36 protein-coding genes and 1 tRNA gene are annotated in these 56,060 nt (G+C 51.1%); 26 read left to right on the top strand and 11 right to left on the bottom strand.

Features of this window, described 5'->3' with window-relative positions:
* The first annotated feature begins 555 nt into the window (after positions 1 to 555).
* Together ACO0LL_RS27045 and ACO0LL_RS27040 are read left to right on the top strand one after the other, a co-directional pair.
* Positions 556 to 3,375: a beta strand repeat-containing protein gene (locus ACO0LL_RS27045; protein WP_422953920.1), complete on the top strand. Its 2,820-nt coding sequence runs from the start codon at positions 556 to 558 to the stop codon at positions 3,373 to 3,375.
* Between the two features lie 97 nt (positions 3,376 to 3,472).
* Positions 3,473 to 4,615 (top strand): OmpA family protein, encoded by a 1,143-nt coding sequence (locus ACO0LL_RS27040; protein ID WP_422953919.1) that lies wholly within the window; start codon positions 3,473 to 3,475, stop codon positions 4,613 to 4,615.
* A gap of 97 nt (positions 4,616 to 4,712) precedes the next feature.
* On the opposite strand, the gene glnE is transcribed toward ACO0LL_RS27040, so the two are convergent.
* Positions 4,713 to 7,442, bottom strand: coding sequence for a bifunctional [glutamate--ammonia ligase]-adenylyl-L-tyrosine phosphorylase/[glutamate--ammonia-ligase] adenylyltransferase (gene glnE / locus ACO0LL_RS27035; RefSeq protein ID WP_422953918.1), 2,730 nt, complete (start codon positions 7,440 to 7,442; stop codon positions 4,713 to 4,715).
* 365 nt (positions 7,443 to 7,807) lie between these two features.
* Between glnE and ACO0LL_RS27030 the strand changes: the two genes are divergently transcribed.
* The 12 genes from ACO0LL_RS27030 (at position 7,808) to aroG (ending at position 33,966) form a co-directional block, all read left to right on the top strand.
* The gene (locus ACO0LL_RS27030; protein WP_422953917.1) at positions 7,808 to 11,986 is read left to right on the top strand and encodes a YhdP family protein; all 4,179 of its coding nucleotides are present in this window, start codon (positions 7,808 to 7,810) and stop codon (positions 11,984 to 11,986) included.
* Between the two features lie 60 nt (positions 11,987 to 12,046).
* Positions 12,047 to 12,841: a carbon-nitrogen hydrolase family protein gene (locus tag ACO0LL_RS27025; protein WP_422953916.1), complete on the top strand. Its 795-nt coding sequence runs from the start codon at positions 12,047 to 12,049 to the stop codon at positions 12,839 to 12,841.
* 182 nt (positions 12,842 to 13,023) lie between these two features.
* On the top strand, positions 13,024 to 14,484 hold the full coding sequence (tldD, locus tag ACO0LL_RS27020) for a metalloprotease TldD (RefSeq protein ID WP_422953915.1): 1,461 nt from the start codon (positions 13,024 to 13,026) through the stop codon (positions 14,482 to 14,484).
* A 43-nt stretch (positions 14,485 to 14,527) separates the two neighbouring features.
* Positions 14,528 to 15,295 (top strand): cellulose biosynthesis protein BcsQ, encoded by a 768-nt coding sequence (bcsQ, locus tag ACO0LL_RS27015; RefSeq protein WP_422953914.1) that lies wholly within the window; start codon positions 14,528 to 14,530, stop codon positions 15,293 to 15,295.
* A gap of 334 nt (positions 15,296 to 15,629) precedes the next feature.
* A complete protein-coding gene (bcsD, locus tag ACO0LL_RS27010; protein ID WP_422953913.1) occupies positions 15,630 to 16,121 on the top strand; it encodes a cellulose biosynthesis protein BcsD in 492 nt (163 codons plus the stop codon).
* Positions 16,122 to 16,162: 41 nt separating this feature from the next.
* On the top strand, positions 16,163 to 16,975 hold the full coding sequence (gene bcsP / locus ACO0LL_RS27005) for a cellulose biosynthesis protein BcsP (protein ID WP_422953912.1): 813 nt from the start codon (positions 16,163 to 16,165) through the stop codon (positions 16,973 to 16,975).
* Positions 16,972 to 17,739: a cellulose biosynthesis protein BcsQ gene (bcsQ, locus tag ACO0LL_RS27000; protein WP_422953911.1), complete on the top strand. Its 768-nt coding sequence runs from the start codon at positions 16,972 to 16,974 to the stop codon at positions 17,737 to 17,739. Before bcsP ends, bcsQ (ACO0LL_RS27000) begins: the two co-directional genes overlap by 4 nt.
* Positions 17,740 to 22,296: a UDP-forming cellulose synthase catalytic subunit gene (gene bcsA, locus ACO0LL_RS26995; protein WP_422953910.1), complete on the top strand. Its 4,557-nt coding sequence runs from the start codon at positions 17,740 to 17,742 to the stop codon at positions 22,294 to 22,296. It abuts the gene before it with no gap.
* Between the two features lie 161 nt (positions 22,297 to 22,457).
* The gene (locus ACO0LL_RS26990; protein WP_422953909.1) at positions 22,458 to 27,050 is read left to right on the top strand and encodes a cellulose synthase subunit BcsC-related outer membrane protein; all 4,593 of its coding nucleotides are present in this window, start codon (positions 22,458 to 22,460) and stop codon (positions 27,048 to 27,050) included.
* 243 nt (positions 27,051 to 27,293) lie between these two features.
* Positions 27,294 to 32,048: a cellulose synthase subunit BcsC-related outer membrane protein gene (locus ACO0LL_RS26985; RefSeq protein ID WP_422953908.1), complete on the top strand. Its 4,755-nt coding sequence runs from the start codon at positions 27,294 to 27,296 to the stop codon at positions 32,046 to 32,048.
* A gap of 23 nt (positions 32,049 to 32,071) precedes the next feature.
* Positions 32,072 to 32,503, top strand: a complete 432-nt coding sequence (locus tag ACO0LL_RS26980) for a tetratricopeptide repeat protein (protein WP_422953907.1) — start codon at positions 32,072 to 32,074, stop codon at positions 32,501 to 32,503.
* A 401-nt stretch (positions 32,504 to 32,904) separates the two neighbouring features.
* Positions 32,905 to 33,966: a 3-deoxy-7-phosphoheptulonate synthase AroG gene (gene aroG, locus ACO0LL_RS26975; RefSeq protein WP_422953906.1), complete on the top strand. Its 1,062-nt coding sequence runs from the start codon at positions 32,905 to 32,907 to the stop codon at positions 33,964 to 33,966.
* A gap of 152 nt (positions 33,967 to 34,118) precedes the next feature.
* Here the strand turns inward: aroG and ACO0LL_RS26970 are convergent, their stop codons facing one another.
* Both ACO0LL_RS26970 and ACO0LL_RS26965 read right to left on the bottom strand, forming a co-directional pair.
* Complete coding sequence (locus tag ACO0LL_RS26970) at positions 34,119 to 34,769, bottom strand: retropepsin-like aspartic protease family protein (protein ID WP_422953905.1); 651 nt, start codon at positions 34,767 to 34,769, stop codon at positions 34,119 to 34,121.
* Between the two features lie 5 nt (positions 34,770 to 34,774).
* Complete coding sequence (locus ACO0LL_RS26965) at positions 34,775 to 35,260, bottom strand: YajQ family cyclic di-GMP-binding protein (RefSeq protein ID WP_186957195.1); 486 nt, start codon at positions 35,258 to 35,260, stop codon at positions 34,775 to 34,777.
* Between the two features lie 88 nt (positions 35,261 to 35,348).
* On the opposite strand from ACO0LL_RS26965, the gene murB reads away from it, so the two are divergent.
* Together murB and ACO0LL_RS26955 are read left to right on the top strand one after the other, a co-directional pair.
* Positions 35,349 to 36,377: a UDP-N-acetylmuramate dehydrogenase gene (gene murB, locus ACO0LL_RS26960; RefSeq protein WP_422953904.1), complete on the top strand. Its 1,029-nt coding sequence runs from the start codon at positions 35,349 to 35,351 to the stop codon at positions 36,375 to 36,377.
* Positions 36,378 to 36,453: 76 nt separating this feature from the next.
* Positions 36,454 to 37,983: a C13 family peptidase gene (locus tag ACO0LL_RS26955; RefSeq protein WP_422953903.1), complete on the top strand. Its 1,530-nt coding sequence runs from the start codon at positions 36,454 to 36,456 to the stop codon at positions 37,981 to 37,983.
* Between the two features lie 143 nt (positions 37,984 to 38,126).
* On the opposite strand, the gene ACO0LL_RS26950 is transcribed toward ACO0LL_RS26955, so the two are convergent.
* From ACO0LL_RS26950 to ACO0LL_RS26935, 4 genes are all read right to left on the bottom strand, one after another.
* The gene (locus ACO0LL_RS26950; protein WP_422953902.1) at positions 38,127 to 39,134 is read right to left on the bottom strand and encodes a M48 family metallopeptidase; all 1,008 of its coding nucleotides are present in this window, start codon (positions 39,132 to 39,134) and stop codon (positions 38,127 to 38,129) included.
* Positions 39,131 to 40,213, bottom strand: coding sequence for a YjgN family protein (locus ACO0LL_RS26945; protein ID WP_422953901.1), 1,083 nt, complete (start codon positions 40,211 to 40,213; stop codon positions 39,131 to 39,133). The genes ACO0LL_RS26950 and ACO0LL_RS26945 overlap by 4 nt, the downstream gene beginning before the upstream one ends.
* A 151-nt stretch (positions 40,214 to 40,364) precedes the next feature.
* Entirely contained in the window at positions 40,365 to 40,931 is a 567-nt protein-coding gene (locus tag ACO0LL_RS26940) for a lipocalin-like domain-containing protein (RefSeq protein ID WP_422953900.1), read from the bottom strand.
* Between the two features lies 1 nt (position 40,932).
* Positions 40,933 to 41,925: a quinone oxidoreductase family protein gene (locus tag ACO0LL_RS26935; protein ID WP_422953899.1), complete on the bottom strand. Its 993-nt coding sequence runs from the start codon at positions 41,923 to 41,925 to the stop codon at positions 40,933 to 40,935.
* Between the two features lie 129 nt (positions 41,926 to 42,054).
* Here ACO0LL_RS26935 and ACO0LL_RS26930 point away from each other — a divergent pair, with 129 nt between their 5' ends.
* The 7 genes from ACO0LL_RS26930 (at position 42,055) to ACO0LL_RS26900 (ending at position 49,612) form a co-directional block, all read left to right on the top strand.
* Complete coding sequence (locus ACO0LL_RS26930) at positions 42,055 to 42,921, top strand: LysR family transcriptional regulator (protein WP_422953898.1); 867 nt, start codon at positions 42,055 to 42,057, stop codon at positions 42,919 to 42,921.
* A 248-nt stretch (positions 42,922 to 43,169) separates the two neighbouring features.
* The gene (locus ACO0LL_RS26925; RefSeq protein WP_422953897.1) at positions 43,170 to 43,556 is read left to right on the top strand and encodes a flagellar protein FlaG; all 387 of its coding nucleotides are present in this window, start codon (positions 43,170 to 43,172) and stop codon (positions 43,554 to 43,556) included.
* An 11-nt stretch (positions 43,557 to 43,567) separates the two neighbouring features.
* On the top strand, positions 43,568 to 44,503 hold the full coding sequence (locus ACO0LL_RS26920) for a hypothetical protein (RefSeq protein ID WP_422953896.1): 936 nt from the start codon (positions 43,568 to 43,570) through the stop codon (positions 44,501 to 44,503).
* A 209-nt stretch (positions 44,504 to 44,712) separates the two neighbouring features.
* Positions 44,713 to 46,176 (top strand): pyridoxal phosphate-dependent decarboxylase family protein, encoded by a 1,464-nt coding sequence (locus tag ACO0LL_RS26915; RefSeq protein WP_422953895.1) that lies wholly within the window; start codon positions 44,713 to 44,715, stop codon positions 46,174 to 46,176.
* A 4-nt stretch (positions 46,177 to 46,180) separates the two neighbouring features.
* Positions 46,181 to 47,434, top strand: a complete 1,254-nt coding sequence (locus ACO0LL_RS26910; RefSeq protein WP_422953894.1) for an ATP-grasp domain-containing protein — start codon at positions 46,181 to 46,183, stop codon at positions 47,432 to 47,434.
* A gap of 33 nt (positions 47,435 to 47,467) precedes the next feature.
* Positions 47,468 to 49,000, top strand: coding sequence for a hypothetical protein (locus ACO0LL_RS26905; RefSeq protein ID WP_422953893.1), 1,533 nt, complete (start codon positions 47,468 to 47,470; stop codon positions 48,998 to 49,000).
* A 75-nt stretch (positions 49,001 to 49,075) separates the two neighbouring features.
* Complete coding sequence (locus tag ACO0LL_RS26900; RefSeq protein ID WP_422953892.1) at positions 49,076 to 49,612, top strand: cysteine hydrolase family protein; 537 nt, start codon at positions 49,076 to 49,078, stop codon at positions 49,610 to 49,612.
* 45 nt (positions 49,613 to 49,657) lie between these two features.
* Here ACO0LL_RS26900 and ACO0LL_RS26895 read toward each other — a convergent pair whose 3' ends face one another.
* Positions 49,658 to 50,338, bottom strand: coding sequence for a hypothetical protein (locus ACO0LL_RS26895; RefSeq protein ID WP_422953891.1), 681 nt, complete (start codon positions 50,336 to 50,338; stop codon positions 49,658 to 49,660).
* Positions 50,339 to 50,768: 430 nt separating this feature from the next.
* Here ACO0LL_RS26895 and ACO0LL_RS26890 point away from each other — a divergent pair, with 430 nt between their 5' ends.
* Together ACO0LL_RS26890 and ACO0LL_RS26885 are read left to right on the top strand one after the other, a co-directional pair.
* Positions 50,769 to 51,476 (top strand): SDR family oxidoreductase, encoded by a 708-nt coding sequence (locus ACO0LL_RS26890; RefSeq protein WP_422953890.1) that lies wholly within the window; start codon positions 50,769 to 50,771, stop codon positions 51,474 to 51,476.
* 90 nt (positions 51,477 to 51,566) lie between these two features.
* Entirely contained in the window at positions 51,567 to 52,118 is a 552-nt protein-coding gene (locus tag ACO0LL_RS26885; RefSeq protein ID WP_422953889.1) for a hypothetical protein, read from the top strand.
* Positions 52,119 to 52,120: 2 nt separating this feature from the next.
* On the opposite strand, the gene ACO0LL_RS26880 is transcribed toward ACO0LL_RS26885, so the two are convergent.
* Both ACO0LL_RS26880 and ACO0LL_RS26875 read right to left on the bottom strand, forming a co-directional pair.
* Positions 52,121 to 52,885, bottom strand: a complete 765-nt coding sequence (locus ACO0LL_RS26880; RefSeq protein WP_422953888.1) for an SDR family oxidoreductase — start codon at positions 52,883 to 52,885, stop codon at positions 52,121 to 52,123.
* A gap of 208 nt (positions 52,886 to 53,093) precedes the next feature.
* A complete protein-coding gene (locus ACO0LL_RS26875; protein WP_422953887.1) occupies positions 53,094 to 55,004 on the bottom strand; it encodes an ATP-binding cassette domain-containing protein in 1,911 nt (636 codons plus the stop codon).
* Between the two features lie 176 nt (positions 55,005 to 55,180).
* Between ACO0LL_RS26875 and ACO0LL_RS26870 the strand changes: the two genes are divergently transcribed.
* Positions 55,181 to 55,255 (top strand) — tRNA-Arg (locus ACO0LL_RS26870).
* 183 nt (positions 55,256 to 55,438) lie between these two features.
* On the opposite strand, the gene ACO0LL_RS26865 is transcribed toward ACO0LL_RS26870, so the two are convergent.
* Positions 55,439 to 55,813, bottom strand: a complete 375-nt coding sequence (locus ACO0LL_RS26865) for a VOC family protein (protein ID WP_422953886.1) — start codon at positions 55,811 to 55,813, stop codon at positions 55,439 to 55,441.
* Between the last annotated feature and the right edge of the window lie 247 nt (positions 55,814 to 56,060).

The raw sequence follows: 56,060 nt of genomic DNA, 5'->3' as shown, positions 1-56,060 counted from the left end.
CATTGGTCTCTTGGGGCATGCGCCGGATCAGGCGACGTTTGATGCACTGCTGGCGCAATCGGGGACGGATGTGGTCACGCTGATCGGGCAGTTTATTAATTCGCCTGAGTATCTGGCAAGGTTTATGGCCTGAGCCTGAATTCGTCAACATGCAAAGCCGCCTGGGAAAATTCCCTGGCGGCTTTTTTTATTTGATGTGCGTAAGAAAGTTTCATCATCAGAGCATCACCCCAGAATCGAAAATACTCATAACTGTTGTTTAAAAATGCAATTAAAAATTCAATAGCTTATGAGTGCGCTATCGCACAGATAGCGTACGTGAAAAGAGAGATAAGGGATGCTTGATACCTTACTCAAGCAGAAATTGCCTGGTCAATCTGTCAAAGCTGGACGGATAAAGACTGCCTCCCCCATGTGAAATCAATGAAACCAATGAAATTAATCCTGGTTATTCATTTCACCTCAAGGTCGCTTTCTGAAATATGAAAGAAGCACCGTATTGCGGCCACACCGAAATTACTCGGCACCGGTTTCATCTGATAAAAAAAGGCAAAAATGAACATCCTACAGCGCTACCTGAGGCCGCTTGCGTGCGTCTCTGCCATGCTCATCACATCATTCCTTGCCGGTTGCGGCGGTGGTGACCAGGGCCGCGATCCGATTTTGGGATTGCCATCAACCACTCTTTCTACACTCACCGTCACCCCAGCTACTGCCACAGTAGCAAGTGGTGGTATGCAACAATTTGTGGCTACAGCAACCTTTGCCGATGGCGTTTCCCGTGATGTCACGACGGCTTCCGTGTGGAGTTCTGGCAGCCCTGCGATAGCTAGTGTCGTCAGTGACACTGGCGTTGCCAAAGGTCTGGTGAGTGGATCGGCGATTATCACCGCCAGCTTCGGTGGCAAACTTGCCTCTGCGACTGTGACAGTGTCGCCTGCATCTCTGCAATCGATCAGCCTGCTTCCGGCAAATCCTTCTTTAGCTGTTGGTGGCAAGCAGCAATTTTCAGCGATGGGAACTTACTCTGATGGCACCACCAGTGACATTACAGCGATCTCCAGCTTTACGTCAGCCACGCCTGCATCGGCCACGATCAGCAGCACTGGATTGGCGACTGGTGTCGCAGTCGGTTCAACCGTCATTACCGCAGCGTCAGGTGCAAGGACGGCATCGACCTTGCTGACCGTGACACCGGCAAGCTTGCTCTCCATTGCTTTGACGCCAGCTAATCCGACTATGCAAATAGGTACGACGCAACAGCTGACTTCTACGGCTAAATATTCAGATGGTAGCAGCGTGAATGTGACGGCGACGACCAGCTTCAGTTCTGCCACACCTGCCAATGCAACAGTCTCGACTGTCACAGCCAGCAATGGTCTGGTGACTGCAATTGCTACTGGCCCCTCTGTCATTACGGCAACGTTTAATGGCATGAGCACGACAACGACCATCAATGTCAGTTCTGCCGTGTTGCTTACTATCACCGTGATACCACCTAATGCGAATGTTGCGGTTGGCAGTACCCAGCAATTTGTCGCCAGTGGCGGTTATTCTGACGGAACTACAGCAAACATCAGCAATGGTGTGACCTGGGCGACGAGCTCACCTTTAGTTGCAACGGTCTTGCCAAATGGTCTTGCTACTGCTGTGGCTACCGGCCCTGCGCTTATCACAGCAACGCTGGGTGGTAAAACAGGTTCTGCCGCATTGACTGTCGTACCCGCTGTTACTTTGAACTCTATTGCGATCACCCCCGTCACTGCAAATCTGGCAATAGGTTCTACCCAGGCATTCGTAGCGATTGGTACTTACTCTGACGCCAGCAATGTCAATGTGACGAATTTGGTTACCTGGAGTTCTGGCAGCAGCTCAGTTGCAAGCATATTGTCGACCGGTGTAGCAACGGGTGTGACGGCAGGTACATCTGTCATCACAGCGAGTTTGAATGCGAAGTCTGCGACAGCCACACTCACTGTCGTATCCAGCCCGGCCCTGACTTCGATTTCGATTGCCGCACCACCAGCGAGTTTGCTTGTTGGCGCTACACAGAATCTGGTGGCAACAGGTAATTACTCGGATGGCAGCACCGCCAATATTACAAACACCATCACTTGGAGTTCTGGTGCAAGTACGATTGCAACGGTAAATGCAAGTGGGCTGGTGACTGCAGTCTCTCCTGGTACTACACCTGTTGTGGCGATATCTGGCACTAAATCTACTTCAGTGACAATTAATGTGTTGCCCGTCGCAACTTTAAATTCCATCGCAGTGACCCCAGCCTCGCCAAGCATAGCTGTCAATGGCGCACAGAGTCTGGTCGCTATCGGCAGCTTTGCAGATGGCAGCAGCCTTAACATCAGCAATTCTGTCACCTGGGCTTCCGCCAATGCGGCAGTTGCCTCAGTATCAGCAACGGGAGTTGCCAATGGTTTGTCTGGTGGTACGGCGGCTATTACTGCTAGTTTTGTTGGCAAGCTGGGTAGTGCCAGTTTGACGGTAACACCTGCAGTCACGCTTACGGGTATTACGCTTGCGCCAGTCAATGGCTCAGTACCTGTTGGATCATTGCAGCAATTTACGGCGACCGGCACTTACTCAAACGGCACAACAAATAACATCAGCAGCACGGTCAGCTGGAATTCAAGTGTAAGTAGTGTCGCTAGTATCTCATCCACTGGACAAGCTACGGCACTTGCAGCAGGTGTGACAAATATCACGGCGACGCAAGGTGCGCAGACAGCAAGTACCAGTTTTACCGTGACAGCTGCACCAGTGGCAAGTATCAATCTTGGTAGTGCAGCCAGTTTCGGTGTATTAGCAGGGGCATCGATTACCAATAACTCTGGCGGCATTACCTTGGTAAGTGGCGACGTAGGCTCACCATCGCAAACGGTTGATCCGGTGCAGGCTGCAGGATTTAGCAATTACAAATCCGGTGCAATATTGAACACTGCCTTGGCCGACTTGCAAGTCGCCATTGCTGATGCGAATAGCCGCACTTGCACTGTCAATTCAGCGAGCGGTGTTGATCTGGGTGGACAAACGTTCACGCCTGGTGTGTATTGCTATGCTGGTGCCATCACTATTACTGGTACCTTCACGATGAATGGCCCTGGCCTGTATCTGTTCCGCAGTAGTTCTACTTTAAATACGACTGCGAATTCCATTGTTGCCTTAAATGGTGGTGCATCAGCGGCCAGCGTCTTCTGGGTACCTGTGTCAGCAACAACCCTTGGCGCAAACAGCGTGTTCAAGGGAACTATTATGGGGCAGTCTGCAGCTATCACCATGGGGGATACTGCGACCTTGCAAAACGGCAGGGTATTGTCGGGCAGCGCTGTGACGCTTAAAAATAATGTGATTGCACGTTAAACACAGATGGATATCTGAAAGAGTTCCCGATGAACTCTTTCAATAAATCATCCAATAAGTCATTCAATAAATTCGGCAAATTCATCAGGAGAAAATTATGGCGCTGCCAAAAAAATTAATAACACTTAACTTGTTCGCTTGTGCACTTCTTGCCAGTCAACTGGCGCAAGCTGATGAACCATGGACCAACCAGGAATGGGCAGATAATGCGTGGTACTTGGGTGTGGGGGCCGGACGTGCAAACACCAGCATTGACAAAGACAGAATAGTACGCAGTCTCATGGACAATGGCGCAAGCTCTGTGACATTCGGATCAAACGAGCGTGATACCGCCTTCAAGCTGTTTATGGGCAAGCAAATGAATCGATACTTTGCCATAGAGGCAGGTTACTTTGATCTTGGCAAGTTTGGATTCAATGCGACGACCACACCGCCAGGAGCTATCAACGGTGAAGTGGGTTTTCGCGGTTTTAATCTGGATCTGGTGGGACAGTTACCATTGACTGAGCGCTTCTCTTTGCTTGGGCGTGTAGGTGCAAATTACACCAGAGCTGACGCTCACTTCAGTGGCAACCGCTTGTTCGCGATAACAGATCCCAATCCCACCGAGAAAAAACTGAATCCAAAAGTTGGTGTTGGCCTGGAGTATAAATTTACGCAAGCATTGGCAATGCGTGGTGAGGCAGAAAGATATCGCATCAATGATGCGGTACATAATCGTGGCGACGTGGATTTTTATTCTGTCAGCCTCGTCTATAAGTTTGGCAAGCCAGCGTATGCCAGACCGGTAGCCTATGTTGCATCACCAATCCCTGTAATGCAACAAGATCCTATACCCGTTATTGTTGCGCAAAATCCGCCACCACCACCAAGGCCGCAACCGGTGTCTGAAAAAATCACTTTCAGTGCAGAAGCCTTGTTTGACTTTGATAAATCCGTCGTCAAACCACCAGGCAAGCAGGCACTAGATGATTTGTTGAATAAGCTGCAAGGCATGGATACCGAAGTGATGATTACCGTTGGGCACACTGATTCTATAGGCAGTGATGCATATAATCAGAAATTATCCATCCGTCGTGCTGAAGCAGTAAAAGCCTATCTGGTTAGCAAAGGGATTGATGCAACACGCGTCTATACCGAAGGTAAGGGTGAAACCCAGCCGATTGCAGATAACAAGACGAGTGAAGGGCGCTCCAAAAACCGTCGTGTGACCGTGGAAGTTGTTGGTTCACGTCGCTAGCAGAAAATAAGAGGATATCTTTATCCACCTTATGAAAATTGCTTAAAAAAATGTCGCTCAGAATATAAACTGAGCGGCATTTTTTCGTTCTGCTGGATTAAGCGAACAGGCTATCCCATAAAGCTTTGGTCGCACCCGCTTCTTTGCTGGCTCTTTCGCCTTCCACCCTGGCGCGGTCTTCACCCTGCAGCCGTATGCCATGCTGCAATTTACGGAATAAGCGATAAGCATCTGATACCTGATTAGCCAGTTGCAAATCGATTAGGCCTAACTCTCCGCAACGTTTTAATAAGGCGATATTGCCTTTGTTAGCGGTCAATTCAGGATACTGGTTTGCATATTTCAATACCAAAAATTGCACGATGAATTCTATATCTATCATGCCACCCGCATCCTGTTTGAGATCAAACAGGTCGCTGCGATTGACGTTGGCATCATGCATTTTTTTACGCATGCCGATGACTTCAGTACGCAACTTCTCTATATCTCTATGCTGGCGCAGGACTTGTTCGCGTATCTGCTCAAACTGCGCACCTATGCTGGCATCGCCGGCGCAAAAGCGGGCGCGTGTCAGTGCCTGATGCTCCCATAGCCAGGCGGATTTTTCCTGGTAACGGGCAAAGGAAGACACTGAGGACACCAGCAAGCCACTGGCTCCGTCAGGACGCAAGGCAATATCAATATCGAACAAGATGCCTGCAGGTGTGTGACAAGTCATCCATGTAATGAAGCGTTGTGCCAGCTTGGCATAATTGGCAGGTGCCTCCTGGTCTTCATCTTCATATAAAAAGATTACGTCAAGATCAGACGCGTAGCCCAGCTCTTTGCCACCTTGTTTGCCATAGGCGATGACCGCAAAGCTGGGCTCGGCTTTATGCCTGGTAGCAATAGTTTGCCAGGCAGATTGCAAGACAGCTTCAACGATAATGTCGGCCAGTTGTGAGAGTTCATCGGCCAGATGTTCTACGCTTAGCTGGCCTTCCAGATCTTGCGCCAGCAAGCGAAATTGCATGGCATGGTGCATTTCACGCAGGGTTTCCATTTGCCTTTCAGTGTCACCAATATGCTGCGCCAGATGCTGTTGCAAATCCAGACGGAACGCTGACCAGTCCGGGCGCTGATGCAGTGAAGACTCATCCAGCAATTCATCCAGCAGCAGAGGATGGCGGGTCAGGAACTTGGCTGCCCAGTCAGACGCGCCCATCATGCGTATCACCCTTGCCAAAGCATGCGGGTATTCAGTTAGCAGTGCGAGATAAGCCGCGCGGCGGGCGATGGCTTCCATGAAGTCGAGCAGGCGGTTCCAGGCCAGTAATTGGTTACTGCTTTGTCTGGCGATAATGTTGAGGGCATTATTGACCAGTGCCACCAGTTTCATGCGGCTGGCTTCAGACAGGGATTGCACCTTCGGTGATTGCCAGGTGGCCTGCAGTCTTTGGCTGAACGCTGCCGCATCCTGTGCTGAAAATTCCAGACCTGCCAAATGGGCGGCGATCAGTTCATCACTGTCAGGGCTGGACAGGCTGACTGCCAGCATGCCTTGTTCATTTTCGCTATTGTTCTCGGCCTTGTCGCGGAAGATGGCATCAAACTGATCGGCGATGAATTCACGGTGAGGGCGCAACTGGTCCAGCAATTCTGCCACGCTGGCACAGCCCATCATCTGCGCTATCCTCAACTGGTCCTCATCCCTGGCCGGGAAGGTATGGGTCTGGGCGTCATCCAGATATTGCAGTCGATGTTCGAGAGTGCGCAAAAAAGTGTAGGAGTCCAGCAGTTTTTCGATAATGGGTGCATCCATGATGCCTTTTTCTGCCAGCGTCTGCAAAGTCAGGCGGGTGGAGCGTTCACGCAAGCTGGCATCACGGCCACCGCGTATCAATTGGAAAACCTGTGCCAGAAATTCTACTTCCCGTATGCCTCCACGCCCAAGCTTGACGTTATTGCTGCGCTCTGGATGTTTGGTTTCCTGGCGCACGACTTCCGCCCGGATCTGGGCATGCATGGAACGCAAGGAGTCAATCGCGCCATAATCAAGATAACGACGATAGACGAAAGGGCGGATGATTTTTTCCAGCGCAGCGATATCATAGTCATTGCCCGTCATTGCCCTGGCCTTGACCCAGGCATAGCGCTCCCATTCTCGCCCCTGTATCAGGAAATACTCTTCTATCATATTAAAACTGGCGACCAGCGGGCCAGATGCGCCATTCGGGCGCAGGGCCATATCGACGCGGAAGCTATAGCCATCCTCTGTCACTTCAGAAATGGCAGCGATGAGTTTTTTACCCAAGCGGCTGAAATACTCATGGTTGGACAGGCTGCGCTGGCTGGAGTCGGTGGTTTGTGTTTCGCCGTCTTCGGCATAGCAAAAAATCAAATCTATATCAGAAGAGACGTTGAGCTCATAGCCACCCAGTTTGCCCATACCCAGCACAATCATTGCTTGTTGCGTGCCACTTTCTTCCCCTATGGGAATACCATGCATGGCTTGCATTTCGGTATTAAGGGCTTGTAGATGCTGTTGTACGACAAAATCCGCAAACAGGCTGATTGTCGTAATTACTTCATTGAGATCGGCCTGGCCGCACAAATCGCGCTTGATCAGGGTGCAGACCACCAGTTTGCGCAGACGGCGCATGGCTTTGTTAAGAGTGACACCTGCGTATATTTCTTTTTGTAAAAACTGCGCAAAATGGGCCGGGCTCAAGGATAATTCAGAAACTTGCTGTAACTGCTCATTTCGGCTGGCATCTGCTTCCATGCAATGAGTGAAAAAGCGGGAGGCCTGGAGAATTTCGGCGTTCATGCTGGTGCTTGCGGTCATAATAGGGTTGTAATAAAGCTGAAATGGACAGATATGGTCAGTGTTGTGATTGATTTTAAGCGATAAGAGTCGGGCAGGGTTGGTATTGGCGGCCGGGACTATGCAAGCAGCAGTAATTAATTTTATACTCCTTGGGAGTATAAAATTGATGTCAAGTGCCAGAGTGGGTTGAGCTTGATTGTTGTGGGAATTATTTAATTGATAATGATTGCTGTTGATTTACTGACAGCATGCTAAAAATTCCGGGCTTGTTTTGCTGATATTCCCCGGCATGTGAGGATTTACGCAAGGGTAATGGAGCTTGCTCATTTGCAAGCGCATGGTTTTTGCGCAAGTTTTACTTACAAACAAATTAAACATTAGCAATGACACAAGCAGATCAAGAGAACATTGCTAACACCGCAGTCAAGGACGACGAGCCGGGTCATTTTTGGCGGTTCTGTCGCTTTACCTGGCGGACTTGCGATAAAAGCCTGCGCTTCACGCTTAGGCTGATATTGGCATTGTATTTCCTGTTTTGCATACTGGTGCTGGTATTGCGCTATGTCGTATTGCCCAATGTAGACAGGTACAAGCCTGATATAGAACAGGCGATTTCAAACTCTCTCGGACGGCAATTGCAGATTGCAAGTCTGCGCGCTTCCTGGCAGGGCCTTAATCCACAACTGACGCTGGAAAATGTCGTGCTGCGTGACAAGCAGGGTGGTGCCGCGCTGGTTTTGCCCGAAGTGTCGGCAACCATGTCCTGGTGGACACTCGCAGTTGCCGATTTGCGTTTTGAGCGTATCGTCATCAATCAGCCTTCTCTTGATATACAAAGGGACGCGGATGGCAAAATCTATGTCGGCGGTTTTCATATCGATCCTGCTGCTGAAAGCAAGGGGCAGGGCCTGGACTGGGTGTTGGCCCAGCATGAAGTATTGATACGCAAGGGGTCTGTACGCTGGACAGATAAACTGCGTAATGCGGCAGAGCTGAAATTGCCGGATGTGAATTTCCTCTTGCAAAACCAGTGGCGCAATCACAGGTTTGCCCTTAAGGCAACGCCTGATACCAGCCTTTCTGCGCCTTTGGATATACGAGGCGATTTCCAGCACCCGGTTTTTGCCAAAAAGATTTCAGACTTTTCTTTATGGACTGGCGATCTGTACGCCGATCTGCGCCGTACTGACCTGGCTGCATTAAAGGCCTATATAGACTACCCGGCAGATGTCAAGAAAGCCTATGGTTCGGTGCGTGCCTGGCTGCATCTGGACAAGGGCAGGCTGGCAGACCTGACTGCAGACCTCAGCCTGGCTGATGTACTGGGCAAGTTCCGCGCTGATCTGCCTGAGCTGGACATGGCCCTGGTCAGTGGCCGCCTCGTCGCCAGCGAAACCCAGACTTCTACACACAAGTTCCTGGCGGCCCTGATGGGCAAGGCTGGCCATAGTGTTTCGCTCGTTAATTTTTCCATGCGCACCCGCGAGGGCCTGCAATTACCTGCCACCACCATCAAGGAAACATTTACTCCCGGTGACAAGGGCCAGCCCGAAAAAGTAGAGTTGTACGCCAAGACCCTGGATTTACAGACACTGGCCAATTTTGCCGAGCACCTGCCTTTGCCAAACGACCAAAGGCAGATGATGCTGGACTTCGCACCCAAAGGGCAACTCCGTGACTTCACTGCCAAATGGCAGGGTACTTATCCTGATGTATCGTCTTACAGCGTGAAAGGGCAGTTCATCGACTTGTCGATGACGGCGCAGCCAGCGCAACTTGCCAGAGCCAAAACCGCCACGTCTCCGGCAAAAGCGGCTGTGCCTGCAATACCAGGATTTGAAAACCTGTCCGGCAGCCTGGAGGCCAATGACAAGGGCGGCAGTTTCGTGCTGGATTCCAAAAACCTGTCCTTGCGCCTGTCCAGTTATTTTGTTGATCCCCTCATGCCGTTTTCAAGTCTGAACATGCATGCGCAGTGGCAGTTTGTTGAGCAAGACAAGCTGATTTTCCAGATACATAAAATGGAAGCGCAACAAGAAGGCATGCGCGCCATTTTGTCTGGCAAGCACATCATGTCCATGCGTCACGGTGCTGATGCTCAGCCGGGCGAGGTGGATTTGACCGGTAGTATTACAGGCTTCGATCTGAAGCAGCTTGACCGTTACATTCCCGCCGCAGCAGAAGAGCATTTGCGGCACTGGCTACTGAACTCCATACTGGAAGGCAAGGCCAATGATGTCAGCGTGCGCATACGGGGTGATCTCGCGCATTTTCCATTCCATACTACGGACGGCAAAAAAAACCATAGGGGTGAATTCCTGATCAAGGGCAGCCTCGCTGGGGCCAAACTCGATTTTTCTGCCGGCGCACTGAATGAAGAAGGCAAGCCCCTGTGGCCAGTCATTGATGACATCAAAGGTGGTTTTGTGTTTGATAAAGCCAGGATGGAGATTACTGGCGACACCGCCAAAACCCTGGGTGTCGATCTGAAAAAGGTCAAGGCGATTATTCCTGATTTGTCGCAGCATGGTGCCATCCTGAGTATTGATGGCGCGGTCAGTGGCAGTCTGCAAAATATGCTGGCGTATGTGGGGGCGAGTCCGGTCAGTGGCTGGCTGGGGCATTTTCTCAAGGAGGCCAAAACCTCGGCACCTGCTGCTTTGCAGCTCAAATTGCAATTGCCTTTACAGCATTTGATAGAGTCAAAAGTCCTCGGTGTTTTGCAGTTTGCTAATAATGACGTGGTATTACAACCAGGCATTCCCCAGGTAACAGGCTTGAATGGCAAGCTGGAGTTCAATGAAACCGGGGTCAACCTCGGGACGCTGAGAGGCATCGCGCTTGGTGGCCCGGTACAGATTACTGGCGGCTCGCAAAAAGATAACAGCGTTAAAGTCAGGCTCGATGGTACCGTCACTGCCGATGGCATACGCAAGATCATCCCCGTCAGCATGGTCGATAAAATGGCGGACCGTGTCAGCGGTGCCAGCCGTTACACTGCCAGCATCCATGTCAAAAAACGGCAACCGGAAATCATCGTCGATTCAACGATGGCAGGCATGTCCCTGAATTTTCCTGCACCCTTGAAAAAGGCCAGCGCAGAGCTCATGCCTTTGCATTTTGAGCTGTTGCCACAGGCAGGCCAGGATGCGCAAACTCTGCGTGATGAAATTCGCGTCAGTCTTGGCAACTCCATCAACACCAGATATTCGCGGCAAAAACAGGGCAGTGGTCCATGGCAGGTAGTACGTGGCGGAATAGGCGTTAATGCACCCGCACCAGAGCCTGATAGCGGTTTGAACGCCAATATAGAATTCAAGTCCCTGAACATAGACGAGTGGCGACGCCTGATGGCACCAGCGTCTGCGAGCCAGCAGGCCAATGCAGCCGGTGCAGAAAGGGATAGTGCCGAAGTTGATTTATCGCCTTACCTTGAACCGAGCACGGTCGCTGTCAGGACGCCGCAATTGAATATCATGGGCAAGCAGCTCGAAAATGTCATTGTTGGTGTTTCCCGTCAAAATAAAACCTGGCAAGCCAATATACATTCAAATCAGGTTGCCGGTTACCTGACCTGGAATGAGGGTACAGGTGGGCAAGCGCTGAGCAGTATCACGGCACGCCTGAGTAATCTCATCATTCCCCAGTCAGCCGCTGCCGATGTCAGTGAATTGCTGGAAGGAAAAAATACTACGACACAAATTCCTGGTCTGGACATCGTTGCTGAAAACTTTGAGTTGTTCAATAAAAAGCTCGGGCATCTGGAGCTGCAGGCAGTTAATCAACTCGTCAGCCAGGGCAACGGGCGTGAGTGGCAGATCAACAGGCTGCTGTTGAGAAATACTGATGCAGACTTTTATGCCACCGGTAAATGGGCCAGTCAGGGCGGCGATGGGCGTACCCAGCTCAATTATGTGCTGGATATTGCAAATTCAGGCAAGCTGTTGGAACGTCTGGGTTTTGCCGATGTCTTGCGTGGTGGTAAAGGTAAACTTGAAGGCGATGTGCAATGGAATGGCCTGCCTTTTGCGATGGACATACCCAGCATGAGCGGCCAGGTCAAGATGGTGCTTGCCAGTGGGCAATTTTTGAAGGTAGATCCAGGGGCCGCGAAACTGCTGGGCGTGTTGAGCTTGCAGTCCTTACCGCGCCGTTTGACGCTGGATTTCCGCGATGTGTTTTCTGATGGTTTTGCCTTTGACTCCATCGCAGGTATTGCGCATATACAGCAAGGTGTGGCAAAAACCGATAATCTGAAGATGCTGGGTGTCAATGCGACCGTGTTGCTGGAAGGAAATGCCGATCTGGTCAGGGAAGCTCAGGATCTGCATGTGACCGTCATTCCTGTGGTGAATGTTGGTACGGCATCGGTTGTTTATGGCCTTGCGGTGAATCCGGTCATCGGCCTTGGCACCTTTCTTGCTCAATTATTTTTGAAAGAACCTTTGAGCAGGGCATTTACGTTTGAGTACAAAGTCAGTGGTTCATGGAAAGAACCAACGGTGACCAAAGTTGAAAGCCGTGACAATCCGTCGGCGATCAAGGCGGCAAGCAAGCCTTGAGTATGGCGGGAATGGAGCCATGTGCTTTGTGACGGTGACATACTGATAAAAGAGAGTGATATGAAGATAGCAGCAATACAAATGATATCCACGCCCGTGCTGGCAGAGAACATGGCAACTGCCAGACGCATGTTGCAGGAAGCGGCAGCCACAGGCGCAAAATTATTATTACTGCCTGAATACTGGCCCCTGATGGGCTTGCAGGAAACCGATAAGGTAGATATTGCCGAGCCGGTAGGGCAGGGGGCCATGCAGGCCATGATGGCCGAAATGGCGGGTACTCTGGGTGTCTGGCTCATCGGTGGCACCATCCCTCTGCAGGCCGCTGAACCTGGCAAGGTCTTGAATACGACCCTGGTCTATGATCCTCAAGGGCAACAGATTGCACGCTACGACAAAATTCATTTATTTGGATTCAGCAAGGGTGAAGAGTCGTATGAAGAGGCGCGCACTATCGTCGCCGGTAACCGGGTCAGCAGTTTTGATGCAGGTTTTGGCAAGGTGGCGCTGTCCATTTGTTATGACTTGCGTTTCCCTGAATTATTCCGTGCGCTGGGAACCAGCTCCCTGATCGTTGTGCCTGCTGCATTTACCTATACGACAGGCCAGGCACATTGGGAAATACTTTTACGCGCCCGCGCGATAGAAAACCAGTGTTATGTGCTGGCTTGTGGCCAGGGCGGCAAGCATGTGAATGGCCGCCGTACCTGGGGGCATAGCATGCTGATTGACCCCTGGGGCAAGGTCTTGAGCGTACTGGAAGAAGGCGAAGGTATTGTCAGTGGTGACATTGATGAAAGCCTGATTGCCAGCATACGCGAAAGTTTGCCGGCATTGCGCCATCGCAAGTTATGAAGCCTGTGGAAGCCTGAACTGAGTCTGGACTTATTCTGGACTGAGATGAGCTGACAATCAGCGAAGTAAGCAGACCAGAGAAACCCGCAGATGCTCTACAATGTCAGTGTGTGCGCCAGCGTTTTGCAAATATTTTGCAAGTAATGTGCGCTAATTTAATTGCAGTGTAAATAATTTATTCTATGACCCCATTTGATCCCGCCATGAGCCACCTCGCTATCGCACGCGATATTTTGCTGACCCCATTTGGCCTTGATGAAGCCAAACTCAGCAAGGTGCTGGGCAGCATGTTCACTCATAAAGTCGATTATGCCGATTTGTATTTTCAGTTCACCCGCAACGAAGGTTGGAGCCTGGAAGAGGGCATAGTCAAGACTGGCAGTTTTTCTATCGACCAGGGTGTGGGTGTACGTGCCGTTTCTGGCGATAAAACCGCATTTTCTTACTCTGATGAAATATCTGAGCAAGCCCTGTCCGATGCTGCCAAGGCAACCCGTACTATCGCCCGTCAGGGTACTGGCAAAATCCAGGTGGCATCCAGCCTCAAAGGTCTGGATAACCGCTCACTGTATTTGCGTGATGATCCCCTTCATTCCATGGACGCCAATCAAAAAGTCCAGTTGCTGGAAAAAATCGAGAAAATCGCCAGAGCAAAAGACCCGCGCATAGTGCAGGTCATGGCCAGCATGGCCGGTGAATATGATGTGGTGCTGGTGGCACGCAGTGACGGTGTGATTGCTGGCGACATCCGCCCTCTTGTGCGTGTTTCACTGACGGTCATTGCTGAACAAAATGGTCGCCGTGAAGTGGGTACCAGTGGTGGTGGTGGCCGTTATGATTATTCGTATTTCACTGATGTATTGCTGGAGCAATATGCAGACGAAGCCGTCAAATCAGCGCTGGTGAATCTGGAAGCGCGTCCGGCTCCGGCTGGACCGATGACCGTGGTACTTGGCCCTGGCTGGCCTGGCGTACTGTTGCATGAAGCGATAGGTCATGGCCTGGAGGGGGACTTTAACCGCAAGGGTTCCAGCACTTTCTCTGGTCGCATAGGTGAACGTGTCGCAGCCAAAGGCGTGACGGTAGTGGATGATGGCACCATGGTGAACCGCCGTGGTTCCCTGAATATGGACGATGAGGGCAATCCTACCCAGTGCACGACACTGATAGAAGATGGCATCCTCAAAGGCTATATCCAAGACACCATGAATGCGCGTCTCATGAAAATGCCGGTGACTGGTAATGCCCGCCGTGAATCATTTGCCCATTTGCCCATGCCTCGCATGACCAACACTTATATGCTGGCCGGTGACAAAGATCCCGAAGAAATTCTCGCATCTGTTAAAAATGGTCTCTACGCTGTCAACTTTGGCGGTGGTCAGGTCGATATAACGAACGGTAAGTTCGTATTTTCGGCCAGCGAGGCATATATGATAGAAAACGGCAAAGTAACCTATCCAGTCAAGGGCGCTACCCTGATAGGCAATGGCCCGGAAGTATTGAATCATGTCAGCATGATAGGCAATGACCTGCGCCTGGACTCAGGCATTGGTGTTTGTGGCAAGGAAGGACAGAGTTTGCCGGTAGGCGTTGGTCAGCCCAGCCTGCGCATAGAAGGCCTGACAGTAGGGGGCACTGCCTGATGGCTGGTGGCTCTCCATGTATTGACATGCCGGGCTTGCGCACATGATAGTCATTGCCATTGTCTCTGCGAAAGGCGGGGTCGGCAAGACCACGATCACCGCGAATCTGGGTGTCGGCCTGGCGCAGCGCGGGTTTCCTGTCACTATTGTTGATCTTGATCCGCAAAACGCCATGCAATGGCATCTTGGTGGCCTTGAGGCAGGCGAGACCAATGGCGTCAGCCTGTTGACGGCGGCACGCGCCAAGTTGATGGATGCCTGCTACACCAGCCAGTTTGGATTGAATTTTGTCCCCTTTGGCAATGGCGGAGAGAAGCAGCGCATGCGTTTTGAAGATGTGCTTGAGCAGCAAGAACCCTGGCTGCGCAAGAAGTTGCAGGCTGCAAAACTGCCTGCCAATGCCATCGTCTTGCTGGATACACCGCCAGGGCCTTCGGTTTACCTGAAGCAGGCGATCCATGCGGCAGACTTTTTATTGGTGGTGGTACTCGCCGATGCGGCTTCATATTCAACCCTGCCTGAGATGGAAGAATTGATTTCTACCTATGGGCACAGGAACCAGGCAGATATTGGTTCTGCCTATATAGTTAACCAGGGTTCGCAGCGGCAACTGGCGCAAGATGTGGTAGCCCTGATTGCCGACAGGCTGGGTGAGCGCATGGTGCCCTTCATCGTCCAGGAAAGTCCGCAAGTCGAGGAAGCGCTCGCCTATGAGCGCCCGGTGCTCGAATACAAGCCGGATAATCCCGCGTCTTTAAGCATACAAAAAATCATAGACTGGCTGCTGGCTGGATTGAAGAACGGGCGCTGAGTTTCAAATGCTCCAACAGATTAAAATTCTGTGAGCTATTTGTGAGGCTAGCTGTTTTTTGTCAGTCCATTTATCTGCATGGGTAATTGTCATTGCGTGGCAAAAAAACGGCATATTGTGTGCTTTTTGCCCCGTAATTGTGAAAATGGTTTGCAAAATAATTAAATTTTTATAAATGCTTGGTCTTATTATTAATTGTTGACAATTCACCATTCATATAGGCTGGACTAGCAATAAAGGCGAGTGGTAAAGTCGCAACGAATCAACACTCTCTATGATTTGCGTGTCACGATAGTAGCCATAGAGAAAAAGTTAACGCAAAGGTGTCATTAGCATGTCCACAAATACTATCCGTTATTACGAAGAGCAGCAGTGCTCAGTCCAATGGAGATCTTTCCTCGGAGCATTTTCTGCTGAATTCGCTTCCAAAGGTGAGCCTGGCGACTTGCGTGCATTCATGCATCAACTGGGCCGCACCATGGCTGCGGGCTTTCATGTGGATGACGGCAGCAGCCTGCAAGCGCTGGAAGCATGCATGAACAAGGTCTGGTCAGAAATGAACTGGGGCTGGGTCGAGCTGGTGGAAGAAGCCGATGCGCTGGTCGTTGCCCATCACGCCTCGCCATTGAAAGTGGCATTCGGCGAGCAGGCACTGGAATGGTCACCGGCATTACTGGAAGGTGTTTATGCCCAGTGGTTTGATGGCCTGGGTATGGACAAGTCCTTGCGCCTGACACAGCGGGCTGGCGTATTCGAAGATGGACAATTATTTGTATTTGATTTGAAGAAGCAGTCAGAAGAGCCGTCTTATTTCACACGTCGTTAATTGAATCGTGACGCTGCAAGTAACCGGAGCTGGTGAACATTATGGATGATGACGTAAAAAATCTTTTTCAGAAATTTGGGCAATCGACTGATGCATATCGCGAAATCAATCGCGATGCTGACAGTGAACAGGCAAAGCAGCGCTGGCCCTTGTTGCGTGATGTGCATCTGCACTCAGCAGCTCCCGCAGTAGCACCTGTACGTGCCCGGCATCGTGAAGAAGACCTTGCCACACCAGTACCATCGAATGATAGTCCATTCCGTCCGGCTGCAGCAAAACCTGCGGCGGCCAGGTCGGTTGCCGTGAAGACCAGTTCCTTGCAGGCAGCACCTGAAGTTCATGCCGGTATCAAACATAGTTCTCAATTGCCCTTAAAGCAAATGCTGATGCAAAACGTTGCGCCTGAAGAGCAGGAAGCTGAGCCAGAAACTGAGCCAGAAACAGCCTCACCATTCTTGTCAAAAATTTTGCCGACGGCGAACAAACAAAGTACAGGCAAGCAAAAAGAAGCCGGCAGTACTGGCCTGTTTTCCGCCAGGGCGCAAACACCTGCCCCTGAAGCTCAGGCAGCAACGCCGGGTATTGCAGCGTTTGCCGGCACACGCAAGCCTGTAGGTACTGTTGCACCTTCGGCCGCCACCGTCATACATAGTTTGCCAGCAGCACATGCGATACCCATGAAGCAAGCTCATGAAGCTGCTGAAGAGCCACGTAATCAGACTGTAAAGTCCAGACCTGCTGCCAAGGACCAGGCTGTCAGTGCCGTCTTTGGTCGCCTTGCAGGCAAGCAGGAAGAAGCAAAACCCGCCGATACTGGCAGCAATTCTTTTTTTAAAAAAATATTTAAACCATGAGGGTAGTTGCTGTCATTTCTCCCAAGGGTGGGGTAGGTAAAACTACCGTTACCGCAAACCTGGCGGCATCCCTGGCCCGTCTTGGTCCCCGTATTACGATACTGGACCTTGACCCGCAAAATGCGCTCAGGCTGCATTTTGGCATGGCACATGATGATGCCAGCGGTATTGCGCAGCAAGAAACCATGGAGAACAGCTGGACAGATGTGTTGTTTGAAAGCGCTTATGGTGTTGATTTCCTGCCCTATGGAAGCGTAGATGAAGATCAACGCGCAGTTTTCGAGCAGGAGATCAAAGCCAATCCAAAATGGCTGGCAAATAAACTGGCTTCCCTGAATTTGCCTGAGAACAGCGTGGTCCTGATAGACACGCCGCCTGGCCCCAGTATTTATCTGCAACAAGTCTTGCACGCAGCAAATTATGCGCTGGTGGTGTTGAAGCCGGATGCTGCATCGTATTCGACAATACCATCGATAGAGTCCCTGATTGAGTATTACTGTGCTGACCGCAAAGAGTTTCTGGGGTATTGTTATCTGTTGAATCAGATGGACGCTGCCAAGCAACTGAGCCGTGATGTGTTTGGCATGTTGCGCAGCAGCCTGGGCAAACGCTTCATTCCAGTGACCATCCATAAGGATGAAGCAGTCAGTGAAGCGCTGGCTTGCCAGACGCCGGTATCGTATTACTCCCAGCATTGTTCTGCTACCCATGACATGCAAGAGTTGACGGCCTGGCTGCAAACGAATTTCAGATTGGTAGATTAAATGCGCTCGATACTTAACTCCCGATATCTCTATGGTCGTCTTAACGACCTGGGGCGTGCCATGGTCAACTGGCCAGGCTGGGAGCGCAAGACGCCGCGTTTTCTGGCTTTGATGGTTGCAGTGTTTTTGTACTGGACCAGTATCAGCATCCCGCTGGATTTGCCGCTGCAAACGCTGTTTTCGATTATCATTTTCAGTACTGCGCTGTATCTGCGCCGGTATACCGGTACGCTGATTTCACTGGTGATGGTGATGTTTTCCATCAGTGCCACCAGCCGCTATATCTATTGGCGCATCACTTACACCATAGGCACGGATAATCTGATCGACCTGTTCTTTGCACTGGTGCTGATCATGGCTGAAGTGTACGCCTGGCTGGTGCTGTTGCTGGGTTATTTGCAAACTGCCTGGCCCTTGAAGCGCAAGCCAGTGATGATGCCGCCAGATACCTCGACCTGGCCTACGATAGATCTGTTCATCCCCAGCTATAACGAAGACCTGGCTGTGGTTAAGCCTACCGTGCTAGCGGCTATGGGCATAGACTGGCCCAAGGATAAACTCAATATTATTATTCTTGATGACGGACGTCGCCCTGCCTTTGCCGAATTCGCCGCCTCAGTCGGCGTGCAATGTTTTACCCGTGCGGATAATAATCATGCGAAGGCCGGTAATATCAATGCTGCCCTGAAACGCACGACCGGCGATTTCGTTGCGATCTTCGATTGCGATCACATGCCGACGCGCTCATTTTTGCAATATACGATGGGCTGGTTCCTGGTTGATCCCAAACTGGCGATGGTACAGACACCCCATCATTTTCTATCGCCAGATCCCTTTGAACGCAATTTGCAAACCTTCCGCAATGTGCCAAATGAAGGTGAGCTGTTCTATGGTCTGATACAGGACGGTAATGACCTGTGGAATGCGACTTTCTTTTGCGGTTCCTGCGCCATCCTGCGTCGTACCTATCTCGAAGAAGTCGGCGGCATTGCGGTTGAGACCGTGACTGAGGATGCACACACCGCATTGAAAATGCAACGCCTTGGCTACAACACTGCTTATCTGGCACTGCCACAGGCAGCTGGTTTGGCGACGGAGAGTTTGTCGGCCCACGTTGGTCAGCGTATACGCTGGGCGCGGGGTATGGCGCAGATTTTCCGGACTGATAATCCCTTGCTCGGTAAGGGGCTCAGTTTTGGTCAGCGGCTTTGTTATAGCAATGCCATGCTGCATTTCTTTTATGGTTTGCCGCGCATGGTGTTTTTGCTGGCACCGTTGTCCTACCTGTTTTTTGAAGTGCATATCATCAAGGCCTCGGCTTTGTCGATTGCGGCTTATTCCTTGCCCCATCTCTTGCATGCCAACCTGACCAACTCCCGCATACAGGGTGCGCACCGGCATTCCTTCTGGGCAGAGGTATATGAAGCGACACTGGCCTGGTATATTTTCCGCCCCACACTGGTGGCGCTGATCAATCCAAAACTTGGTAAATTCAACGTGACTGCCAAAGGTGGTCTGGTGGAGCAGGAGCATTTTGACTGGTCGATTTCCAAGCCTTACCTGATCATGCTGGGCATGAATGTGCTGGGATTCTTTGTCGGTATTGGCCGCGCATTGTGGTGGAACACCTATGAGATGGACACAGTCATCCTGAACATGCTGTGGACGATTTATAACCTGGTCATCCTTGGTGCTACCCTTGCCGTGGCAACAGAATCCAAACAGGTAAGACGCACACACAGGGTAAGGGCAGTATTGAATGCGACTCTGCGTTTGAACAATGGTCACTCCATAGTTTGCCGTACTGAAGATTTTTCCATGGGTGGCATGTCTTTCCGTGTACCTGAAGGTTTTCAGATGCACAAGGATGAAGATTTGATGATTTCCCTGTATGGCACCAATGGGGAGTCAGTATTTCCGGCCAAGACAGTGTTCTTCAAGGATAATCTGCTTAGTGTGCAATTCGCGCCGCTCGATTTGCAGCAGGAAATGGATTTGATCAATTGCACTATAGGCCGTGCCGACGTCTGGCTCAGCTGGTCAAACGACAGGGATATCGACCACCCGCTGAATGGTTTGAAAGAAATCGCATACCACAGCATGCGCGGGTTCAGCAGGTTTGGTAGCAGCATGAAGCAATACGTAGCGGAAAGAACAGGGCATATGAATAAAATAAATGAGGCGTCCATCGTGAAAAACATCGTGACAAGTGTCAGAGCTAAATTAACGCGCAAAGGCAGCAGCACGGCTCTGGCCATACTTTGTGGAGTGACAGCGATAGCACACCATGAAGATGGCTTGGCCAAGTCCAAACATGCGAGCGCGAGTGCTTCAGCCACAGCTACCGCCCAGCCTGCCGTTACTGAAAAAATTGCGCTGGAAGACTTGCAGCCAACATCGGTGATCGGTGGACAAAAGACCTATAACATCAGCCTCAAGGACATGATAGGCGTCAGCTCCAGTGTCGAATTGCGTGGTACCGAGGGCGAGCGTTCCTTCCCCTTCACTGTACGCAGCGACGAGGTGATTACCGCAGCCAAGGTTAAATATGGCATTGCCTATTCACCTGCTTTATTGCCTGACCTGTCGCACATACAGGTGCTGGTCAACAATGAACTGGTTAGCGTGGTTCCTTTGCCGAGAGAGACGTCCAAAGGCATAGTGCGTGAAGACGTGATAGATCCGCGTTTTTTTGCTGACTTCAATCAACTCAGTTTTAAACTCATCGGCCATTACACCAGGGATTGTGAAGACCCTTATCACTCCAGTCTGTGGGCCAAGCTTAGCCACACTACCAATCTGGAATTGACAGTTTCCCCTCTGACCCTGGCGAATGATCTCGGTATGTTGCCAGCGCCTTTCTTTGACAGACGCGACAACAAATTGCTAGAGCTGCCTTTCATCCTGCCCGCAACACCGTCACTGGAAGTCTTGCGTAATGCGGGTGTCGTTGCTTCCTGGTTTGGACACTTGTCCTCTTACCGTGGCGCGCGTTTCCCTATCGAAGCCAATACCCTGCCACGTGGTAACGCCGTTTTGTTCGCGACCGCCAATGAAGCACCGGCAGGCATTACTTTACCCGCAATTTCAGGTCCGACTCTGGCCATCATGGCTAATCCTTCAAATCCCAAAGCCAAGTTGTTGCTGGTGCTGGGACGTGATGTCAATGAACTCAAGATTGCCGTACAAGCCCTGACCATGGGCCAGATGGCCATGTCTGGCGAATCTGCCGTGATCAAGAACCTCAAAGAAATCGATCCACGCAAAGCTTACGATGCGCCAAAATGGTTGCCTACTGACAGACCAGTCAAGTTTGGTGAACTGGCTGCGCCACCGGCACTGAAAGTCAATGGCCTGACACCAGACCTGATACGCGTGAACCTGCGCGTTGCGCCTGATTTGTTCACCTGGCAAAAAGAAGGCGTGCCTATCGATTTGCGTTACCGTTTCACGCCACGTCCTACCGTTGACAAATCTACCCTGAATATCGGTATCAATGATGAGTTCGTGCGCTCTCTGCCTTTGTCCGGTGGTCAGGTCGATAAAGGCAAGATCAAGGAATCGGTCATGCTGTTCTTCAAGGATGGCCAGCGTTATGCTCAGGATGAAATCCAGGTGCCGACTTTCCGTATCGGTGCAGAGAACCAGTTGCAATTCCACTTCTTTTACGACTACCCAAAACAAGGTGCCTGTAAAGACGTGTATCTCGACAATGTCCGCTCTGCCATAGACCCTGATTCGACGATCGATTTCTCGAACATGCCACACTATGCCGCCATGCCTAATCTGGCATATATGGCAAATGCCGGCTTCCCGTTCACACGCATGGCAGACCTGGCGCAAACAGCCATCGTCATGCCAGACCGCCCAAATGCACAAGAGATGGAATTGTTCCTCAATGTCATGGGCCGCATGGGTGAATCTACAGGTTACCCGGTACTGAACAGTACCCTGATCCGTAGCGCCGACGTTGAAAAACATAGTGATAAAGACTTCCTGCTGTTAGGTGCAAGCGGCAATCTGCCTTTGCTCAAGCAGTGGTCAAAATACATGCCGATGAGCATGGATGAAAACGGCAACCGCCTGCAATTGCCTACAGGTTTCCTGCGTCTCGTGACCCGCTGGGCTGGCCGTGATCTCGATACCATGGAACGCCATGCCGGTGAAATGCTGGCCAAGACTGGCAATGCCTTTGGTGCCATGATGCAGTTTGAATCACCATTGTCCAGCGGACACAGCGTGATTGTCATGACCTCTGGCGACTCGGCCAGCCTGGCTGACTTGACCGCAGGTTTGAACAAGGCTGATCTGCGCAGCAAATTCCAGGGTGATCTGGTGCTCATCAAGGGCGACCGCATCGCCAATGCACAGATAGGTGAAACCTATTACGCAGGCAGTTTGCCATGGTGGACCTGGCTCAAATGGCATTTATCTACCCAGCCTTTCATCATGATTATTTTCCTGATGCTGGCCTCGCTGATTGCTGCGACCATGCTGTTCCGTTTTTTGCGCAAGAAAGCAGCATCCCGCCTGGCGCTGGAAGATAAAAAGAAATAATTGAAATGGATTGAGTTGTTTGGGCAGCATGCTATCTGAAACGTAAATTAACTGGATAGCGCTGCCCATTTCCTTGATTTAAAACCTGACACAGTGCTGATTTTCTGAGGTGACGATAAATAAGCTGACTCACAGAAAAAAGCGATCATTAGGGGAAGTAAATGGTCTTCAAGAAGAAAGCGATAGTCTTTGCGCTTTTGACGATTTTTTTTGAGAGCGAAACTGCGTTCGCGCAATCAGCTTTGACACAGCAATTGAAAGAGCAGGCGCAGTTCTGGCAACAGCGTGGCCGCGACGATAATGCGGCAGATATCTGGCGCAAGTTGTTGAAGGTCGATGCCAATAATATCGACGCGCTGATGGCTTTATCCATACTTGAAGCCAAGACAGGTAATCCCGAGCAGGCCAAAACCTATTTTTCGCGTTTGCGTGGTACGCAGGCGAGTTCTGCCCAGATACGCAATGTTGAACAGGCTTTGCGCCAGGGTAGCAATGGTGGCGTAGGCCAGCTGGAAAACGCCCGCATGCTTGCCAAGCAGGGCGATACTGAAGCCGCAGTCGATGCCTACAAGCAGATCGGTGATCCTTCCAGACTCAAAGGCGATGCCGCTTTTGAATACTTCCAGGTTCTCGGCGGCACCAAAAATGGCCATGCCGAAGCCCGCAAGGGATTGGAAAAACTCAGCAAAGAAAATCCAGGTAACAGCAAATACGCACTCGCCTACGCCCAGGTACTGACTTACCGCGAGCCTAGCAGGGTAGAGGGCATGGCCTTGCTCGAAGGTCTGAGTAGCAGGCCCGATGTCGGCAAACAAGCGACAGAATCCTGGCGTCAGTCCCTGAGCTGGATGGGCATGAAGCCGGAAAATGCCAAATACTTCAACCACTATCTCGAAAAACATCCAGACGACCAGCTCATCAGGGACAGGATGGTGGGTTTGACCAGACCTGCGGCGGTTACGCCACCAGTGGCACAAATCGCACAAACTACGCAAACTGCAAAGCCAACGGAGATCAAGTCCGCAGATAAGCCAGTGAAGCTTGAAAAGGCAGAAAAGATCGAGAAGGCTGAGAAGCCGGAAAAAACTGAAAGGGTTGATAAGGGTGATAAGGGTGATAAGGCAGCACCAAAACCCAAGCCAGTTGCAGAAAATCCTATAGAGAAAAGCCGCATAGCCGGCTTCAAGGCGCTGGAAGACAATGAGATCGAGGCTGCAGAAGCCGAATTCCAGGGGCTGATCAAAAACTATCCCAAAAATCCGATAGGTTATGGCGGCATGGGTCTGGTCAAGATGCGCCAGGAAGAGTTCATCGAGGCACGCACGTTCTTGCATAAGGCAGTCGATTATTCACCTGCACAATCGAAGGATCAATGGAAGCAAGCTTCCGACGATGCCAGCTATTGGGCAACAGTGGCCGAGGCCAGGAATGCCTTTGAAGATGGTGATAGCACCAAGGGTATTGATTTCCTGCGCAAGGCGATTGCCCATAATGGCAAAGAGCCAGCCGGTATCCTGCAGTTGGCAGATGCCTTGCAAGCAGAAAATGATTTGAAGGGGGCAGAAGAAAATTACCGCCGCGTCCTGGATGCAGACAAAACCAATATCCGCGCACTTGATGGTGTGATTGGTGTACTGGTTTTGCAAAAACGTATAGCTGACCTGGAAGCCTTGAGCAGCATCATGCTGCCGCGCCATCTGGCCATCATCGCCAACCTGAAGTCAGAAGATTTGTGGAACAAGGCCAAGGCTGCAGAAGCCGCAGGTGACATCAACACAGCACAAAAAATGCTGGAAGATGCCATCATGATCAAGCCGGATAATGCCTGGCTGCGCATGGCACTCGCCAGGATTTACCTGAAGCGCGACATGCCAGGACAAGCACGTGCTCTGATCGAGGCCATGACCAATGTCGAAGCGCCAGACCCTGAAGCGTTGTATGTCAGCGCCTTGCTCAGCGAAATGCAACAACTTTGGTGGGAAGCCCTGAATACGCTGGAAAGAGTACCCACAGCTTCACGCAAGAAAGAAATGGTCGATCTGCAAAAACGCCTGTGGATCAGGGTGCAGATAGACCGCATTACCTTGCTGGCCAGGCGCGGCAATACCAGCCTCGCGAGTGAGATATTGACACAGGTAGAGCAGGTCGCCGGGAGTGATATGGAATTCACCGGCACCATGGCGAATCTGTACATACAGCTGGGCAACAAGGAACGTGGTTACGCCATGTTGCGTGATGCTGTGCAAAATACCCCTAAACCGGCAGCAGGTTTACTGTTGCAATATGCTGGCACGTTGATGCAAGCAAACCAGGAAGGTGAGCTCGAAGCCGTCATGCGCCGGGTAGCGGCCATGCCCAATCTGCAAGAAGGAGAGATTACTGCTTTCACGCAATTGCAAAGAGTATTGGCGATGCGCTATGCCGAGCGTGCGCGTGAGGCGGGCGATTATGCTACGGCTTATGCCTATATACAGCCCATGCTGATTGCCACGCCTGATGACGAGATGTTGCTGCTGACGCTGGCCCGTATTTATACGGCTTCAGGCGATAGCGCATCGGCGCGGGAATTGTATGTCAAGGTTTTGCAAAGCGATCCAGAAAACCCGGAAGTCTTGCAGGGCCTGGTCTATGCCGCAATGGAAGCACGTGATCTCGACAATGCAGAAAAATACCTGAGTGTGTTGCTGCGCCAGGAACCGGATAATCCGCGTTACCTGGCACTGGCAGGCAATGTCGCCAGGGCGCAGGGAAATAATAGCCGCGCCCTCAGCTATTTCAAAAAAGCGCTGGCACTTGAACAGGCGCAAAAAACCGTGGTCGGCTCCGGCCCGAATGGTTTGCGTCTGGTGGATACTGCACCAGCCAGTACGGTCAATGATTTCAAGGTCAACCCTTTTGCTGACCGCAAATCTGGTGCACCTGCCAACGCTCAACAACCACAGCTAAGAACAGTAGCGCCGACGTCGGCGCCAGGAGCAGTACCAGCACCTGCATCTGTGCCAGGACCAATCCTGAAAGAAGCCCCAGCCAGTAACTTTAACGGCGGTATATTTGCGCCAGTCGGCAAGCCATTGACTACACCGCCTGCACCTGCCGGTGTCCCATTGAATAATGTAGCACCTGGCAGCACACTACCTAAAACTATTCCAAGTTTGCCGAGCTTGCCACCAGCTCCAAAAGCTCAACCTGCTCCAGCCAGTGCATCTGCGGGCTCGGCACCGCCACCTGCCAATACCTTGCAGCCCAAGATGCCAACGGCAGTCGGTGCGCCACCAGAGCCAAACCGTGGCAGGCCAGATACCTATAGCAATGGCGCGACCATGCAAAGCCCTTATCCTGAAGGGCAAACCATGCTGGCGCAGTACACGCCAGCTGCGCCATATGTACCATATGTGCCACCGAAAACCAGCTTCACGGCTGCAGTGCCAGTGCCGCAGCAATATGCCGTTGCTAATAGCAATAGCAGCAAGGCCAGGCCAGTCAAGGCAGCGAACGTAAGCGCCGAAGAAGCGGCCTTACTGAAAGAAATAGACTCAATCAACGAACTCAAACGCACAGAAGTATCGGTCGAAGTCGCGACCAGAGCGCGCAGTGGAGAAAAAGGCCTGTCCGCGTTGACCGATGTAGAAATCCCGATCGAAGCCCGCATCAACACGCTCGGCCTCGGCCAGTTCGGTCTAAAGATTATTCCCGTGGTGGCTGATGCAGGTACCCTGTATCTGAACGACCCTGCTGTTTCAGGCCAGTTTGGCCGCAATGCGATAGTGGTAGAACGCGCCAGATACGCCAAAGTCCCGTTCACCACCATCGCCCGTCAGCAAGGCCTCTCCAATGTCGCCACACTCGATGAAGAAGCCAAAGGCGTCGCCCTCAACCTCAGCTACGAAATAGCCGGTGTCAGAGCAGACATAGGCTCCAGCCCCATAGGCTTCCCCGTACAAAATGTAGTCGGTGGCCTGCGCTGGAGTGGCAGTGATGATGGCGCTAGCCTAGGCATAGAAATCGCCAGACGCTCTGTCACCGACAGCTACCTCTCCTATGCAGGCGCCAAAGACAGCCTCTACGGACTCACCTGGGGTGGCATCACCCGCACCGGCGTCAAGATCGACACCTCCTATGACGGCGAAGATGGCGGTGTCTATGCCAGCCTGGGTTACTACGGCTTAACAGGTAAAAACGTCGCCAGGAACACAGAAGCAGAAGTCGGTGTCGGCACCTACTGGCGCGCCTACAAAACCAATGACTTCAGCTTCACTACTGGTTTAGGGCTCACCTCCTTCTTCTACCAGAAAAACCTGCGCTACTTCACCTACGGCCATGGCGGCTACTTCAGCCCCAAATCCTATGTCGCGCTCGGTATTCCGCTAGAGATAGCAGGACGCAAAGGCAAGTTCTCCTACCAGCTCGCCACCTCACTCGGTGTTCAGCACTTTCGCGAACTGTCAGCTTTGTATTACCCGAATTCAGCAGCAGACCAGGCAGAGCTGGAACAATTTGCCGCGGCGAATCCGACGATTAACATCCAGACCAGCTACCCTGGACAGACCAGGACAGCGTTCGCGTTTAAAGTGGGTGGAGCAGCAGAATACCAGCTGACCCCGCATTTATTCCTTGGTGGCAAGATCAGTGCAGACAACTCGGGAGATTTCAACGACACTTCGGCAGCGCTGTACCTGCGCTACAGCTTTGAGCCGCGCAAGGCACCGGTGACGTTCCCGCCTGTCGCCCCCAAGGCTTATTACCAGGGTAACTGAGTCAGGCTAATCAGACTTAAATTGCGCAATGCAAGGAAACCGCTCAAATCTTTCAGGCTTGAGCGGTTTTTTTTATTGGATTTACAATAGATTTACAATTCCTGCCACACATGGACTTCCTATTTATGCTGGCTTACTTCAAAATGCAGGTGAAGTGAGTGTTTGTAGAATGTTTGTAAAGTGTTTATCTATAAGCATTGGCAGACGATGCCCTCACTAGCGAAGAAGTTAAAGGGGACATGAATGACATTTAAGAAGAAAGCGCTGGTACTGGCGCTTTTGACGGCATATCTGGAAAGCGGGACAGCTCTCGCGAATACCCCTTTGACGCAACAATTGAAAGAGCAGGCGCAATTCTGGGCACAGCGTGGCAAGGATGAAAACGCTGCCGATGCCTGGCGCAAGGTCTTGAAGCTGGAACCTTCCAATGTGGATGCCTTGTTGGCCCTGGTCTTATTTGAAGCCAAGGCGGGCAATACTGCACAGGCAAAATCCTATTATTCCAAACTGCGGGGTTCGCAAGCCACGATCACGCAATTGCGCACGGCTGAAAATGCTGTCCTGCAGGGCGGTAGTGGCAGCGGTGGACAACTCGAAGAAGCACGCAAGCTGGCCAAACAGGGCGATGCCGATAGCGCGGTCGAAGCCTACAAGCAAATGGGCAACCCTTCCAAGCTCAAGGGCGATGCCGCTTTCGAATATTTCCAGGTATTGGCCGGTACCAAGGCAGGCTATCCTGATGCCAAGCGTGGCCTGGAAAAGCTGCAAAAAGAAAATCCAGGTAACACCCGCTATGCACTGGCCTATGCCCAGGTCCTGACTTACCGTGAGCCTACGCGCCTTGAAGGTATGGCAGCGCTGGAACAATTGACTGTCAAGGCTGATGTTGGCAAGCAGGCCGGGGATTCCTGGCGTCAGGCTTTGAGCTGGATGGGCGTCAAGAATGAAAATGCGAAACACTTGCGTCGTTATCTCGATAAGTTCCCGAATGACCAGGTCATCAGCGAGCGACTTGCTAGTCTGAGTCATCCGGCAGCGCCAGCAGTGCCAGAAGAAAAATCCAACCCTGCCAAGGTCATGGCGGCTGCCAAGCAAAGTACGGCAGTGCAGGCCGCGGCTGAAAGCAAGCAAAAAATAGAAGCAGCACCAAAACCTGAAGTGGTCGCCAAGGCAGAGCCAAAAAACAGCAATAAGCCAGAGGCCCAGTCAAAATCAAGCGGTGACGCGCCAGAAAAAGCACGTACTGCTGCTTTCAAGGCCCTTGATGACAATGACCTCAAAACAGCGGAAGCAGCTTTCCAGGCGCTGATCAAATCGCATCCCAAAGATTCAGCGGGGTATGGTGGCATGGGCCTGGTAAAAATGCGCCAGGATGAGTTTATCGAATCGCGCACACTCTTGCAAAAAGCGGTGGAATTGTCGCCATCAAATCGCAAGGATCAATGGAAACCCGCTTATGACCGCGCCAATTACTGGGGCATGATCGCAGATGCGCGTAGCGCATTTGAAGACAGCAATAGCAGCAAAGGCATCGCCTTATTGCGCAAGGCCGTGGAAATGGACCCCAAGGAAGCAGTCGGCATGTTGCAGCTCGGTGATGCCTTGCTGGCAGAAAATGATGTTGTCGGTGCCGAGGCAAATTTCCGTCTGGTCTTGCGTGACGATAAAAAGAACCAGGGTGCACTTGATAGCCTCATAGGTTTGCTGGCGCTGCAAAAACGCATTAAGGATCTGGAAGAGCTCAGCGCCTATATGTCGCCGCGCCAGATGACAGTGCTGTCTGAATTGAAGGCAACGCAGCTATGGGACAAAGCCAAGGCGGCTGAAGCAGCGGGTAATATCGCCGTCGCGCAAGCCAACCTCGAAGATGCCGTGCTGATCACGCCAGACAACCCCTGGTTGCGCATGGCCCTGGCTAAAATCTACCTGGGGCAGAATGCACCTGGTGCAGCACGCGCCCTGATGGATGCGATAGCCAATGTAGAAAATCCCCAGGCCGAGGCCTTGTATGCCAGTGCCTTGCTGAGCGCCATGCAGCAATTATGGTGGGAAGGTTTGATCACGCTGGAGCGCCTGCCTGCCGCCGCCAGAAAACCTGAAATGTTCGAGCTGCAAAAGCGTCTCTGGACCAGGGTGCAGGTTGATCGCCTTAATGTCTTTGTCAATCGCGGTGATACCGCGAGAGCGCGTGAACTGCTCGGTATCATAGAAAATACCGCCGGCAATGATGCAGAATTTGTAGGCATCATCGCCGCCTTTCACATGAAGGTAGGTGACCCTGCGCATGGCCTGGCCTTGGTCAAGCGTGCGGTAGAAGGCACACCTAATCCCCAGGCAGGCTTGTTGCTGCAATATGGCATGGCCTTGTTGCGCGCAAATCAGGAAGCAGAAGTGCTGGCAGTCATGCGCCGTGTCGCTGACATGCCCAGGCTGACTGCAGAAGAAGTCACTGATTACAAAGACTTGCAGCGTATAGTTTCAATGCGCTATTCCGAGCGCGCGCGTGAGGCGGGTGATTATGCCAGCGCTTTTAATTTTATCCAGCCTATGTTGGTGGCTGACCCTGAAGACAATTTGTTGTTGCTGGCTTTGGCACGCATCTATTCTTCTGCGGGCGATACTGATTCTGCCAAAGATTTATATCAACGCGTATTACAGTCAGAACCCGATAATCCTGAAGTCTTGCAAGGTCTGGTGTATGCAGCGATACAGGTCAAGGATTTTGACACTGCAGAGCAACACCTGGCAACGCTGATGCAACAGCAGCCATCCAATCCGCGTTTTATTTCTCTGGCCGGTAACCTCGCACGTGCACGCGGTAATACTGGTAAGGCTCTGGAGTATTTCAGACAAGCTCTGGCATTGGAACAGTCACAAAGACCAGGCACTGATATGGGCGCAAATGGCATACGCCTGGTCGCACAGGCGCAGCCAGCGAATGTCAGCGAATTCAGTGTCAATCCTTTTGCTGACCGCAGCGGCAGAACCCAGATGGTAGCAGCATCCTATGCAGCGCCTGCACCAGCTTCTGCCTCTTTACCACAGCAGCTAGTGGCACCTAATCCCAGGAGCGCGATTTTTGCTCCGGTAGGCGTGCCTTTGCAAACTGCGCAGCCACAGTATGCTCAACCCCAATATGCGCAGCCTCAATATGCACAGGCACCTCAGCCTGTGCAGGCAGCACCGCAGTATGTGATACCGCAATTGCCAGCCTCTACCATGGCGGCAGCACAAAGCCGTGCTGCCAATCCGGTAATGGCGGCTAATGCTCCGGCACCCATGCCCAGTATCCCGCAATTGCCCGCTAATGCCTTGAATAACAGGGCACCGGTACCGCAACAGGCTTATGCAGGCAATGCTATTCCAGTGGCAGTGCAGGGTGGCTCCAGCGGTAATGTCAGCACGGCGACAGGTGCGGCAACGGTATATCAGATTCCGCCAGCTAATCTGACACGCAGTCCATTATCACAAGCGTCACAAGCAAATCAAGCGACACAAGCTGCGCCAGTACAAACGAATCCACTACAAAATCAGGCCGCACCAAAAAATAATGATGTAAACGGCAGTGCTGCTAATGTACCCGCACTGGTGACACCTTATGTGCCACCCAAAGCCAGTTATTCTGCTGCGCCCGTGCCTGTGCCGCAACAATACGCAGCGGCTGGCAACAACGCTTATGCTGCTGCTCCAGCTAATCTGGCGCAGGCAGGCAAAGTCCGGCCAGCCAAGGCAGCGAACGTAAGCGCAGAAGAAGCGGCATTGCTGAAAGAAATAGACTCAATCAACGAACTCAAACGCACAGAAGTATCGGTCGAAGTCGCGACCAGAGCGCGCAGTGGAGAAAAAGGCCTGTCGGCGTTGACCGATGTAGAAATCCCGATCGAAGCCCGCATCAATACCCTCGGCCTCGGCCAGTTTGGTCTCAAGATCATTCCCGTGGTAGCTGATGCAGGAACTCTGTATCTGAACGACCCTGCTGTTTCAGGCCAGTTTGGCCGCAATGCGATAGTGGTAGAACGCGCCAGATACGCCAAAGTCCCGTTCACCACCATCGCCCGTCAGCAAGGCTTATCCAACGTCGCCACACTCGATGAAGAAGCCAAAGGCGTCGCCCTCAACCTCAGCTACGAAATAGCCGGTGTCAGAGCAGACATAGGCTCCAGCCCCATAGGCTTCCCCGTACAAAATGTAGTCGGTGGCCTGCGCTGGAGTGGCAGTGATGATGGCGCTAGCCTAGGCATAGAAATCGCCAGACGCTCTGTCACCGACAGCTACCTCTCCTATGCAGGCGCCAAAGACAGCCTCTACGGACTCACCTGGGGTGGCATCACCCGCACCGGCGTCAAGATCGACACCTCCTATGACGGCGAAGATGGCGGTGTCTATGCCAGCCTGGGTTACTACGGCTTAACAGGTAAAAACGTCGCCAGGAACACAGAAGCAGAAGTCGGTGTCGGCACCTACTGGCGCGCCTACAAAACCAATGACTTCAGCTTCACTACTGGTTTAGGGCTCACCTCCTTCTTCTACCAGAAAAACCTGCGCTACTTCACCTACGGCCATGGCGGCTACTTCAGCCCCAAATCCTATGTCGCGCTCGGTATTCCGCTAGAGATAGCAGGACGCAAAGGCAAGTTCTCCTACCAGCTCGCCACCTCACTCGGTGTTCAGCACTTTCGCGAACTGTCAGCTTTGTATTACCCGAATTCAGCAGCAGACCAGGCAGAGCTGGAACAATTTGCCGCGGCGAATCCGACGATTAACATCCAGACCAGCTACCCTGGACAGACCAGGACAGCGTTCGCGTTTAAAGTGGGTGGAGCAGCAGAATACCAGCTGACCCCGCATTTATTCCTTGGTGGCAAGATCAGTGCAGACAACTCGGGAGATTTCAACGACACTTCGGCAGCGCTGTACCTGCGCTACAGCTTTGAGCCGCGCAAGGCACCGGTGACGTTCCCGCCTGTCGCTCCAAAGGCGTATTACCAGGGTAATTAAGTATTTTTTGAAAGCAAGAGATCATGAAAGTCGTGGCACACCATATCCAATCGCTCATTACAGGCTTGTTGGCCTTGAGCTTTGTTGCAAACGTATATGCTCAAGACCCAAATGCAGAAGGCCGCAATTTCCTTGCTGAAGGAAACAATAGCGCTGCCAGTAAAAAATTTGCAGAAGCCGCCAAGATCAATCCGTTTGATGCTTCGGCACTCAATAATCAGGCAGTCGCTCTGGCTGCACAAGGCGACAATGAAAAAGCCTTGAACTTGCTGGAAAGGGCAAACCGCCTTGCCCCCAACCGTGCTGATATTGCCGCCAATCTCAATGAGTTGCGTAACTGGATGAACCGTAACACGCCACAAGTGGCTGCTGTGCAGAGAAAGGGCCCAGTACCTGGCGCTTACCCCAATCAGGGGGATATTCCACCAGAGCCGCCACCTTTGTGGAAAAAATGAATAAGCTTATTTCCGCAACATTCTTGCAAATTGCTGAATTCTGAGGCACTATAGTTTTGAATTACTCGTTTTGCCGAGTAAAACCATGTAAAAACAATAATTGAGCTGAATACATACGCAAATATTGATATGAAACACATTGCTTTCTTTTTCTTCTTTTATTTTAGCTATTCCAAGCCAAGGGCGGTGGAAAGACGGTAAGCACTCGAAGAAAAAGAGCCAAACCAAAATTCTAAAAAACCGCCCGATCAGGCGGTTTTTTTTTTGCCCTTGCACTTATTACCAGTAAATTGCAATCGGGCCAGGAAAAAATTGAACCATATTTATCCGTAATTATTTTTACCGATCAGAATTTGACTACATTGACACATATTATTTTTTAAGAATTCTCAGGAGAAAACATGCAACGCACCGATGATTTACGCATACGCGAAATGAAGGAACTGGTTCCACCCTCACATTTAATACGTGAGTTTGCCTGTTCCGAAAAAGCGTCGGAAACCGCAGCCAATGCCCGTACCGCCCTGCATCGCATTTTGCATGGTCAGGATGACAGATTGATGGTCGTCATCGGTCCGTGCTCCATCCACGATACCAAAGCCGCAATGGAATATGCACAACGCCTGGCAGAAGAACGCTCGCGCTTTGCTGGTGAGCTGGAAATCATCATGCGCGTGTATTTTGAAAAACCACGCACCACAGTAGGCTGGAAAGGTCTCATCAATGATCCTTACCTCGACAACAGCTTCCGCATCAATGATGGCCTGCGCATAGCCCGTGAACTGCTGCTGAACATTAACGAACTCGGCCTGCCTGCCGGTACTGAATACCTCGACGTCATCAGCCCACAATACATCGCTGACCTGATCAGCTGGGGTGCGATTGGTGCCCGCACGACTGAATCACAAGTTCACAGGGAACTGGCATCTGGCCTGTCTTGCCCGGTAGGTTTCAAGAATGGTACAGACGGTAACGTCAAAATCGCTGTTGATGCGATCAAGGCTTCTTCCCAGCCTCACCATTTTTTATCGGTGACCAAGGGCGGCCATTCTGCCATCGTATCGACCAATGGCAATGAAGATTGCCACATCATCCTGCGCGGTGGCAAAGCACCTAACTACGATGCCGCCAGTGTTGATGCTGCCTGCAAGGACATCGCCAGTGCGGGCCTGGCATCCCGCCTGATGATAGATGCGTCGCACGCCAACAGCTCAAAAAATCCTGCTAACCAGATTCCAGTCTGCGCTGATATCGGCAAACAAATTGCAGATGGCGATACCCGTATCGTCGGTGTCATGATCGAATCTCACCTGGTTGCCGGTCGTCAGGACCTGGTGCCAGGCAAAGAACTGGTCTATGGTCAGTCAGTAACAGATGGCTGCATCGATTGGGAATCAAGCATCAAGGTGCTGGAAGGTTTGGCAGAGTCTGTTAAACAAAGGCGCTTGAAGCAGGCTTATTGATAATCTGGCTACCAAACAAATCGCTACGGTTTGAGGTGGGACCAATGTGCCAGCAGACATGCGCAATGTCTGCTGGCCAAATTATTTAAAAGGCTTGAGAGTTTGACCCCTAACCTTTGCAATCTTGCATATTGCAATGAACGCAAAAGAGATTAATACCGTTTAGTCAACGTCATCTGATCGCCTTCACGTCGCATGTCCATGCGGTTCAGGAAAGACATGCCCAGCAAAGGGGTGGTCAGGCCTTGCTCCAAGATGGATGCATCCACCTGATACAACTCCACGTCACCTATTTTGATTTTATCAAGTTTGACGTGGTAGGTTTTTACAACTCCACCAGCAGTATCTGCACTGTTAGGCGTGCCTTGCTTGTAATTGATGCCAAGCCTGGTTGCCTCCGTCGCAGGAAGGGCGATGAGACTGGCCCCGGTATCGACCAACATATTGATGCTGATGCCGTTGATCATGGCCGGTGCCGTGAAATGGCCGCGATCATCTGCACGCAATACGACGCTGCTGCCACTGCTAGGCGCAGAGCGATGCACGGTTCGTCCCATGACCAGCACTTGGCGTTTGCCGTTAATGAGCACCGTGGCTGATTCACGGTCAGCATCAACGAGCTTGGCGTCGCTGCTGATATTACTGCCCACGGTATAGGTTTTTGGTGAAGCACCATCAACCACCAGGATAGCCTTGCCCGGGAATAAACCGACCACACCTATGTCGGTGGCATGGGCCATTGCAGTGCCTGCCAGCAGGCAGATTGCGCTCAGAAGTTTCAGTTTTTTTACAGGCAGGCGCATGCTGATCAATCGCGGAAGTTATTGAATTCCAGAGGCAGGTCTTTGATTTCCTTGCGCAGCATTGCCATGGCAGCTTGCAGGTCATCACGCTTGGTACCCGTCACGCGTACAGCGTCACCCTGTATGCTGCCTTGGACTTTCAGCTTGCTGTCTTTGATCGCTTTGACGATTTTCTTGGCATCTTCAGTTTCTATGCCATTTTTAACCTTGATGCCTTGCTTGACTTTGTCACCGCCAATTTTTTCTATCTTGCCCATGTCGAGAAAGCGTACATCGACATTGCGCTTGGCCAGGGTCATCGTCAACTCCAGGCGAACCTGGTCGAGATGGAATTCTGAATCGCCATAAATGGTCAGTTCACGGTCTTTTTGTTCAACTTTGGCGCTGCTGCCTTTGAGGTCGAAGCGATTGGTGACTACCTTATTGGTCTGGTCTATGGCATTCTTGACATCAACCATATTAGCTTCAGAGACTGTATCGAAAGAGGGCATCTTGCTTCCTTGCTTAAAATAATGAATTAAGCTCCATTTTAGCAAATGCAGGCAGGCATGAGAGAGCAAAGGCTATAATTTGGGTCTTATGACGAATTTACTCACATTTTTAGCAGATTATTCTCTGCAAAACCTCAATACCTTTGGCATTGCCGCCCGCGCCAGCCAGTTTTTGCGCATACAGCAGTTGGCGCAACTGCAAGCCATCTTTGCTGATGCCCACCTAAAAACCTTACCGCGCCTGATACTCGGGGGCGGCAGCAACCTGGTTTTGTCTGATCACGTCAATGCGCTGGTCTTGCAGATATGCATGAAGGGCAAGAAGATTCTGTCTGAAGACGACAACTATGTGTATGTGCAGGCTGCCGCAGGTGAGAACTGGCATGAATTCGTACTGTGGACGCTGGAACAAGGCTTGGGGGGGCTGGAAAATTTGTCCTTGATACCTGGCACGGTAGGTGCTGCACCCATACAGAATATAGGTGCGTATGGTATCGAAATCCAGGATGTATTTACCAGTCTGAGTGCCTTCGATTTTGTCACCGGCCAGTTGGTGGAAATCGACAAGGCTGCATGCCGTTTTGCCTACCGCGACAGTATTTTCAAGCAGGAATACAAAGACCGCATGGTCATACTCAGTGTGCGCTTTGCCCTGCCCAAGCGCTGGCAGGCGAAGCTGGGCTACGCCGATGTCTTGCAATATTTAAGCCAGCACCAGATTGCCGAGCCCAGTGCCAAGGATATCAGTGAGGCTGTCATCGCCATACGCCAGGCAAAATTGCCAGATCCAGCCAGGATAGGCAATGCGGGTAGTTTTTTCAAAAATCCTATCGTGCCCGCGAGTTTGCGCGACAGCTTGCTGGTTGCTTACCCCGGACTGGTCAGCTACCGGCAAGACAATGGTGACTACAAGCTGGCTGCCGGCTGGCTGATTGATCAGTGTGGCTGGAAGGGCAGGCAGTTGGGCAAGGCTGGCGTCTATGAAAAACAGGCGCTGGTACTGGTCAATCATGGTGGTGCCAGCGGGGCAGAGGTAAGGGCACTGGCGCAGGCAGTGCAGGCGGATGTGCTGAGCAAGTTTGGCGTGTTATTGGAAGTTGAGCCGGTGTTTTTCTGACGCGTTTATTCGTCGCTAAAGGTTTTACTGCAAGGCTGTGAATATCATCTTCGAGTATTTTTTAACAGGTAATTGAATGACGGAATTTTTACCAGCAAATAGTGCAGCGCATAGCTCTGAATCAGAGGAGGAAGTGCTGCCCCTGGCACCAGCCACAACATCCACGCAGGACCCTGGCGACAATCATGCTATTGCCCTGCGTCGTTTGCTGGTAGAGGCCGTGCGCGTCAGTATGTGCTTAAAACCGAGGTGGCAGCGGCTGCCGGCGTCACCGTGGCTGATCGCGCTATTGATGTCCTTTTACTTGTGCTGCCATATAGGCTTGCAGCGCCTCATGTTCGTTGGCTCGGCCCGGTTTTATTGGCAGGTTCTGGCTTCAGGCTGGTTGGAATTCGCTGCTCTTGCCTGGGGATGTTACTGTTTGCGGCCAGTGAGTATACAAGCGCCAGAAAACCATGCAACTTCTGACAGCAGAGCACCGGATGCGGCGCATTTTTTTGTGCTGGCACTTGCTCAAATGCTGGTATTGAATGTTGTCATCTGCACTATCGGCGCTTTACTCATACATATGGGTTGGTATGATCTGTCAAAATTATCCATGCGCATGCAATGGCTGGTCTATCTTGTGCCACCTGTCGTAGTTTTGTTTATTCAGTGTTTGTTCTTCTGGCGCGCCAGTGACAGGCGCGTACTTGCCATGCTGTCGGTTGTCATCGCCATGGCAGTGGCTGGTGGCTTGGGTATCAGCACTAATGCAACACAATTCTGGTATCCGGTCCAGGAAAAGATAGAAAAAACTGAGGAAGATACTGAGATCAAGTCCCCCGAAATTACCCAAGAAATATTCGAAGAGCAAGCGCTTTTGCTGAACCAAAAACTCGAGGCACTGCAAGCACACAGACCAGGCATCATAGACTTGTACAGCCTCAGTTTTGCCCCCTATGGTGAAGAAAATGTCTTCCTGAATGAAACGAGCATGGTCACGCAAGTGATGGCGAAACGCTTTGATGCAGAGGGTCGCAGCCTGCAACTGGTGAATAATCCGGGAACCATTCATAGCCTGCCCTGGGCCACACCTTTGAATCTGCAGCGCGCCATACAGCAGATGGCAAAACGCATGGATGTCAATGAAGATATCCTGTTCCTGCACATGTCTTCACATGGTGCCAATGATGGCGAGTTATCCGCCGGCATGTGGCCACTCAGCGTGAAGTCGGTTACGCCAGAAGACTTGAAAAAATGGCTGGATGAGGCGGGTATCAAATACCGCGTGATTTCAATTTCAGCTTGCTTTGCGGGTAACTGGGTGGCACCTTTGTCGGATGCGAAATCCCTGATCATGACGGCATCAGATGCCGATCATACGTCTTACGGTTGCGGCAGTAAATCCGATCTGACCTTCTTTGGTCGTGCCATGTATGACGAACAGTTGCGTAACAAGACACTGTCTTTTGAAGCAGCACATGCAGCAGCAAGACCCATCATCAAGCAACGTGAAGAAGAGGCTGGCAAGAGTGACGGTTATTCCAATCCGCAAATTGCAGTTGGTGAAGAAATACGCGGGCGTCTGAAGTTACTGGAACAACGCTTGCAGGCGCAAAAATAGCGCATGCTGAAGCTGATACTGTTTTGTGATCAGCACCATGGCCATGGTGCTGATTTATGCTCAGTTTGAGTTGACGCTTTTTGAAAATCCCAAAAACAGGATTGAAGTCAGTCGCGGTCTTGAGCTTATTTCAATTGCTGTCCTCAATTATTGCCGCGTATGCGCATGACGCGTTCGCTGCCAGAGGGGTGGCTAGAGATGTAAGGTGATACACCAGGAGCAAGGGCTTCGAGCTTTTCAAAAGCTGCCGCCAAATGTTCACGGGCTATACCATTGGCATCCATCATTTGCATGGCGTAGTCATCCGCTTCAGTTTCAGCATCGCGCGAATATTTCATATCCAGCATCAGGGTCGGTATATTGGCAATCACTGCTGACACGTCACCAAACAGCAAGGTGGCGACGGCACCTACTGCAGAACTTTGTATGATGCGACGTGTCATGTGGCGCTCGTGCAAATGCCCAAGCTCATGGGCCAGCACACCCATGACAGCATCGTCGTCCTTCATCAGGGCAATGATTTCATCGGTGACGATGATGTCGCCAGATGGAAGGGCAAAGGCATTTGGGCCTATCTTGCTTTTGCGAAACACCAGCTGATATTTGGGGCTGCCTTCATGTGGTGGGCGCAAGCGCTGGAAGCGTTCACGCAATTCAACCTGTTTGGCGGCAGGCAGTTTTGAAGGCTGGAATATATGCTGGTCAAAAAATTCCAGCACCCCGTCACCCAGCTTGCGCTCTACTGATACCGGGACGGAAAACGCTACTACCCGGGCAGCTGCAGGCAAGCCATAGATATAACCCAGGGTCAGGGTAAGGATGACAGCGGCGAGAGCTGCCAGCGTGCCTGTCCAGCTCTGCTGCAATTGGACCACAGCAGAATCCTGGTAGCCAGTACTGTCAAGTATGGCATTGAAGCTGGCATGATCATTGATTTCCAGGTAGGCACCATCGCTGAAGGTGACCTTGCGCGGGGCATGCCGGGTGCGCTCAGATACCCGTAATTCTGACAGCGGGCAACTGCGTATAACGGATGCATGCAGTGTATTGCTGGCTTCGCATACCTGGGCGATATCGCCCTGCACCGAAAATTCAACCTGGTGCAGGCGCGAGGTTTTGCCATCAAAATAGATGGCGGCAACTTTGTTCATAGAGATAAATCAAAATCCAGTAAATCAGCCATGCCTTCGCCAGTCGCATTGACTTGTTCTTGTGTTTCGGCGATGAAATCGTCCAGACTGCCATTGACTTCCAGTTGCAGGCTTTCAACACGGTAACGCAGTGAGCGAATTTGTGCAAACGGGATAAACAGGCCCAGAGTACAAACAATACCAAGTATATTGGTGATGGCAATAAAAGTCATGCGACCCCATTGCAGATTGTTCTTGAACTGATGATCACCGAGTTTGGTATGGTTCCAGATCAGGTTTTGCAGCAAGGTCAGGAAGATAGGGTAAATTGCAAACATCCACATATACAGGACGAAGATGAAAAGGCCAAATGAGGCTGCTGCAGCAACATCAAATTTGTCCCCATGGCCGCCGGCAAACAATGCCATTACTGTACTGCCAAAACCTATGCAAATGACGATAACGCCTGCCAGCAGGATGCCTATACCAACCAGATAGGCCCAGTAAAACTGGCCAACGCCCGCATTGAAAGAAAAATGTGTACTGCCGAAACGGCTTTCGTTGTGCTGGAATCTTTTCAGGCGTTGATGCAGGACTGGTGCCAGTAAATACAAAGTGATGCCTGCCAGCAGTGGCCACAGCAAAAAGGTGCTGTATGCCTGCCCTGCAGTACCACGGAAGCCAAAGCGTATGCCACGGTAGCTGGAGTTATACAGTTTAAACTGCAAGCTTTTCCAGACTAGCCAGGGCATGACTGCAACCATCATCAACATCATGGCAAAGCCCAAGGGCACAGAGAATCTGAATGCCAGTTGATACCCAAAGACAAATACGAAAGCGACGATGCGACCCTTGAGTATGGCAATGGCATTACCATGATATTCAAAACTGCTGCCACCCAGATGCGTGCTGGAATACAGGTAGCGGTTGCGACGTACTTTGGCCCAGGCTGAGTAAATACCCAGCGTGACTATCGTGAGTAATAAATTAACTATCCAGATACGGAAATATTCGCTGCCACTTCCCCTGAACTCAAGTTGCAGCGTGCTACTTGATGATTGCTGACTTACTGAAAAGTCATTGTTTTGAAAGTTATCCATGCTTGTCTTTTTCCCATGCACTTTAATTTTTTTGGAGCTTGGACAATCGCATGGAGTTGATATTAAGTCAAGTGCATTAGCGCTTGCGGCCTCTCATCACAGATGCTTTACCATAAACTGTTGCGGAAAATAAATGGTTAAATCAACTTGGCTAATGCAGTTTTTTCCAGGTGGAGATAGCAGTTGTACCATTGCCGCTAGCGCCGGCAGGTACGCGATAACTAAGTACGTCAGCCTTTAACTCAAACTGCCGGGCCTGCTCACTGCCATCCCAGTTAGAGAAGGATGCATGTTCTATTCTGAAGACCAGCACATTTCTCTCGGTATCAATGAAGCAGCGACCATAATGTGAACTGGTATCGAGGGCGGCAGCGCGGTATTCTGCTTCCGTACCTTTGCGTTTGTCGCCTGCGGCAAATTTGCTGCGTTCGGATTTGTAGATTTGTAGTAAATAGCGACCAGTGCCATCAATGATGAGCAAGCCTTGCGGATTTGGCCCAAAGGTTTCGCCACGGCTGCCGTCGGCGCGAATTTCTGGTGCAGCCAACAATGTCCAGGTACCTGCCAGGTATCTTTGTGCTTGCTCATTCTTATCAACTTCCTGTTCGGTGAAAGCGCTGGCTGGCAGACTCAGGGCCAGCAGGCAAATCACAGCGATGACGTTGTTGATTGGGGTTTTCACTGAGGTTTTAACTGCGGTCTTAACTGCGGTTTTCATGTCATTTCCCTTGCTGTTCATTTTTTGCTGTCTCACTGATTGCCAGTAGTAATTTGCCTGTCGTCTGGCGTGATTCCAGATCTGTATGGGCTCTGGCAGCTTGTTCCAGTGGATAAACCTGATGTATGCGCAAGCGCAATACGCTTTCGCGCAACCAGCCCAGAACCCGTTGGCTACGGTACTTGAGGCCTTCGGCGTCAGCAATATGATGGGCGAGGGTGGGACGCGTGAAGAACAGTGAGCCCTGGCGGCACAAGTGCATGGGGTCTATCGGTGGCACATTCCCGCTGGACTGACCAAACAAGACCAGGCTGCCCAAAGGGCGCAAGACTGCCATGCTGCCCAGATAAGTAGTCAGGCCGACTGAGTCATACACCACATGCACACCTTTTTGCTGAGTCAGCTCTCTGGTCGCCACAACAAAGTCAGTTTCCGTATACAAAATCACGTGATCTGCTCCAGCGGCTTTGGCCAGCTCTGCTTTCTGTTTACTTGATACTGTGCTGATAACGATGGCACCCTTATGTTTCAGTATCTGGGTCAGCAATAAACCAACTCCGCCAGCGCCAGCATGCACCAGCACGGTATCGCCAGATTGCACGCGATAACTGGTCTCGGTCAGATATTGCACGGTGACGGCTTGCAGCATGGCTGCTGCGGCTTCCTGCATGCTGACTTCTGCTGGCAAGGCGATCAGCTTCCATGCTGGAATCGCCAGGTATTCGCCATAAGAGCCAGGTTGTGACAGCCAGGCTACTCTGGTGCCGGGTGTTAGTTCCGCATTGCCTTCGACCACGGTGCCCGCACCTTCTGCCCCCGGTATGCAGGGCAGGGAAGCCGGGTTTTGTCCATTGCGCTGATACACATCGGCGTAATTGATGCCGGCGTAATCTACGCGTACCAAGACTTCCCCTTCTTTTGGATTGGGTCTTGGCAGGTCACCCACTTCTAGCACTGCTGGCCCACCTTGTGAAAAAAATTGTATGGCTTGCATATTTCCTCTCTTGTTCTCTTCTCACCTATTGTTCAGACCCTATGTCTGTCTGCCTGATGTGCAGCTTAATCAAAGACGGATCGAAAGAAAATTACTGAAAAATTCGCCTGGACTGTGCATAATTGCACCATGATGAATTGGGATGATTTACGCTATTTTTTGGCACTGGTCGATTGCGGTACGCTGACCGGGGCTGCGCGTGGCCTGCAGGTGGAACATACGACGGTTGCGCGGCGTATTGATGCGCTTGAGTCAGCATTAAAGCTGCGTCTGTTCGACAGACTGGTGCGCGGGTGGCAACTGACCACAGAAGGACGCGACCTGGTCACCCACGCACGGGAAGTGGAAGAACGCTGGTTCAATTTTGAGAGAAAGGCGCTCAGTACCAGAAAAATGGAAGGTATAGTGCGTATTTCTGCACCACCTAGTTTATCGACTTTTGTACTCGCGCCCCAGCTTAAAAAACTCTGCACCAGTTTGACCGGCGTGGAGCTGGAGTTACAGGCAGAGCGCCATCAGGTCAGTCTCGGCAAGCGCGAGGCAGACATCGCTTTACGAATGGCGCGCCCACAAACCGCGGGTCTGGTCATTAAGCCCTTGGCCAGCGTAGGGTATGGCCTGTACGCCAGCAAAACCTATCTGAAAAAGCGCAAGGAAGAAGATTGGGAATTTGTCGCCTATGAAAAAAACTCTGCAACGCCCCATCATCAATGGCTGGAAGATTATCTGGCGCAGCGCAAAGTCATGCTGCGCAGTAATGACCAAATGGTGCTGGCTCAATGCGTGGCGGCAGGTCTTGGCATAACCGTATTACCGCATTATTTGCGCCAGAGTCACCGCGAACTGCACCGTATAGAGCATCAGGTTTGCCCTCTGCGCAGAAAACTTTGGCTGGTCATGCATGATGATGTACGCCGTTCACCCAGGGTAAGGGCAGTGGCTGACGGATTGATCGACTTGTTTTCCAGTGCAGAAATGAATGACTTATTGTTATGAACAACGTCGGTCCGGTTTGATGAAAATAAAACATTGACTTTTTATAATGTTATATTTAATATAATTCTATGGGGTAGGCCAAACGCTTGCTTACATCTGCTCACATGTCTGCTCACATATCTGTTCACACTAAGCACCTATTAAATTAAGCTGCTTTCAAGAATAAACCTAAACTTTTGACAAAAACGACCGTAATACACAATATGCGGTAATCCGTCACGTGGTTTAATTTAGGGCTGGAGAGCAAAATGAGCATCAATCAAATAGCAGGTGGGGCCACTGGCAGTGTCAGTGTTGATACCCGGCAAGATGTCAAGGCTGCACCAGTTGTTGCTAAAGCGGCATCTGCGCCGGTAGTTGTTGAGGCCAGTAAAGTTGCCGTCAGCAAAGACAGCCAGCCCCAAAGTGACATTTCTGCCAAAGAACTCAAGAACTCTGTTGATCAGATCAACCGTGCCATCGGTTTGAATAAAAGCGTTAATCTCAATCTGGATAATGATTCTGGCAAAGTGGTGGTGCAGATTGTTGATAATGAGACCAAGGTCGTATTGCGACAAATACCCTCCAGAGAAGTGCTGGCGATAGCCCGTGATCTGGAAGGTAAAAAAGGTGTTTTGTTGAACGACCATGCATGAATGGATAAAGAGTGATTGTCAGCTCTGATGTTGAATACTGGTTAAAGCAAGCAAATCTTCCCCTCCCCGACAGGATAGGTAAAGCACCCGAAGAATTATTGGCCTATGTTGCAAAAGTGAATAATTGCACTTCTGCTGACCAATTGCCTGCGCAAGTTGAATTGAATCCCGATTTTTTAAATGATATCCGGGCAGCGATTGCGGATATGCCACCTGTTGTGTTGCAGCTTTTGGATAAACCCCTGCTAGGTGTCTGTCTTGGGCGTGGCCTTGGTTCATCTGCGGTGACCGACGTTGTCACAAGCCCCGATGGCCAGATACTCGGTCTGGTGACACTGATGGATGCCGATGCTTTTTTGGGCCGCACTGCCAATGACTGGGCGAGCTGGAAAGAAAATACGCCGTTTTTGCCAGGCTCAGCTTTTCAAGTCCATCTGCAAATTGAAGCTGCGGAAAACGATAACCGCAAGAATGCCATGCAGTTTTTGCTCTTGCATGAATTTGGTCATGTGCTGACGGCCAATAGCGAATTTTTGCCCGACTGGTGGATAGGTTCGCAAAAATTCAGATCGACTGAAGAATATAGTTTCTTGAGTCTGTCCTGGCAAATCGCCATGAATGGCGACATCATTCCCTTGCTCAGACATGATTTTGAACACCGCAAGAACTTGCACTTCTATAGCGATCAGCAGGTTGATGGCGATTTAATCCCTAGCATCTACAAGGCGCTGGAAAAAACCGGTTTTTCCAGTCTGTATGCCGCAACCAATGCCTATGATGATTTTGCCGAGGCTTTTGCCATGTATGTGCATAGCGTGATGATGGGCAAGCCTTATCGATTGAGCATCCGTTCTGGCGATGAAATTATCATGGAAGTGGCAGATTACTGGTCCAGCCCACGAGCCCGCTCTAGGAAACAGTTATTTGCTGAATACCTCCGTAATTGATAATACTCCCCTAAGCGCTGGACATAAGCAGAGGGTAGATAAAGCGTTGCCTTTAGGTCACTTATTGCTATTGAACTATTCGTTTGCATCAATAAAGCAGCAAAATTTGCTTTATTCGACACTTCATTTTCCACCTGCTCATCCATAATGTGAATAAGCTTAGGCGCTTCTTGTCTTTATGCTGCAATTATTCACGGATGGATATCTGAATGACCGTACCGCCAAAGAACTCACTGGACCCGGATGACTGGCAGGCCCTGCGTGCGCAGGGACATCGCATGCTGGACGATATCCTTGATTACGCAGAGCACATACGCGAGCGCCCTGTGTGGCAAGTGATACCAGATGAAGTGCGCGCAAAGTTCCAGTCGGGTTTGCCAACTGCGCCAGCTGAGCTCGGTGAAGTGCATCAACAATTCATGGAAAATATCTTGCCGTATTCGGTAGGCAATAGCCATCCTGGATTTATGGGGTGGGTGCAGGGTGGTGGCAATCCTGTTGGTACTTTAGCGGAGATGCTGGCAGCGGGTCTGAATGCCAATCTCGGCGGGCGTGATCATATACCGATAGAAGTCGAGCGTCAGATAACGCGCTGGGTCAGCGAGCTATTTCATTTTCCAGATACTGCCAGCGGTCTGTTTGTTACTGGCACGTCGATGGCTAACTTCATTGCCGTACTGGTAGCACGGGCGCGCACTCTTGGGGCAGAGGTAAGGTATCAAGGGCTCACGGCTTTTCCTGAGCGGCTGGTGGCTTATACCTCAGCAGGGGCGCACGGTTGCGTCGCACAGGCCATGGACATGGCAGGGTTGGGGAGAAACGCCTTGCGCGTCATCCCCATGAATGCCGGCTTTGAGATGGATGTCGGCGCATTGCAGGCAGCAATCGCGGCAGACCGCGCCGCGGGATTGACGCCATTCATGCTCATAGGTACTGCCGGTTCAGTGGATGTTGGCGCGATTGATGATTTACAGGCCCTGGCAGATGTAGCCAGCACTGAAAAATTATGGTTCCACATAGACGGTGCATTTGGTGCTCTGGGTATGCTATCTCCCGTCATTGCTGCACGCCTGGTTGGCATAGAACGAGCTGATTCTATTGCCTTTGATTTTCATAAGTGGTTGCAAGTACCTTATGACGCGGGTTTTATTCTGGTGCGTGACAGCGATGCTCATTATGCGACCTTTGCCACGCCAGCCAGTTATTTGCGGCGTGAGAGCAAAGGACTGGCAGGTGGCTCACCCTGGCCCTGTGATTTTGGCCCTGATTTGTCACGTGGCTTCAGGGCGCTTAAAACCTGGTTCACTTTGCAGGTATATGGTGCGGAGCGCCTGGGCCAGATGATTGCCCACACCTGCGAGCTGGGGCAGTATCTTAAAGACTGTATCCTGGCAAATTCCAGATTTGAATTGATGGCACCGGTTGCCTTGAATATCGTCTGTTTTCGCTATCGTGTTGATGGACTCAATGATGAGGCGGGAGATGCGCTTAATGCCAGCATCGTCATGGCTTTGCAAGAGTCAGGTATCTCCGCACCATCGACCACCATCATTAACAAGCGGCTTGCCATACGCGCGGCAATCGTCAATCACAGAACTACCTCTGCCGATATAGACGCCTTGCTCAATGCAACTCTCGCCATAGGCGAGCAAATTCATAATTCAGGTGATTGAGAATATGACCAATATCGACGAATCCCTTGTTGCAGAAAACAAGCCGCCGCAAAGTAAATTGATAGGCCTTGCTCCCCTGATGCGCATTGCATTTTCTGGTGGTGATTTAAAGCCACTGGGGACAGAGTTGATCGCCTATGCAGAAGAACATCCGCATGATGCGCATGCACTCATGAACCTGGCAACGGTATTGATCTTGCTGGGGCATCGTGACGCGGCCTTGTCCACTCAGATGGAGGCATTGCGCCTGCAGCCACTTTATTCTGTCCCCTCGACCCGCGAGCCAGTCTTGCGCTTGCTGGCGCTCATGACAGACGGCGACCTGATGGCTAATACCCCGCTTGAATTTTTGGTCGAAGATTCCGATATTGCACTTGATTTGTTATATGTAGGAGCAGGTATACCCGCAGTCGAGCAAGTGCCACCACATGACGTCATGTTTGTTGCCGTGGGTGAGGCCGATGACAAGAACAGCTTGCTGCTTGAGCTGCAAGAGATTATCCAGACCTGGCCCACACCGGTATTGAACGCGCCTGAGCGTATCACCCACCTGGGCCGTGACCGCGCCTGCGCCTTGCTGCAAGATGCACCGGGCGTCGCCATGCCTACATCCGCCCGTATCAGCCGTCAAACGCTGGAGCAGATAGGCAGTGGCGAAGTGACTGTCAGCAGTATTTTGGGTGGCGATGATTTTCCCATCATCGCCCGCCCTCTGGGTTCACATGCGGGCCATGGCTTGCGCAAAGTATTGTCGGCTGAGGATGTGCCAGATTACCTGCAAGCCGTACCAAGTGAAGAATTTTATATCGCCCGCTTTGTTGATTACCGCACTCTTGCAGATGGCCAGTTCAGGAAATACCGCATTATCCTCATCGATGGTAAGCCCTTTATCTCGCACATGGGTATTTCCAAACACTGGATGATCCATTACCTGAACGCCGGCATGACAGACAGCGCAGAAAAACGGGATGAAGAAGCACGCTTCATGCAAAGCTTTGATGAAGATTTTGTGCCCCGGCATGCAACAGCATTTGCAGAAATATTCAAACGCCTGGACCTTGATTATGTAGGCATAGACTGTGGTGAAACCCAGGATGGCAAGCTACTGATTTTTGAAGTCGATAGCGACATGATTGTGCATGCAATGGACCCTGTCGATATGTTCCCCTATAAGCAGGAGCCCATGCAAAAATTATTTGCCGCATTCAGGGATTTGCTGATCAAGACAGCCAGAATGTCGCCAGCCTATCAAGGCTAGCCTGTACCGGATTGCGCAAGTCCATGCCTAACCATGTCAAATAAAACTCATACCGCATTCCCATCGTTCGATCAGCTTTTGACAGGTGGTGGCGATGCGCGTATCGCCCTGGATGATGATGGCTATAATAAATACGGGTGCGGCATAGTGCCAGACAGCTTGTCACTGGCCTTTGGTTCTGCGACTGCATCAACGATCTCTGATATGGCACGTTCTGCTGCCAACGCTGTTTATCAAAAACTGGCAGCCGTCAATGCTGATGCAGAATTTAATTCGTTAGCAGAACATGAGCTTGAACTTGTCAGGCAAGAGTTAAAGCAATTATGTGGGTTAACAGGGGAAGGTAAATCTGCCGACCTGGCAGCGACTGATATCGTCTTCGCCGCCTCAGGTACCGACCTGCATTTGATTGCCGCGCAAATGCTGGCCTTGTCATCACAAGCCAGTCAGTCTGCCTTGCCCATGCTGGTGATCATGGTCGAGCCAGGTGAAACAGGCAGCTCGGTACCAGCCGCTTTAAGCGGGCAGCATTTCAGCAACCGTTCTGCTCTTGATGTCACAGTCACTGCAGGCGAAAACATCCCTGACACCATACCCACAGAATTGCGCACGGTAAGCATCAGAGATAGCGACGGCAGTGCGCGCAATTTGCAAGAGGTTGATGCAGAGGTGAGAGCATTGACTGAGGTGGCAATTGCGCAGCACAGGCAGGTCATGCTGGTGCTGGCAGATGTCAGCAAGACTGGCATGATTGCACCTGCTATCAATGTCGCCACAGGTTTAAGCGAGCAATATCGCCAAAATTTTCATGTCATGGTAGATGCTTGCCAGTTCCGCATTTCCAATATCAGTCTGCATGCCTATTTGCAGCAAGGCTTTCTGGTCGCAGTCACTGGCTCCAAATTTTTAAGCGGCCCCAGCTTTTCTGGTGCATTGTTTGTTCCTGCTCCAGTAGCAAAAAAGCTCAAATCATTGAGTTTGCCGCTGGCTTTGCAAGCATATTCCAGTCGTGCCGACTGGCCGCGTGACTGGCCAGGGGCAGACAAGCTGGGCAGGCAAGTCAATACAGGTTTGCTACTGCGCTGGGTGGCGGCGCTCGCTGAATTACGTGCGTTCCGGCAACTGCCGGAAACTGCCATCCATCGTTTTGTCCTGCAATTTGGACATGCCATCCAGTCTTATTTTAAACATAGCGCTCATCTGGCTTTGCTACCCATGGTCATTCCTGAACGCGGTGCTTTGCATGAAAATGTGTCCTGGGACCAGTTACCGAGCATTTTCTCTTTTTTAATCAAGGATGCCAGCGGCCAGCATTTTCTTAATCGTGAGCAAACCATGCTGGTATACAGGCGCTTGCAAAAAGAAAAACATATGCAGTTAGGGCAACCAGTGCTGTGCGGCGTTCGCCAGCAAACGCCCGTTAGTGCACTCCGCGTCTGTCTCAGTGCACGGCTGATAGTCAGTGCAATTGCCGGAGAGGGTGATAGTGCGCAGAAAGTTGTCGAAGATGCATTGCTGGTCCTGGATACTACGGCACAATTGGCAGCACAGCTTGAACAGGCCTAGCGTTGCTGCACCGGGTTACCATATCCGCAGTATCATATTGCTTTATGCCATATAGTGCTTTTAGGCTTTGCTACAATGAATACCTTACTGATTATCGATATGCAAAATGCCTGGTTACATGGTCAAACCCGGCGTTTTGACAAGGTAAACGTCATCAAGCGCATACAGCGCGCAGTAGAGCATACCCGTGAGCATGGTGGTCAGGTGATTTTTGTGCGTCATGCCAATGACGAAGCGCTGGCTGGTTCTGCAGGGTGGGAAGTCATACCCGAACTGCCATTTGCACCTGGCGATGTTTTCGTCGATAAAACTGCCTGCGATTCATTTGCTGGTACCGGACTGGATACACATTTAAAAGTCACCGGTGCACAAACGCTGATTGTTTGTGGTTTGACGACAGAGTTTTGTGTCGATACGACAATCCGTGCTGCCGCATCGCATGGTTTTGATGTGATTGCCCTGTCTGATGCACATACGACTGGTGACAGACCTCACATGAAAGCCGAAAAAATAGTCGAGCATCACAACTGGGTCTGGTCGAATATTGCGACTCCAGCCAATAGCCGCATCATGGTGCGTACTACGGCTGAAGTGTTTGGTCAGCACTATTAAGCTCGCTTAAGCTCGCTTAGGCACGCTCAAGGCCAGGCACGCATACTACTTTGCACAGCCCAGCTCTTTCAAACTGGTGTCAGTGTCGCGCTTGTTGTTGGCCTGTGTTTCCATGTCCTGTGCCGTTCCACCTGCTTTTTGAGCATTACGCAAGGCATTGATTTGCTTGCGTAGTTCATCGCACTGCTTTTGCTTGCGGGCTGCTTCGGCAGGATCTGGCTTGCTGCTGTCTTTTGAGTTTTCACCAGTCACTGCCTTGCGTTCAGCAGCCTGATGGCGGCTGGCCTCATCTTCATTCGCGCGCGGACCAAATTTGCGCTCGGCTTCTTTTTCAGCCATGCAATCAGTTTCGATTTTCATGCGTACGTCATTGGCATTGCCCTTCATGGCATAAACATCGGCAACGATTCTGCGCTGCTCGGCTGTCTTGGCTTCAGACAGCATTCTGTCCTGCAATGCGCCACCTTCCTTGTACCAGATCATTTTCTTCGCTTCTTCGCCACGGCGCACGCAATTGGCATCGAGGGGCAGTTTGTCCGAGGTAGAAGGGCTGGGGTTTTTCTTGATCATTTGGCCTTGCCCGCCATCACAAGGTTTGTCCTGATACGTGCTGCCACAGCGATACAGGTTTTGCGCCTGGGCCTGGCCAGGCAAGCTACTGCCAGCGATGAGCACGGCTTGCAGTGACAGGGTGATAGCGAGTGAAATAAAAAGAGCGGGGCGCATGCTGATTAACCAATGCAGAGAGATAAAGATTCATTACTTTAGCATCCTGCCCGGCACAGTGGTGGGCTGTAAAGGCAGGGAGACCGCTGATTTTTGTAAATTACGTAACATTCTTTGATCAGTTTTTACAAAGAGCATTTGAAATTTATTTAAATGATGATTGACATCTAAAAATATGACGATCATAATCTAATTGACTTGATTGATTTCAAACAGGGGAAAAGCAAGCTTTTAACGATCTCGCCTGCAACGCTATCCAATCAAACTGATTTATCAAGCTTGGTTACCAACTTAGTTTTCAAACTTAGTTTTCAAACTTAGTTTTCAAACTTAGTTTTCAAACTTAGTGGTCAAACTTATTTATCAAACTTAGTGGTCAAACTTATTTATCAAACTTAGCTGTCAAACTCATTCATCAAAAGGATTAATCATGGAACTCAAGAATACTGTCGCCTTCGTTACAGGTGCTAACCGCGGTTTAGGTCTGGCATTTGCCAAGGCCTTGCTGGATGCGGGCGTCAAAAAGGTCTATGCGGCGGCCAGGAACCCTGCGCAAATTACTTTGCCCGGTCTCCATCCGATACAACTGGATGTCACCGATCAGCAGCAGGTGCTGGCAGCAGCCCAGGCTTGTGGTGATGTGAACCTGCTCATCAACAATGCAGGCATTGCCCAGCCATCACCATTTCTTGCGAGCGACAGCGTGGCTGTCATACGTACACAGTTTGATACCAATTTCTTTGGCATGCTGGCAATGAGCCAGGCTTTTGCCCCTGTGCTGAAAGCCAATGGTGGCGGTGCACTGGTCAATATGCTCTCGGTCCTGAGCTGGATTAACCTCGCTGGCATCAATGGTTACAGCGCATCCAAGGCTGCAGCCTGGTCATTGACCAATGGTTTGCGCAATGAATTACGGGCGCAGGGTACGCTGGTCGTTGGCGTACATGCCGCCTTCATCGATACCGATATGACGCAACATGTAGCGATGCCAAAATCTACTCCACAGCAAGTTGCATTACAGGTCGTGGAGGCAATAGCGCAGGGCAGGGAAGAAGTGTTTGCCGATGAGATTACGCGCCAGGTCAAGCGAGCTCTGTCGCTGGACTCTGCCCCCTATCTGCGTGAGGGCGGTCAGTAAAATTCAGCGATGTGAAACAGCGCAGCAGTGCAATGAAAGCCTTTGCCGGGTTATGATGCAAAATTCCCAATCCGGTAAAAGGACGTGCCCATGTCTGGACTTATCCGTAATTTCCTGACGGTCATACTGGCCCTGTTTGCTTACGGCATAGTCCGCCGCCGTGCAACTGCTACTGCAGGTGACCGTGTGAGTTCGTATTTCTGGATCACACCATGGGATACTGGCATCAGGACGTTGAAGAGTGACAAATATTTCCAGCTCGCAGAATCAGCACAACTGGACTTTGTCATCAAAACCGCTTTGTTGCGCCCCATGCTGAGTAGCGGAACGGCTTTTGTCAATGTATCGCAACTGGCCAGTTTCATGAAACCCATGCATATTTTCCAGCGGGTACGGGTAGAGACGTGCATCATGCATGCAAATGAAAAATGCGCATATTTTTCACATGCATTCTACGCAGGTGATGCGCTACATGTTGAGCCACATGCTGAGCTACTGGTCAAAATGAAATTCAAGCGCGGGCGCTTAACAGTAAACCCATTTGAATTGCTGGGCTTGCGTTTTAAAGAACCATCTGCGCAGCTCTTGGCTTGGGACGAGGCGCTGGCTTCAATAACATCAGCACGAAACGCATCGCAATAACATTACCGCCCGCCAGACACATCAACGAAACTGCCAGTGATATAAGAAGCTGCATCACTCAACAAAAAACTGATGGCAGATGCCACTTCTTCCGGTGCACCGCCGCGCAGCATGGGGACATTGGTTTTCAGTCTTTCTACCCGGTTCGCCTCGCCTCCATCGGCGTGCATGGTGGTGTGTATCAAACCAGGCCGTACGCTGTTGACACGTATGCCTTCAGCCGCCACTTCCACCGACAAACCCTTGGTCAGGGTATCAATCGCCCCCTTGGTCGCCGCATAATCAATGTATTCAAAAGCGGAACCAAGACGTGCGGCGGCTGAAGAGACATTGACGATGGCGCCGCCTTTGCCACCATGCCTGGTTGACATGCGTTTCACCGCTTCGCGGCAGCATAGAAAATAACTGGTGACATTGGTGCTGAGCAGGCGGTTGATGCGCTCTGCCGTCAAGTCTTCCAGGCGGCATTGCTGCATGAGTATGCCGGCATTATTGACCAGCGCATCGAGCTTGCCGAGCCGCGCATCTATTTCATTGAACAGGCGTACGACCTCTGTTTCATTGGCAACATCAGCTTGCAGGGCAATTGCCGTACCGCCTTGCGCCTCTATCTCTTGCACGACTTGCTGTGCAGCTTCATGGTTGTGCAGGTAGTTGATGCAGACGGCATAACCAGCAGCGGCTAGTTGCTGTGCAGTAGCGGCACCTATGCCGCGACTACCACCTGTGACCAATGCTATTTTTGCGAGTTTTGCGACTTTTGTCATGACTACTCCTTCTTATAGTATGCATGAAATCATGCATCAAGAACGCATAAAATAAATCATCCAACTATGGTAACCGGGATGAAGAATCTTCGCTGATGGAGTGGGCTTTGAAAGAGTTTGAATGAGTTTGAGGGAGAGGTGGTGCGCATGGCGCGCCCTGTTGAATGCATCCCTTGCGATTGCAAGGGATGCTCTGTGCTATGGAGAATCAGCCTTTACTACGTGCTTCTATCACTTCCCATTTTTCCAGTGCTTCGAGCAATTGCTCGTCAATTTCAGCATGACGGGCATTTAAGAGATTGGCTTGCTCCGGGCCGTTTTTATACAGATTGGCATCGGCCAGTTTTTCGGTGATGGATGCTTGCTCAGCTTCCAGAGAAGCGATCAGCTTGGGCAATTCTTCCAGTTCACGCTGCTCTTTGTAGCTGAGCTTTTTCGGCTTGGCTGCTGCCGGTGCACTCATGGTCGATACTGCTGCCACGCTTGGTTTTTGCTCAGTCTTCGCTGCTTTGGTGACCGGCACTGTGCTGCGATAGCGTTCCCAGTCGGTGTAGCCACCAATAAATTCACGCCACTGGCCTTCGCCTTCAGCAACAATGACCTGTGTCACCACATTGTCGAGGAAGGTGCGGTCATGGCTGACCAGGAAAACTGTGCCAGTATATTCTTCCAGCAATTCTTCAAGCAACTCCAGCGTGTCGATATCCAGATCATTGGTCGGTTCATCCAGCACCAGTGCGTTGGCTGGTTTGGCGAACAAACGGGCCAGCAACAGGCGGTTGCGTTCACCACCTGACAATGATTTAACGGGTGAGCGTGCGCGTTCTGGCGCAAACAAGAAGTCACCCAAATAAGACATCACATGCTTGCGCTGGCCATTGACTTCTACCCAGTCACTACCCGGGGCTATCGTGTCCGCCAGGCTGGCTTCTTCATCCAGTTGCGCGCGCATCTGGTCAAAGTAAGCGATCTGCAATTTGCTGCCTTGCTTGATGGTGCCGCTGTCTGGTTGATCCTGGCCCAAAATCAGTTTCAGCAGGGTAGTTTTACCGGCACCATTCTGGCCTATCAGGCCAACCTTGTCGCCACGCAAAATAATGCTGGAGAAATCATCAATGATGACTTTCTCGCCAAAGCGTTTGCTGACGTTTTCCAGCTCTGCCACGATCTTGCCTGAGCGTTCGCTAGAGCCTACATCCAGTTTGACCTGGCCTTGCTGGTCACGGCGGGCGCTGCGTTGCAGGCGCAATTGCTCCAGACGCTTGACGCGGCCTTCGTCACGTACGCGGCGGGCCTTGACGCCTTTGCGTATCCAGATTTCTTCCTGCGCCAAAAACTTGTCGAACTTGGCGTTTTCTACTTCTTCATTTTCCAGCAGATCTGCTTTGCGGGTCTGGTAAGTCGTAAAATTGCCTGGGAAAGAAGTCAGTTTGCCACGATCCAGTTCTAAGATGCGGGTCGCTACATTATCCAGAAAACTACGGTCATGGGTGATGAACAGCACGCTGCCTTTAAAGTCTTTCAGCAGAGCTTCCAGCCATTGTATCGATGAAAAATCCAGGTGATTGGTTGGTTCATCCAGCAGCAAGACATCAGGTGCACTGACCAAGGCACAAGCCAGAGCCACGCGCTTTTTCATACCGCCCGATAAAGTGCCCATGATCGCATCTTTTGACAGGTTCAACTTGTCCAGCGTGGTTTCTACCTTGTTACCCAGGCTCCAGGCATCAGCCGCATCCAGTTTTACCTGTATGTCATGCATGCGCTCCATCAGGGCATCATCATTGTCACCGCCAAACTGGCAAGTCAGTGCTTCATATTCCTGCAACAGGGCAGGCAGCTCACCCAGACCGGATGCCACAGCGTCGAATACGCTGAGTTCCATGTCAAATTGAGGTTCCTGCTCAACATAGGCGATTTGTATACCTTGCTGCATGACCAGCAAGCCGTCATCAATCTTGGATGTGCGTGCAATGATCTTCAGCAAAGAAGACTTGCCTGTACCATTGCGCCCGATCAGGCCTACGCGCTCGCCTGCTTCTATGGAAAACTCTGCATGATCGAGCAGAGCAACGTGACCGAATGCCAATTGGGCATCGCTTAATGAGATAACTGCCATAAAACCCTGTGGAACCGGCATCATGGAGATGCGCGGACATAAATTGGAGAAAAGCAGTATTGTACGCTAGCTAGGCAGCTAAACTCATCTGCTGAATTGATTGTTGGCCCAAGCTCAGGTAAGATGGCGGGCTGATTGAGGAATGCACAAGCAAATCCGGGCATTTCTCACCGTGTCTCGCCGTAGTTCAATGGATAGAACGTATGCCTCCTAAGCGTAAGATACAGGTTCGATTCCTGTCGGCGGGACCAGTCACCTAATTGCGAATTCTCGCAAATCATCGTAAAGCTAAGTACTGTCAGGCTTTCCAGGCCTTCTTGGCTATTTGAAAAATTCCAGAAGCTCCCTAAAATTGTATATTTTCGTTAATGTTTTTTTACTATAATGGCTATCAGTGGCTAAAACTGGTAAAAATACTGGGTGACATGGGAAGCTTAAGCCTCAGGCTCGTGGTAAACCGCTTCAATGTTGTGACCATCAGGACCAATCACAAAAGCCGCATAATATCTACCCTGATATTGTGAGCGCAGACCGGGAGGACCATTGTCTTTGCCGCCGGCCTCAAGTGCTGCACGATAAAAATCTTCGACCTGTTGCCTGCTGTCTGCCTTAAAGGCCAGGTGAAGATGGGCAGGTTTTTCATCGGTTTGATAAAGGCACAATGACACTTCATCAATGGCACAAAGTTCGACTCCGTAGCTTGGCATCCCCTCGGCTATTACTTTTACGCCTAAGGGTTCCAATGCCTTAAGGAAGAAGGTTTTGCTCGCAGTGAAGTCACTGACTCCGAATTTGACGTGATCAAACATGGCTTATCCTGGGATGATTGCTTGTACAAAAGCAATTAGGGAATCTCTGATTAAGTACCCGAGTATTGATTTAGAAACGTTAATATAAGCCTATCCTCATTGAATCCCGAATGCCATGAAACAGACAACATTTGCCGAAGGTGGCTTTGAACGCTATGCCAAGACGACGAAGCGAGCAGTGTTTCTATCAGAGATGAATCAGGTCGTGCCATGGGCTATGCTATGCAAACTGATAGAGCCCCATTAT

It is taken from the genome of Undibacterium sp. TC4M20W (genome assembly GCF_049340245.1).
Classification (GTDB): domain Bacteria; phylum Pseudomonadota; class Gammaproteobacteria; order Burkholderiales; family Burkholderiaceae_D; genus Undibacterium.
This window is presented reverse-complemented; position numbering and strand designations above follow the sequence as displayed.

What these genes read in the sequence shown, in the direction of transcription:
- bcsA (WP_422953910.1), top strand. Translation starts at nt 17,740, where the DNA reads ATGCGCTCGATACTTAACTCCCGATATCTCTATGGTCGTCTTAACGAC.
- ACO0LL_RS26930 (WP_422953898.1), top strand. Translation starts at nt 42,055, where the DNA reads ATGATGAATTGGGATGATTTACGCTATTTTTTGGCACTGGTCGATTGC.
- ACO0LL_RS27040 (WP_422953919.1), top strand. Translation starts at nt 3,473, where the DNA reads ATGGCGCTGCCAAAAAAATTAATAACACTTAACTTGTTCGCTTGTGCA.
- ACO0LL_RS27045 (WP_422953920.1), top strand. Translation starts at nt 556, where the DNA reads ATGAACATCCTACAGCGCTACCTGAGGCCGCTTGCGTGCGTCTCTGCC.
- ACO0LL_RS26915 (WP_422953895.1), top strand. Translation starts at nt 44,713, where the DNA reads ATGACCGTACCGCCAAAGAACTCACTGGACCCGGATGACTGGCAGGCC.
- ACO0LL_RS27030 (WP_422953917.1), top strand. Translation starts at nt 7,808, where the DNA reads ATGACACAAGCAGATCAAGAGAACATTGCTAACACCGCAGTCAAGGAC.
- ACO0LL_RS26990 (WP_422953909.1), top strand. Translation starts at nt 22,458, where the DNA reads ATGGTCTTCAAGAAGAAAGCGATAGTCTTTGCGCTTTTGACGATTTTT.
- ACO0LL_RS26925 (WP_422953897.1), top strand. Translation starts at nt 43,170, where the DNA reads ATGAGCATCAATCAAATAGCAGGTGGGGCCACTGGCAGTGTCAGTGTT.
- ACO0LL_RS26970 (WP_422953905.1), bottom strand. Translation starts at nt 34,769, where the DNA reads ATGCGCCTGCCTGTAAAAAAACTGAAACTTCTGAGCGCAATCTGCCTG.
- ACO0LL_RS26950 (WP_422953902.1), bottom strand. Translation starts at nt 39,134, where the DNA reads ATGAACAAAGTTGCCGCCATCTATTTTGATGGCAAAACCTCGCGCCTG.
- bcsQ (WP_422953911.1), top strand. Translation starts at nt 16,972, where the DNA reads ATGAGGGTAGTTGCTGTCATTTCTCCCAAGGGTGGGGTAGGTAAAACT.
- ACO0LL_RS26880 (WP_422953888.1), bottom strand. Translation starts at nt 52,885, where the DNA reads ATGACAAAAGTCGCAAAACTCGCAAAAATAGCATTGGTCACAGGTGGT.
- ACO0LL_RS26955 (WP_422953903.1), top strand. Translation starts at nt 36,454, where the DNA reads ATGACGGAATTTTTACCAGCAAATAGTGCAGCGCATAGCTCTGAATCA.
- ACO0LL_RS26890 (WP_422953890.1), top strand. Translation starts at nt 50,769, where the DNA reads ATGGAACTCAAGAATACTGTCGCCTTCGTTACAGGTGCTAACCGCGGT.
- ACO0LL_RS27025 (WP_422953916.1), top strand. Translation starts at nt 12,047, where the DNA reads ATGAAGATAGCAGCAATACAAATGATATCCACGCCCGTGCTGGCAGAG.
- ACO0LL_RS26875 (WP_422953887.1), bottom strand. Translation starts at nt 55,004, where the DNA reads ATGGCAGTTATCTCATTAAGCGATGCCCAATTGGCATTCGGTCACGTT.
- ACO0LL_RS26895 (WP_422953891.1), bottom strand. Translation starts at nt 50,338, where the DNA reads ATGCGCCCCGCTCTTTTTATTTCACTCGCTATCACCCTGTCACTGCAA.
- bcsQ (WP_422953914.1), top strand. Translation starts at nt 14,528, where the DNA reads ATGATAGTCATTGCCATTGTCTCTGCGAAAGGCGGGGTCGGCAAGACC.
- bcsP (WP_422953912.1), top strand. Translation starts at nt 16,163, where the DNA reads ATGGATGATGACGTAAAAAATCTTTTTCAGAAATTTGGGCAATCGACT.
- ACO0LL_RS26935 (WP_422953899.1), bottom strand. Translation starts at nt 41,925, where the DNA reads ATGCAAGCCATACAATTTTTTTCACAAGGTGGGCCAGCAGTGCTAGAA.
- ACO0LL_RS26985 (WP_422953908.1), top strand. Translation starts at nt 27,294, where the DNA reads ATGACATTTAAGAAGAAAGCGCTGGTACTGGCGCTTTTGACGGCATAT.
- ACO0LL_RS26965 (WP_186957195.1), bottom strand. Translation starts at nt 35,260, where the DNA reads ATGCCCTCTTTCGATACAGTCTCTGAAGCTAATATGGTTGATGTCAAG.
- aroG (WP_422953906.1), top strand. Translation starts at nt 32,905, where the DNA reads ATGCAACGCACCGATGATTTACGCATACGCGAAATGAAGGAACTGGTT.
- bcsD (WP_422953913.1), top strand. Translation starts at nt 15,630, where the DNA reads ATGTCCACAAATACTATCCGTTATTACGAAGAGCAGCAGTGCTCAGTC.
- ACO0LL_RS26905 (WP_422953893.1), top strand. Translation starts at nt 47,468, where the DNA reads ATGTCAAATAAAACTCATACCGCATTCCCATCGTTCGATCAGCTTTTG.
- ACO0LL_RS26885 (WP_422953889.1), top strand. Translation starts at nt 51,567, where the DNA reads ATGTCTGGACTTATCCGTAATTTCCTGACGGTCATACTGGCCCTGTTT.
- murB (WP_422953904.1), top strand. Translation starts at nt 35,349, where the DNA reads ATGACGAATTTACTCACATTTTTAGCAGATTATTCTCTGCAAAACCTC.
- ACO0LL_RS26900 (WP_422953892.1), top strand. Translation starts at nt 49,076, where the DNA reads ATGAATACCTTACTGATTATCGATATGCAAAATGCCTGGTTACATGGT.
- tldD (WP_422953915.1), top strand. Translation starts at nt 13,024, where the DNA reads ATGACCCCATTTGATCCCGCCATGAGCCACCTCGCTATCGCACGCGAT.
- ACO0LL_RS26980 (WP_422953907.1), top strand. Translation starts at nt 32,072, where the DNA reads ATGAAAGTCGTGGCACACCATATCCAATCGCTCATTACAGGCTTGTTG.
- ACO0LL_RS26910 (WP_422953894.1), top strand. Translation starts at nt 46,181, where the DNA reads ATGACCAATATCGACGAATCCCTTGTTGCAGAAAACAAGCCGCCGCAA.
- glnE (WP_422953918.1), bottom strand. Translation starts at nt 7,442, where the DNA reads ATGACCGCAAGCACCAGCATGAACGCCGAAATTCTCCAGGCCTCCCGC.
- ACO0LL_RS26865 (WP_422953886.1), bottom strand. Translation starts at nt 55,813, where the DNA reads ATGTTTGATCACGTCAAATTCGGAGTCAGTGACTTCACTGCGAGCAAA.
- ACO0LL_RS26945 (WP_422953901.1), bottom strand. Translation starts at nt 40,213, where the DNA reads ATGGATAACTTTCAAAACAATGACTTTTCAGTAAGTCAGCAATCATCA.
- ACO0LL_RS26940 (WP_422953900.1), bottom strand. Translation starts at nt 40,931, where the DNA reads ATGAAAACCGCAGTTAAGACCGCAGTTAAAACCTCAGTGAAAACCCCA.